39 protein-coding genes are annotated in these 41,480 nt (G+C 70.7%); 24 read left to right on the forward strand and 15 right to left on the reverse strand.

The window, feature by feature from the left end:
- Nucleotides 1-184: 184 nt before the first annotated feature.
- From J2X59_RS15405 to J2X59_RS15420, 4 genes are all read left to right on the forward strand, one after another.
- Nucleotides 185-895 carry a GntR family transcriptional regulator gene (locus J2X59_RS15405; protein ID WP_326497251.1) on the forward strand — a complete coding sequence of 237 codons (711 nt, stop codon included), beginning with the start codon at nucleotides 185-187 and terminating at the stop codon, nucleotides 893-895.
- Nucleotides 892-1,908: an ADP-ribosylglycohydrolase family protein gene (locus tag J2X59_RS15410; protein WP_326497252.1), complete on the forward strand. Its 1,017-nt coding sequence runs from the start codon at nucleotides 892-894 to the stop codon at nucleotides 1,906-1,908. Before J2X59_RS15405 ends, J2X59_RS15410 begins: the two co-directional genes overlap by 4 nt.
- 146 nt (nucleotides 1,909-2,054) lie before the next feature.
- Nucleotides 2,055-3,539: a purine-cytosine permease family protein gene (locus J2X59_RS15415; protein ID WP_326497253.1), complete on the forward strand. Its 1,485-nt coding sequence runs from the start codon at nucleotides 2,055-2,057 to the stop codon at nucleotides 3,537-3,539.
- A complete protein-coding gene (locus tag J2X59_RS15420) occupies nucleotides 3,536-4,459 on the forward strand; it encodes a PfkB family carbohydrate kinase (protein ID WP_326497254.1) in 924 nt (307 codons plus the stop codon). The genes J2X59_RS15415 and J2X59_RS15420 overlap by 4 nt, the downstream gene beginning before the upstream one ends.
- 271 nt (nucleotides 4,460-4,730) lie before the next feature.
- On the opposite strand, the gene J2X59_RS15425 is transcribed toward J2X59_RS15420, so the two are convergent.
- Entirely contained in the window at nucleotides 4,731-5,636 is a 906-nt protein-coding gene (locus J2X59_RS15425) for a carbohydrate kinase family protein (protein WP_326497255.1), read from the reverse strand.
- A 129-nt stretch (nucleotides 5,637-5,765) separates the two neighbouring features.
- On the opposite strand from J2X59_RS15425, the gene J2X59_RS15430 reads away from it, so the two are divergent.
- From J2X59_RS15430 to J2X59_RS15440, 3 genes are all read left to right on the forward strand, one after another.
- Nucleotides 5,766-6,185 (forward strand): BLUF domain-containing protein, encoded by a 420-nt coding sequence (locus J2X59_RS15430; RefSeq protein ID WP_066651524.1) that lies wholly within the window; start codon nucleotides 5,766-5,768, stop codon nucleotides 6,183-6,185.
- Between the two features lie 81 nt (nucleotides 6,186-6,266).
- Nucleotides 6,267-7,289: a hypothetical protein gene (locus J2X59_RS15435; protein WP_326497256.1), complete on the forward strand. Its 1,023-nt coding sequence runs from the start codon at nucleotides 6,267-6,269 to the stop codon at nucleotides 7,287-7,289.
- A 133-nt stretch (nucleotides 7,290-7,422) separates the two neighbouring features.
- Nucleotides 7,423-8,976 carry an exonuclease domain-containing protein gene (locus tag J2X59_RS15440; protein ID WP_326497257.1) on the forward strand — a complete coding sequence of 518 codons (1,554 nt, stop codon included), beginning with the start codon at nucleotides 7,423-7,425 and terminating at the stop codon, nucleotides 8,974-8,976.
- Nucleotides 8,977-9,074: 98 nt separating this feature from the next.
- Here the strand turns inward: J2X59_RS15440 and J2X59_RS15445 are convergent, their stop codons facing one another.
- Both J2X59_RS15445 and J2X59_RS15450 read right to left on the reverse strand, forming a co-directional pair.
- Entirely contained in the window at nucleotides 9,075-10,190 is a 1,116-nt protein-coding gene (locus J2X59_RS15445; protein ID WP_326497258.1) for an N-acetylglucosamine-6-phosphate deacetylase, read from the reverse strand.
- A complete protein-coding gene (locus J2X59_RS15450; RefSeq protein ID WP_326497259.1) occupies nucleotides 10,187-11,221 on the reverse strand; it encodes an ROK family protein in 1,035 nt (344 codons plus the stop codon). The genes J2X59_RS15445 and J2X59_RS15450 overlap by 4 nt, the downstream gene beginning before the upstream one ends.
- Nucleotides 11,222-11,352: 131 nt before the next feature.
- On the opposite strand from J2X59_RS15450, the gene J2X59_RS15455 reads away from it, so the two are divergent.
- The 5 genes from J2X59_RS15455 to J2X59_RS15475 all read left to right on the forward strand — a co-directional run bounded on the left by J2X59_RS15455 (nucleotide 11,353) and on the right by J2X59_RS15475 (nucleotide 16,824).
- Nucleotides 11,353-12,141, forward strand: a complete 789-nt coding sequence (locus tag J2X59_RS15455; protein ID WP_251160015.1) for a DeoR/GlpR family DNA-binding transcription regulator — start codon at nucleotides 11,353-11,355, stop codon at nucleotides 12,139-12,141.
- 202 nt (nucleotides 12,142-12,343) lie between these two features.
- Nucleotides 12,344-13,582, forward strand: a complete 1,239-nt coding sequence (locus J2X59_RS15460) for a Gfo/Idh/MocA family protein (protein WP_066651513.1) — start codon at nucleotides 12,344-12,346, stop codon at nucleotides 13,580-13,582.
- Entirely contained in the window at nucleotides 13,579-14,892 is a 1,314-nt protein-coding gene (locus J2X59_RS15465) for an ABC transporter substrate-binding protein (protein WP_326497260.1), read from the forward strand. The genes J2X59_RS15460 and J2X59_RS15465 overlap by 4 nt, the downstream gene beginning before the upstream one ends.
- A 67-nt stretch (nucleotides 14,893-14,959) precedes the next feature.
- Entirely contained in the window at nucleotides 14,960-15,919 is a 960-nt protein-coding gene (locus tag J2X59_RS15470) for a carbohydrate ABC transporter permease (RefSeq protein WP_326497261.1), read from the forward strand.
- Nucleotides 15,916-16,824, forward strand: coding sequence for a carbohydrate ABC transporter permease (locus J2X59_RS15475; RefSeq protein WP_326497262.1), 909 nt, complete (start codon nucleotides 15,916-15,918; stop codon nucleotides 16,822-16,824). The genes J2X59_RS15470 and J2X59_RS15475 overlap by 4 nt, the downstream gene beginning before the upstream one ends.
- 328 nt (nucleotides 16,825-17,152) lie before the next feature.
- Here the strand turns inward: J2X59_RS15475 and J2X59_RS15480 are convergent, their stop codons facing one another.
- The 5 genes from J2X59_RS15480 to J2X59_RS15500 form a co-directional block, all read right to left on the reverse strand.
- Nucleotides 17,153-18,055, reverse strand: coding sequence for a carbohydrate ABC transporter permease (locus J2X59_RS15480; protein ID WP_081984540.1), 903 nt, complete (start codon nucleotides 18,053-18,055; stop codon nucleotides 17,153-17,155).
- Nucleotides 18,052-19,002, reverse strand: coding sequence for a carbohydrate ABC transporter permease (locus tag J2X59_RS15485; RefSeq protein WP_251154272.1), 951 nt, complete (start codon nucleotides 19,000-19,002; stop codon nucleotides 18,052-18,054). Before J2X59_RS15485 ends, J2X59_RS15480 begins: the two co-directional genes overlap by 4 nt.
- Nucleotides 19,003-19,011: 9 nt before the next feature.
- Nucleotides 19,012-20,358, reverse strand: coding sequence for an ABC transporter substrate-binding protein (locus J2X59_RS15490; protein WP_326497263.1), 1,347 nt, complete (start codon nucleotides 20,356-20,358; stop codon nucleotides 19,012-19,014).
- A 41-nt stretch (nucleotides 20,359-20,399) separates the two neighbouring features.
- The gene (melA, locus tag J2X59_RS15495; RefSeq protein WP_326497264.1) at nucleotides 20,400-21,716 is read right to left on the reverse strand and encodes an alpha-galactosidase; all 1,317 of its coding nucleotides are present in this window, start codon (nucleotides 21,714-21,716) and stop codon (nucleotides 20,400-20,402) included.
- Nucleotides 21,717-21,950: 234 nt separating this feature from the next.
- The gene (locus J2X59_RS15500; protein ID WP_066651508.1) at nucleotides 21,951-22,739 is read right to left on the reverse strand and encodes a DeoR/GlpR family DNA-binding transcription regulator; all 789 of its coding nucleotides are present in this window, start codon (nucleotides 22,737-22,739) and stop codon (nucleotides 21,951-21,953) included.
- A 158-nt stretch (nucleotides 22,740-22,897) separates the two neighbouring features.
- On the opposite strand from J2X59_RS15500, the gene J2X59_RS15505 reads away from it, so the two are divergent.
- The 4 genes from J2X59_RS15505 (at nucleotide 22,898) to J2X59_RS15520 (ending at nucleotide 27,903) form a co-directional block, all read left to right on the forward strand.
- Complete coding sequence (locus J2X59_RS15505; RefSeq protein WP_326497265.1) at nucleotides 22,898-24,229, forward strand: D-tagatose-bisphosphate aldolase, class II, non-catalytic subunit; 1,332 nt, start codon at nucleotides 22,898-22,900, stop codon at nucleotides 24,227-24,229.
- Nucleotides 24,226-25,359 (forward strand): SIS domain-containing protein, encoded by a 1,134-nt coding sequence (locus J2X59_RS15510; RefSeq protein ID WP_326497266.1) that lies wholly within the window; start codon nucleotides 24,226-24,228, stop codon nucleotides 25,357-25,359. The genes J2X59_RS15505 and J2X59_RS15510 overlap by 4 nt, the downstream gene beginning before the upstream one ends.
- Nucleotides 25,356-26,339 carry an N-acetylglucosamine kinase gene (locus J2X59_RS15515; RefSeq protein ID WP_326497267.1) on the forward strand — a complete coding sequence of 328 codons (984 nt, stop codon included), beginning with the start codon at nucleotides 25,356-25,358 and terminating at the stop codon, nucleotides 26,337-26,339. Before J2X59_RS15510 ends, J2X59_RS15515 begins: the two co-directional genes overlap by 4 nt.
- 67 nt (nucleotides 26,340-26,406) lie before the next feature.
- Nucleotides 26,407-27,903 carry a glycoside hydrolase family 36 protein gene (locus tag J2X59_RS15520; RefSeq protein WP_326497280.1) on the forward strand — a complete coding sequence of 499 codons (1,497 nt, stop codon included), beginning with the start codon at nucleotides 26,407-26,409 and terminating at the stop codon, nucleotides 27,901-27,903.
- 21 nt (nucleotides 27,904-27,924) lie between these two features.
- Here J2X59_RS15520 and J2X59_RS15525 read toward each other — a convergent pair whose 3' ends face one another.
- Nucleotides 27,925-28,854, reverse strand: coding sequence for an NADP-dependent oxidoreductase (locus J2X59_RS15525; RefSeq protein WP_326497281.1), 930 nt, complete (start codon nucleotides 28,852-28,854; stop codon nucleotides 27,925-27,927).
- A gap of 105 nt (nucleotides 28,855-28,959) precedes the next feature.
- Between J2X59_RS15525 and J2X59_RS15530 the strand changes: the two genes are divergently transcribed.
- Both J2X59_RS15530 and J2X59_RS15535 read left to right on the forward strand, forming a co-directional pair.
- Nucleotides 28,960-29,472 carry a MarR family winged helix-turn-helix transcriptional regulator gene (locus J2X59_RS15530; protein WP_326497268.1) on the forward strand — a complete coding sequence of 171 codons (513 nt, stop codon included), beginning with the start codon at nucleotides 28,960-28,962 and terminating at the stop codon, nucleotides 29,470-29,472.
- 131 nt (nucleotides 29,473-29,603) lie between these two features.
- A complete protein-coding gene (locus J2X59_RS15535; RefSeq protein ID WP_326497269.1) occupies nucleotides 29,604-30,893 on the forward strand; it encodes a hypothetical protein in 1,290 nt (429 codons plus the stop codon).
- Between the two features lie 300 nt (nucleotides 30,894-31,193).
- On the opposite strand, the gene J2X59_RS15540 is transcribed toward J2X59_RS15535, so the two are convergent.
- Genes J2X59_RS15540 through J2X59_RS15550 form a run of 3 tightly spaced genes read right to left on the reverse strand, consistent with a single transcriptional unit; the run spans nucleotide 31,194 to nucleotide 32,584 of the window.
- Nucleotides 31,194-31,571, reverse strand: coding sequence for a hypothetical protein (locus tag J2X59_RS15540; protein ID WP_326497270.1), 378 nt, complete (start codon nucleotides 31,569-31,571; stop codon nucleotides 31,194-31,196).
- A gap of 5 nt (nucleotides 31,572-31,576) precedes the next feature.
- Entirely contained in the window at nucleotides 31,577-32,218 is a 642-nt protein-coding gene (locus J2X59_RS15545) for a hypothetical protein (protein ID WP_326497271.1), read from the reverse strand.
- A 9-nt stretch (nucleotides 32,219-32,227) separates the two neighbouring features.
- Nucleotides 32,228-32,584: a hypothetical protein gene (locus J2X59_RS15550; protein WP_326497272.1), complete on the reverse strand. Its 357-nt coding sequence runs from the start codon at nucleotides 32,582-32,584 to the stop codon at nucleotides 32,228-32,230.
- 944 nt (nucleotides 32,585-33,528) lie between these two features.
- Here J2X59_RS15550 and J2X59_RS15555 point away from each other — a divergent pair.
- The 3 genes from J2X59_RS15555 (at nucleotide 33,529) to J2X59_RS15910 (ending at nucleotide 35,436) form a co-directional block, all read left to right on the forward strand.
- Complete coding sequence (locus J2X59_RS15555; RefSeq protein WP_326497273.1) at nucleotides 33,529-34,923, forward strand: type IV secretory system conjugative DNA transfer family protein; 1,395 nt, start codon at nucleotides 33,529-33,531, stop codon at nucleotides 34,921-34,923.
- A 156-nt stretch (nucleotides 34,924-35,079) separates the two neighbouring features.
- Nucleotides 35,080-35,244 carry a DUF4913 domain-containing protein gene (locus J2X59_RS15560; protein ID WP_442781440.1) on the forward strand — a complete coding sequence of 55 codons (165 nt, stop codon included), beginning with the start codon at nucleotides 35,080-35,082 and terminating at the stop codon, nucleotides 35,242-35,244.
- A 3-nt stretch (nucleotides 35,245-35,247) separates the two neighbouring features.
- Nucleotides 35,248-35,436: a MotA/TolQ/ExbB proton channel family protein gene (locus J2X59_RS15910; protein WP_400340390.1), complete on the forward strand. Its 189-nt coding sequence runs from the start codon at nucleotides 35,248-35,250 to the stop codon at nucleotides 35,434-35,436.
- 729 nt (nucleotides 35,437-36,165) lie between these two features.
- On the opposite strand, the gene J2X59_RS15565 is transcribed toward J2X59_RS15910, so the two are convergent.
- Nucleotides 36,166-36,555 (reverse strand): hypothetical protein, encoded by a 390-nt coding sequence (locus J2X59_RS15565; RefSeq protein WP_326497274.1) that lies wholly within the window; start codon nucleotides 36,553-36,555, stop codon nucleotides 36,166-36,168.
- 274 nt (nucleotides 36,556-36,829) lie between these two features.
- On the opposite strand from J2X59_RS15565, the gene J2X59_RS15570 reads away from it, so the two are divergent.
- The 3 genes from J2X59_RS15570 to J2X59_RS15580 all read left to right on the forward strand — a co-directional run bounded on the left by J2X59_RS15570 (nucleotide 36,830) and on the right by J2X59_RS15580 (nucleotide 40,143).
- Entirely contained in the window at nucleotides 36,830-38,311 is a 1,482-nt protein-coding gene (locus J2X59_RS15570) for an ArnT family glycosyltransferase (RefSeq protein ID WP_326497275.1), read from the forward strand.
- Nucleotides 38,308-39,843 carry a hypothetical protein gene (locus J2X59_RS15575; protein ID WP_326497276.1) on the forward strand — a complete coding sequence of 512 codons (1,536 nt, stop codon included), beginning with the start codon at nucleotides 38,308-38,310 and terminating at the stop codon, nucleotides 39,841-39,843. Before J2X59_RS15570 ends, J2X59_RS15575 begins: the two co-directional genes overlap by 4 nt.
- A 90-nt stretch (nucleotides 39,844-39,933) precedes the next feature.
- Complete coding sequence (locus J2X59_RS15580) at nucleotides 39,934-40,143, forward strand: hypothetical protein (RefSeq protein ID WP_326497277.1); 210 nt, start codon at nucleotides 39,934-39,936, stop codon at nucleotides 40,141-40,143.
- Between the two features lie 259 nt (nucleotides 40,144-40,402).
- On the opposite strand, the gene J2X59_RS15585 is transcribed toward J2X59_RS15580, so the two are convergent.
- Nucleotides 40,403-40,717 carry a hypothetical protein gene (locus J2X59_RS15585; protein WP_326497278.1) on the reverse strand — a complete coding sequence of 105 codons (315 nt, stop codon included), beginning with the start codon at nucleotides 40,715-40,717 and terminating at the stop codon, nucleotides 40,403-40,405.
- Between the two features lie 583 nt (nucleotides 40,718-41,300).
- The coding region (locus J2X59_RS15590) for a hypothetical protein (RefSeq protein ID WP_326497279.1) at nucleotides 41,301-41,480 on the reverse strand (180 nt) is incomplete at its 5' end.

Below are 41,480 nucleotides of genomic sequence, written 5' to 3' on the forward strand. Positions count from 1 at the left end.
GCCGCCGGGGGGTTCGGCGGGGAACCCCCCCCCCGGCCCGCCTTTTTTGGCGGGGCCCGGCCCCCCCCCCCCCGCCCCCCCCCCCCGGGGGGGGGGGGGGGGGGCCCCGCGGCCCCCCCGCCTCCCGTCCGTCGTGTGATCGCCTCGGTGACTGGACAGGCGTTGTACATGTACACTCCTGTCCATGCCCGTCTCATCGAAGCGACGCCTCGTCGCCGACGCCCTCCGCGACGCGATCGCGACGGGCCGGTACCGCGCCGGTGAGCGCCTGCCCGGCGAGCACGACCTCGCCGCCCGCTTCGCGGTGAGCCGCGGCACCGTCCGCGCCGCCCTCGCCGACCTGTCCGACGACGAGTACATCTCGACCCACGGGGGCGTCGGCTCGGTCGTCACGTTCGACGGCGCCGCCCTCGACCCGCGGGGTGGCTGGGCGCGGTCGATCGCCGCCTCGGGCACCGAGGTGACCACCCGCACCCTGCGACTCGCCCGCGTGGACGACCCGGGCCTCCAGGCCGAGGTGGACGCGGCGGACGCGGCGTTCGTCGCGGTCGACCGGCTGCGCACCGTCGTGGGCGGGCGGCCGGTGTCGCTCGAGCGGAGCATCCTGCCCGCCGTCGGCCGTCTGGCCGCTGCACCGACCGACGGACTGGTCGAGGACTCGCTCACGGCGACCATCGCCGAGGCCGGCCTCGTGCCGGCGAGCGCCGAGCAGTGGGTCGACGTCGTGCCCCTCGACGCCGAGGACGCCCGCCTGCTCGACCGCGCCGAGGGGACCCCGTTCCTCCGGAGCCGACGTGACTCGCGCACCGCCCAGGGCGCGTTCGTCGAGCGCGTCAACAGCCTCCTCGACCCGGACCGCTTCCGCCTGCACATGCGCTTCGGGACCGCACGATGACGACCGGACAGGACACCGTGAACGACCAGACCCACGCCCTCGCCGCCCTGACCGGCCTCGCGATCGGCGACGCCCTCGGCATGCCCACGCAGTCGATGTCGCTCGCGCAGATCCGAGCCGACCACGGCACGATCTCCGGGTTCGTCGACGCCGGACCGCACCAGCGGATCGCCGCCGGCATGCCCGCGGGCACGATCACCGACGACACCGAGCAGGCGGTCATGGTCGCCGAGCTGATCGTCGAGGGTGACGGGCACATCGACCCCAGCCGCTTCGCCGAGGCGCTCATCGCCTGGGAACGCGCGATGGAGGCCAAGGGCTCGCTCGACCTGCTCGGCCCCAGCACGAAGACGGCCGTGCAGCGCATCCTCGACGGCGTCCCGGCGTCCGAGGCCGGGTCGACGGGGACGACGAACGGCGCCGCGATGCGGATCGCGCCGGTCGGGATCGCCGTGCCCTCCGGTGACCTCGTCCGTCTGGTCGACGCCGTGCAGGACGCGTCGCGCGTCACCCACGACACGGGGATCGGCATCGCCGGGGCGAGCGCCGTCGCCGCCGCCGTGAGCGCGGGCGTCGGCGGCGCCTCCCGGACCGAGGCGCTCGACGCCGCGGTCGCGGCCGCCACGATCGGTGCGGGCCGCGGCCACTGGGTCGCGGGCGCGGACATCGCTGCGAGGACGACCTGGGCGCGCGGCTTCCTGCCGACCGTCCCCGCCGACGACCGGATCGACACCGTGTCGCAGCTCGTCGGCACGAGCGTCGCCAGCCAGGAGTCGGTCGTCGCAGCGCTCGCCCTCGTGGCGCTCGACCTCGACCCCTGGGAGACGCTCTGCACGGCCGCGTCGATCGGCGGCGACACGGACACCATCGCCGCGATGGCCGGTGCCGTGCTCGGCGCCGTGCACGGTCCGGATGCCTGGCCCGTCGACGCGGTCACCACCGTGACGGCCGTGAACCACCTCGAGCTCGGCCCGCTGGTCGACGGACTGCTCGCACTCCGTCACCGGGCCTGACCCGACGCCGGACGGCGGCGGTCCCCCCTCCGCCGCCGCCCGGTCACCACCCCTCCCAGGAGCACCCCGCTCTCCCGCGGCACCCTCACCTCCCCGCAGCACCCCACCTCCCCCGCAGCACCCTTCCGATGACGTAAGAGGACCCCATGGCCCAGGACACCACCACGCGCTCCGGCGGCACGCTCTCCAGCGGCACGCTGACGAGCGTCGAACAGCGCGGCATCGAGCCCGTGCCCCACGACGAGCGGAACGGCGCCCCCGGGGCCCTGTTCTGGGTCTGGTTCGCCGCGAACATCTCGATCCTCGGGCTCCCCCTCGGTGCGACGCTCGTGGCGTTCCAGGGGCTGACGATCTGGCAGGCGCTCGTCGTCGCGGTGGTCGGCGCCGCCGGGTCCTTCGCGGTCGTCGGGGTGATCTCCATCGCCGGACGCCGCGGCGGGGCTCCCGGTCTGACCCTGAGCCGCGCGGTGTTCGGCGTGCGCGGGAACATCGGTCCGACCGCGGTGTCGCTGCTCTCCCGCCTCGGCTGGGAGACCGTGAACACGACGACCGCGGCCTTCGTGCTGCTGTCGCTCTTCACGATCCTGTTCGGTACCGACGGCGACGCGAAGGCGAACCCGGTGCTGACGATCGTCGCCATCCTCGTGTTCGTCGTCGCGACCGTGCTCGTCTCCGGGCTCGGCCACGCGTTCATCGTCGCCGTGCAGAAGTGGGCGACGTGGGTGTTCGGCGCCCTCAACGTCTTCGTCGCCGTGTTCCTGGTGCTGCGTGTCGACTGGGACGTCGTCGGGTCGCAGCCCGCGGGCCCGGTCGCCGCGATGGTGATCGGCATCGGCACCATCGCCGCGGGCACCGGCATCGGGTGGGCGACCGCCGGTGCGGACATCGCCCGGTACACGCGCACCTCGGTGAAGGCGGGCGCCCTGATCAGCGCCAGCGCTGCCGGCGCGGGCATCCCCCTCGTGGTCCTGGTCGGTCTCGGCGCCCTCGTCTCCGCCGGCGACCCCACCCTCGCGCAGGCCGGTGACCCGGTGGCGGCGATCCGCGACCTGCTGCCGAGCTGGATGGCGATCCCGTACCTGGTCGCGGCCTTCGGCGGACTGCTGCTGTCGAACCACCTGTCGGTGTACTCGGCGAGCCTCACCACGCTGACCCTCGGCATCAAGGTGCCCCGCGTGTGGGCGGTCGCCGTCGACGTGGTCGTCACGACCCTCGGCGCGATGTACTTCATGCTCGTCGCCGACGGCTTCTACGCGCCCTTCATCACGTTCATCTCGGTGCTCGCGGTGCCGATCACCGCCTGGCTCGGGGTGTTCATCGCCGACATGGCGAAGCGACGCTGGTACGACCCGGCCGCGTTGCTCGACCTGCGCGCCGGGGGCCGCTACTGGTACCGCGGCGGCGTCGCCTGGGGCGCCCTCGCCGCCTGGGTCGTCGCGATCGTCGTCGGCTTCCTCTTCACCTCGGTGCAGGTCGGCGACGCGGACCCCGTGTTCGTCGGAGCACTCTCGGACAGCTGGATCGGCGCGAACGGCCTCGGGTGGATCGTGACGTTCGTCGTCGCCGCCCTCGTGTACCTGCTCACCGGCGGTGCCCGCGGCCAGCTGCACGCTCCCGAGGAGCGCGCGTGAGCCGCCTCGTCTCGGTCGGCAACGTCGTCGTCGACATCGTCATGCGCGTGGACGCGATCCCCGAGCCCGGCGGTGACGTCATCGCCTCGGCGTCGGAGATCACCGCGGGCGGCGGGCTCAACACGATGGTCGCCGCCGTCCGCGACGGCCTGCCCGTGGTGTTCGCCGGGCAGTACGGCACCGGGCCGTTCGGCGACGTCGTCCGGGCGGCGCTCGTCGACTCGGGCGTCGAGGTCCTGCAGCCCGGGCTCGACGACGTCGACAGCGGGTACTGCGTCGCACTCGTCGACGCCTCCACCGAGCGCACCTTCGTGACGAGCGTCGGCGCCGAGGGCCGGCTCGGTCGCGCGGACCTCGACCGTGTCGCGCTCCGGCCGGACGACACGGTCGTCGTCTCCGGCTACGGCCTCGCGCACGCCGTCAACGGTCCGGCCATCGTCGACTGGCTGACGACGGTGCCGGACTCCGTCCGTGTCGTGCTCGACCCGTCACCGCTGGTCGACACGCTGCCCCCGGCGGTGCTCGGCCCCGTCACGGCGCGCGCGGACGTGGTGAGTGCCAACGGCCGGGAGGCACGGCTCATGGCACCGACCGCCGCGGGACTCCCCGAGGCGGTCGCGGCGATCGCCGCGTCCGCCCGCGGCACCGCGCTGGCCCGTGACGGCGCAGCGGGCTGCTGGGTCGCCGAGCCGGGGCGCGCCCCGGTCCTGGTGCCTGGGTTCCCCGTCGACGCGGTGGACTCGAACGGCGCGGGTGACGCCCACGGCGGCGTGCTCGTCGCTGCCCTGGCGCGCGGGCTCTCGTTGGTCGACGCGGTCCGGCGTGCCAATGCCGCGGCAGCACTCGCGGTGACACGGCAGGGGCCGGCGACGGCTCCGACGGCCACGGAGACCGACGCGTTCCTCGCCGCGCACGCCTGACGGCGGGGGCCCGGCCGGTGCGCGGCCGTGCGCCCGCCGGGGTTGCAGCGGTCGGGCGGTCAGCGGTCGCGCGGTCGGTGGTCGGGCGGTCAGCGGTCGCGCGGTCGGCCGCCGGTGCGATGTGCTCGCGCACCACCGGGAGCACCTCGCGCCACGTGGATCCGCGGCACCACGTGCTCCCCGTTGTGCGGGCGACGCGAGGCTGACCCGTGGCGAGCACCGGTCGCTGCCCCGTACGTCCGGTCCGGGCGAGCGGCCGGGCGACGAGCGGTCAGGCGCCCAGGACCCCGGCGGCGTCCGTGTCGAGCTCGGCCCGGACGGGCGGGTCCGCGCCCGGGCGGGACACCGTGACGGCGGCACAGGCCAGCGCGAGCGACGCCAGGCAACCGAGCTCGTCGGCGTCGAGGCCGGCTGGTGCCGATCCCCGCGCGAGCACGCCGGCGAGCAGCCCCGCCATGAACGAGTCACCCGCACCGATCGTGTCCGCGACGTCGACACGCGGCGCCGGCACGGTGATCCGTGCGCGGGCGGACGCCATCGCGCAGCCCGAGCCGCCGAGCGTCACCGCGGCGAGCGCCGCCCCGTGCGCCAGCAGCCCGTCGAGGACCTGGTCGACGCTGCGGTCCGGCCAGAGCCACGCGGCGTCCTCGTCGCTGAGCTTGATCACGTCGGCCTCGGCGAACAGCGGTTCGAGGGTGGCGAGCACGGCATCCCGGTCGGGCGTGATCGACGGACGGACGTTCGGGTCGAGGGAGACGAGGGCGTCCGTCGGGCGGGTACGGAGCGCCTCGAGCACGGTCCGTGCGCCCGGCTCCAGCACAGCACCGATGGAGCCGACGTGCACGAGCGGCGTGCCGATCGGCACCTGCACCGGGTCGAGGCGCCAGTCGAGGTCGAACTCGTAGGACGCACCGCCGTCGTCGCCGATCGTCGCGACGGCGGTGGAGGTGCGTTCGATCGCGGTCGCGTCGACCTCGACGTCGCTCGCGCCGACGTGCGCCCGGATCGAACCGCCGTGGTCGTCGTCGCCGAGCGCGCACACGAGCCGTGCGGCCCGGCCGAGGCGAGCGAGGCCGACGGCGACGTTCATCGGGCTCCCGCCCGGGTGCTCGACGCGCCCATCGGGGCGGTCGACCACGTCGACCAGGGCTTCTCCGATGACGATGACGGGGTCCATGGCACCAGCCTCCCAGAGCCGACGGCCGTGCGACGTCGGCCTGTCCGCTCGTCCCCCGGTGGTCCGTGGACGCACGGGTGCCGCGGAGTTGACTGACGGACCCGGCACGACCGCCACCAAGGAGCCCCGATGCTGTCCCTCATCTACTCGAGTGTCGCCACCCGATCCCTCGACGACGACGACCTCGCCGGCCTGCTCGCGCAGAGTCGGCGGGCGAACGCGGAGAACGACATCACCGGCGTCCTGCTCTTCCGGAACGGCTACTTCCTGCAGCTGCTCGAGGGTCCGGACCAGGCGGTCCGCGCGAAGATGGCGACGATCAAGCACGACGACCGGCACACCAAGGTCACGGTGCTCACCGAGGAGCTCATCGAGGAGCGGCAGTTCCCGGAGTGGACGATGGGCTACCCGGCCGAGGACACCGACGTCGAGCAGGCCCCGGGCTACCGGACGACCTTCGACGACCTCGACGCCGCGGACGGCACGCAGATCAGCTCGCTGCCGGCGCTCCGCGAGCTGATCCGCTGGTTCCGACCCTCGCCCCGCTGACGACCCGGCCCGACCGCGACGGCACGCGGCGTGCGAGGATCGGCTCGGTCGGACAGGGGGTCCGACGGACGGGGGCACAGCGTGGGCGACACGACCGGCGAGCAGACCAGGACGCACCCCTGGGTGCACGTGCTCGGCGCGGCGGCGATCGGCGTCGGCGCCGCACACCGCGCGCGCGCGGCCGCCCTCCTCACGTTCTTCGTCGGCGTACCCGGCCTCGTGGTGCTGCTGGTCCACACGGTCGTGGCGTGCGGAGCACTCGGTGGTCTGGCGGTCCTCGCCACCCGGCGTCGCCGGACGGCGTGGCTCGGTGCTGCGGGCCTCGTCCTCGTCCCCGCGGTCCTCGTCGCGGCGCTGCTGCCCGCTGCCCTCGCCGGGCCGGAGCCGGAGCCGACGTTCCCGCTCCTCGCGTCCACGCCCACGCCGTACCTGGTGGGCGCGGTCGTCGCCGCGGTCCCGGCGATGCGCGTGCACCGCGGGGTCCTGCGGAAGCTCGGCGTCGTCCTGGGGACGGGCGCCGCGGTCGCGGTCGTCGCGGTCGGAGTCCGCGTCCACGGGAGCGACGCGCAACGGGACGAGCAGGCCATCGCGCGGGCGCAGGTCGCCATCGGCGCGGACTTCCGGCCCGTCACGATCTCCCCCGACGGGTACGGCTCCGTGTACGAGGCGAACATCGAGCAGCGGCTACCGGGGTTCCTGCAGGTGTTCTCCTCGCCTGCCGAGGAGGCGCACGCACCCGGCGACGCGTCGGGATCCGACCTGACGGTCGTCACGCTCGCCGCGACGACCCCGCCGTGCGGCCGACCGATCGAGGGCGTCGCCCCCGGCGGCGGTTCCGAGGCGGAGACGTCGTGCGACGAGGACGGCGGGGTCGTGCGGCGGACGAGCGAACACGGCCACGAGGTCGCCGCGGTCGTGGGCGACACGCTCGTGGCCGTCAGCGCCCTGCCGGAGGTCGACGACAGCCTGCTCGAGGCTGCCGTGCGCTCCGCGGAACCGATCGACGACGAGGCGTACCGGCACGTGCTGCTCGGTGACGGCGACGAGTACACCGACGAGCTCGACGGCAACCGGTGTCCGGTCGTCGGCGCGGCGTGTGGTTAGCTGCTGCGCCGTTGGGTCGCTCCGGAGACTGCACCCCTCGTTCTGGGGTGAGGGCTGCACGTTTCGGGGAGATGCACGAGCTCGTACCGTTGTCGCGCGACCGCCCGGTCTCGGCGGCGAGGGGAGAAATGTCATGGGTCTGTTCGACTGGCTGCTCGGACGACGGAAGAATCCGCCAGCCCGGCCCACGGCGACCTCGCGCCGGATGCCGAGCGCTCCGGCCTTCGCGGTCATCGACGTGGAGACCACCGGCTTGTCGCCGCAGCGAGACCGGATACTCGAGCTTGCCATCGTTCGCCTCGACCACGCGGGTTCGATCGTCGACGAGTGGGTGTCACGCTTCGATCCGGAAGGACCGGTAGGTGCGACGCACATTCACGGCATCAGGGACGAAGACGTGGTCGGTCAGCCGCGGTTCGCCGAATCGGCCGAAACGGTCGTGGCAGCGCTGTCCGGTCTCGCAGTGGTGGCGCACAACGCCAGGTTCGATCTGGCGTTCCTCCGCAGCGAGCTGACAGCCGCCGGTTGGCGCCCGCCGTGGATCGCTTCCTACTGCACGCTCGACGCGAGCCGTGCGTACCTACCGGATCTCGAGCGTCGCCGCCTCGTCGACTGCTGCTGGTCGGCCGGCATCCGCCTCGATGGCGCACACTCCGCCCTCGGCGACGCTCGGGCAGCGGCAGAACTGCTCCGTGCCTACATCGCCAGGAACGGTGGCCCGGATCCGGTGCTGCTCGAAGCGGCAGCGACCGCACGGGCCACAGCATGGCCGACGGCCCCCCATGATCGACCGCGCACCGCGGAGCGTCCGTTGAACGAGCGCGTCCGCTCCCGCCCGGCGCGGAGCACTCCGCCGCAACCGTCGTCGCCCCCGTTGCTCCGGCAGCTGTCTGCGATGTCCCTCCTCGAGGTCGTCGAAGAGGGCGCCCCCGTAGGGACCATCGCCTACCTCGAGAAGCTGTTCGACGCGCTCGAGGACGGAGACATCAGCGACGACGAAGCAAACTCGCTGCAGGAACTCGTGGTCGACTACGACCTGTCAGCCTCCGATGTGCGCGCTGCGCACGATGCATTCCTGCTCGCGCTCGCGCACAGAGCGGTCGACGACGGCCGCGTGTCGCACGAGGAGCGCCGCGAGCTGAAGGGCATCGCATCACTGCTCGGCGTTGCCGACACCACGGTGAAACGGGTCATCGACGATGCGGATACCGCTCGGCAGGCGCGCTTGAGCGCTGCTCTCGGACCGCTGCCAGACCCTTGGCCCCATGGCGAGCCACTGCGGGTCGGGGATCGCGTGGTCTTCACCGGTTGTGACGACGACCAACGCGCTCGTCTCGAGAAGCGTGCCGGAGAACTCGGAGTGCGGGTCGTCGGCGCGGTTTCACGACTGACCGTGATGCTCGTCACCGACGGGTCCTTCTCCGGTGGCAAGGCGGCGAAAGCGCGAGAACTCGGCACCCGGAACGTCCATCCAGACACGTTCGACCTGCTGTTGCAGCACCTGCAGCCAGCGGAGGAACGGACTGCGAGGAGAACGGACGCGGCCGCACGGTCATCAGTGATCGCGCCCAAGGCGGCTTCCCCTGCTGCCATCCGAGCCTGGGCAGCTTCCGTTGGACATGACGTCGGAGTCCGGGGGCGGCTACCGAAGCACGTCATCGATGCCTACAGCGCCGCGCACAACTGACCGGAAGCGACTCGGCCCGTCGAAATTCGGCCGGCCTGGATCCGAGGATGCGGTCCCACATCGGAAGGGACGCCGCCCGGGCGGGCGGCCGCGCCTGCTCAGGCAGCCGGTCCGAGCGGTAGCGGGTGGATCCGCCCGTCGGGTCCGACCACCACGAGGTCGGCGGCGGATCCGACGCTGAGCGGCGGACGCAGACCGAGCACCGACGACGCCCGTACGGAGGACGCGTGCACCGCCGGAGACAGCCGGTCCGGGCGACCGTCGACGAAGCGAGCGACGGCGTCCGCCACCGTGATCGTGCTCCCCGCCAGTGACGAGCCGTCCGCGAGCCGGGCGACTCCGTCGGAGACGACGACCTCCGAGCCGGCGATCCGGTAGCTGCCGTCGGCGCAGCCGGTCGCGGCCATGGCGTCCGAGACGAGCACGAGGCGGTCACCCGCGGCTCCGCGCACGAGGTCGACGGTGACCGGGTCGAGGTGGTGGCCGTCCACGATGCACTCCACGGTGAGACGCTCGTCCGACAGCGCGACGCCGACCGGGCCGGGCGCACGGTGGTGCAGCGGCGGCATCCCGTTGAACAGGTGCGTGACGAGGGTCGCACCGGCGTCCACAGCCGCCCGGACCTGGCCGCCGTCGGCGTCGGTGTGCCCGATCGCGACGACGATGCCCGACGCGACCAGCCGCCGCACTGCGTCGAGCGCACCCGGGAGCTCGGGCGCGAGGGTGACGATCCGGAGCGCCGCACCGCCGGCGTCCACGAACAGGTCGACCTCGTCGGGGGTCGGCGGGTGCAGCAGCTGCGCGGCGTGCGCACCCCGGCGGGCGGGTGCGAGCCAGGGCCCCTCGAGGTGCAGTCCGGCGAGCGTGCCGTCGTCGACGAGCGGTCGCAGGCGGTGCAGGGCGGCGACCGTGTCCGGGACCGTGCCCGTCGCGATCGACGCCACCGGGCGGGTGGTCCCCCGCGCGGCGTGGTGTTCGGCGGCCGCCCGAGCCTCGGCGACCGAGCACGAGGCGAAGTCGTGCCCGAGGGCACCGTGCGCGTGCAGGTCGACGAAGGCCGGCAGGACGGTGCCCGGCGCCTCGATGACCCGGTCGTGCACCGGTGCCGCACCGGTGCCGACCGCGGCGACCCGGCCGTCCTCGACGGCGAGCCACGCAGCCGGAAGGTCGACCGCGGCGGTGACGATCCGTGGGGCGCGGACGAGGACGGTCACGCGGTCACCGCCACGTCCGGCACCGACACGGCACGCGCGGAGCCGGCCTGCGCCGAGCCGGCTCGCGCCTGGCGGGCGAGCAGCACCGCACCGATGGCGCCGGCCGCATCGCCGTGGCGCGCCCCCACGAGTTCGGGCAGTCGGACCCCGGCGAGGCGGTCCGCGACGGCGGCGCGCAGCGGGTCGAACAGCAGCGGCCCGGACTGCGCCAGCCCGCCGCCGACGATCAGGGTGTGGCACCCCGCGACGGCTGTCAGCCAGGCCAGGGTGTCGGCGAGCACGTCGACGCAGTCGTCCCACGCCCGTCGGGCCACCGGGTCCCCGTCGAGGACCCGGAGCATCGCGTCGTGGGCGCTCGGAGCACCGCTGCGGCGTGCGACGGCGCCGGCCGAGGCGACCTCCTCGACCCGGAGGCCCGCGTGCGCGCCGTCCCGGATCCGGACCTGGCCGACCTCCCCGGCCCACCCGCCGCCCGGCACGACCCGGCCGTCGACGACCAGGGCACTCGCCAGGCCGGTCCCCACGGGGACGAAGGCGACGGTGCCACGGCCGAGCGCGGCGATCGTGTCGGTGTCGGTGACGGTGTCGGTGTCGGTGGCGATCGGACCGCCCGGGACCGCTCCCGGACCGGCGGCCCGGACCTCGGCGAGCGCTCCGGCCCGGACGTCGTGGCCGAAGGCGAGCGGGACGGCGTCCACGCCCGCCGCGCGCAGGGCGTCGTCGACCCGCGCCCGGACCGGCACGTCCCGCCAGCCGAGGTTCACGGAGAGCACCGATCGGCCGGCGTCCTCGTCGACGACCCCGGGGACGACCAGACCGATCGCCCCGAGTTCCGTCCCCCGTCGCCGGGCGACCGTCCGGGCCCGCTGTCCCAGCGTCGCGACGAGCTCGGCCAGCGCGGTGGCCTGCGGGTCCTCCCGGGGCGTCGGGACACGCTGCTCCTCGAGCACCCGCCCGTCGTCGGCGACCAGGCGCACCTTGATGCTCGTGCCCCCGACGTCGATGCCGAGCGCTGCACCGTTCGCGGTCATCGCGAGCCCTTCGGTCGTGCCGATCGGGACTGATCGGACGCCGACAGCCTGCCGACCGATCGTGATCGGTGCAAACAACGCGCATCATTTCCGCTCACATCGCGCAGCGAACACGCCCGTAGGATGACGCCATGACCCCGCAGCAGAGGCTCAACGCGCTCCTCGAGCTCGTGAGCGACCGCGGGAACGTCTCCATCGCCGAGATCGGCGAGGCGCTCGGCATCTCCGCCGCGACCGCACGGCGCGACCTCACGACCCTGGCGGACCAGCGGCTCGTCACGCGCACCCACGGTGGGGCCGCAGCGCTGGGCGCCGGGTACGAGCTGCCGCTGCAGTACAAGATCGCCCGGCAGGCCGAGGCGAAGACCGCCATCGCCCGGGCGACCGCCGCGCTCGTCTCCCCGGGGGACACCGTCGGCCTGAACGGCGGGACGACGACCACCGAGGTCGCGCGGGAGCTCGGCAAGTCCGAGCGCTTCATCCGCGCCGACGGCGAGTGCGGCATCACCATCGTCACCAACGCCCTGAACATCGGCTACGAGCTGTCGGTCCGCGCCAACGTCAAGATCGTCGTGACGGGTGGTGTTGCACGGCGGCAGTCGTACGAGCTCATCGGCCCGACGGTCCGCGACACCCTCGACGGGTTCGCGCTCGACGTCGTCGTGCTGGGGGTCGACGGGCTGTCCGGCCAGTACGGCGCCACGACCATGCACGAGGGCGAGGCCGAGGTGAGCCGGCACTTCGCGTCGGTCGGACGGCGGATCATCGTGGTCGCCGACTCGACGAAGATCGAGCGCTCCACCTTCGCGCGCATCTGCCCGCTCGACCGCATCGACGTGCTCGTCACGGACCAGGCGGTGCCGGCGTCGTTCGCCGCAGACCTGGCGTCCGCCGGCGTGGAACTCGTCGTCGCGAGCTGACGCCCGCGGTCCAGGTCACCCCGGATCCGCCCGTCGTCGGCTGCGCAGCCGCAGTCGGCCGGCGCCGTCCCGTGCCGTCGTCGTGACGTTGCCGACATGTAACAACCTCGGATGCACGCTTCCGTGATCGAGCCGTGCGTGCTTATTGTGCACTCATGATCGATTTGGCATCATTGCCGTCACATTCACGCAAGGGAGCGAGATGACCACCACGAGCACACGCCTGCTCCGGGTCGGCGTCGTCGGCATCGGACAGCGGTCGGCCATCGCCGACCACGTGGCCGCTGCGGGGCTGGACGCCGACGGCGTGGACGCCCGGATCACGGCCGCCGCCGACACCACGGAGGGCGGGCGGACACGTGCCGCCGCGCACTGGCCGGAGGCCGAGGTGGTCGCCGACCACCGGGCACTGATCGGCTCGGACGGCGTGCCGAACCTCGTGGACGCGGCGATCGTCACCACCCCGGACTGGACCCACGCCGAGATCGCGATCGACCTGCTCCGTGCCGGCATCGCCGTCTACCTCGAGAAGCCCCTGGCGATCACGGTCGAGGACGCCGACGCCGTCCTGAACACCGCCGCCGAGACCGGGACGCCCCTGTACGTCGGCCACAACTTCCGGCACGCCGCCGTCGTCCGACTCATGCGCGAGGTGATCGCCCGCGGTGAGATCGGCGAGGTCAAGGCGGTGTGGGTCCGCCACTTCGTCGGCAACGGCGGCGACTACTACTTCAAGGACTGGCACGCCGACCGCAGCCGCGTGAACTCCCTCCTGCTGCAGAAGGCGAGCCACGACCTCGACGTCGTGCACGCCCTCGCCGGTGCGTACACGAGCCGGGTCGTCGGGATGGGGTCGCTCTCCGTGTACGGCGACGTCACCGACCGGCGGGACCGCAGCGACGAGCTCATGACCGACTGGTTCTCGTTCGACAACTGGCCGCCCGCCGAGCAGACCGGCCTGAACCCCGTCGTCGACGTGGAGGACGTCTCGATGGTGATGATGACGCTCGACAACGGCGTGCAGGCGAGCTACGAGCAGTGCCACTTCACGCCCGACTACTGGCGCAACTACACGGTGATCGGCACCCACGGACGGCTCGAGAACGTCGGCGACACCGGCGGTGGTGTCGTCAAGGTGTGGACCCACCGCCGCAACTGGGACGTCACCGGTGACGTCGAGTACCCCGTCGACGGCGTCGAGGACGGTCACGCCGACGCCGACCTCCTCACGATGACGGAGTTCCTCCGCTCGGTCGCCCTCGGCGAACCGACGACGCTGTCCCCGATCGCGGCGCGCATGGCCGTCGCCGCCGGCGCACTCGCCACCCGCTCGCTCCGCAACGGCTCCGTCCCGCTCGACGTGCCGCCCCTGCCCGATGCCACGATCCGTCACTTCTCGGCCGCCGGCCGCGACGACCTCTCCGGAAGGAACACCCGATGACCCTCCCCTCCCCCCGTCACGGCCGCGGTCGCCGCCGCGCCCTGCTCGGCCTCGCTGCCGCGGTCAGCGCCGTCGCCCTCCTCGCCGGGTGCAGCAGCGCCTCGTCCGCCGGCTCCGACTCGGGGACGGGCACCGTCGCGAAGGACACGAAGGCCGACCTGACGTACGCCGTGTGGGACCAGAACCAGGTCGACGCGATCAAGGCGAACATCAAGGGCTTCAACGAGGAGTACCCGGACATCACCGTCAACGTCGACGTCACGCCGTACGCCAACTACTTCACGAAGCTGCAGACACAGGGCTCCAGCAACACGCTGCCCGACCTGTTCTGGATGAACGGCCCGAACTTCCAGCTCTACGCGGGCAACGGCAAGCTCGCACCGATCACCGGCGCGGTGGAGTCGGGCGCGATCGACCCGTCGAAGTACTCGAAGGCGCTCGACGACCTGTACACCTACGACGGCAAGCAGTACGGCGTGCCGAAGGACTTCGACACGATCGGCGTCTGGGTGAACAAGGCCCTGTTCGAGCAGGCCGGCGTCGCGATGCCGTCGAAGGACTGGACGTGGCAGGACTTCCAGGACACCGCCGCCGAACTGTCGCAGAAGTTGCAGGGCGACGGCGCGTACGGCGCCGCCGGCGGCATGGACGGACAGACCACCTACTACGACACGATCTTCCAGGCCGGTGGATCCGTCGTCGACGACGGGAAGTCGGAGTACGACACGAAGGCCGCTCAGGAGGGCATCCGCTTCTGGACCGACCTGATCGACTCGGGCGCCTCGCCGACGATCAAGCAACTGACCGACACCACGGCGGACCAGTGGTTCACCTCCGGCAAGCTCGCGATGTACCAGGGCGGCAGCTGGTTCCGGTCGGCGCTGATCGGAACCGACATGGAGCAGGACGTCGTCGTCTACCCGCTGCCGAAGGGCAAGGAGCAGGCGACCGTCATCCACGGCGTCTCGAACGTCGTCGCCGAGGGGTCGGGGAACAGGGCCGCAGCCCAGGCGCTGCAGGCGTACCTGGCGAGCAAGCCGGCTCAGCAGCAGCAGGGCGACATGGGTGCGGTGATCCCGGCCTACGAGGGCACGCAGGACGCCTTCACGAAGACCATGCCCGACGCGGACCTGCAGGTCTTCCTCGACGCGGTCGACTACGCGAAGCCGCTGCCGGTGTCGAAGAACACCGCCGCGTGGAACACCCTCGAGACGAACCTGCTGCCGAGCGCATTCGACGGCTCCGAGCCGGTCGACCAGGTGACGAAGAAGCTCGCCCAGGAGATGGACGCCGCGCTCGCCAAGGAGTGACCGTGACGCCGATCCACCTCCCCGCACCCACACCCTGATCCGCCCGCCCCGGCGTAGGAGCGACCCGATGACGACCACCACCCGGCAGACGACGGCGACCCGGCCGTCGTCGCCGTCCCGACCCCACCACGACGATCGGCCGCGATCGACCCGTGCCCACCGCACCGACGGCATCTGGCCGTGGTTGTTCGTGCTCCCGCTGCTCATCGGCGTCGGGACGTTCTTCATCTGGCCGATCCTCCAGACGTTCTGGTACTCGTTCACGAGCTGGGGCGTGTTCGGCGGCGCCACCTTCACGGGCCTGGCGAACTACGGGCGCCTGCTGACCGACCCGCAGCTGTACCAGTCGCTGGTCAACACGATCGTCTACACGGTGATCGTCCTGCTCGGCATCCCGATCGCGGTCTGGCTCGCGAGCCTGCTGAACACGCCGGGCCTGCGCTTCGCACAGTTCTACCGCGTGCTGTTCTTCCTGCCCTACGTCGCGATGCCCGCCGCGATCGCCCTGGTGTGGCGCATCATGTACAACGGCGACTTCGGCATCGTGAACTGGTTCCTCGGGCTGGTCGGCATCGACGGCCCGTACTGGATCTCCACCCCGGGCTTCGCGCTCGTCGCGGTGTCCCTCGTCGGCCTGTGGTCGTCGCTCGGCTTCTCGATGATCATCCTCGGTGCCGGGCTCAAGGACATCCCACCCGAGCTGTACGAGGCCGCAGAGCTGGACGGCGCGAGTCGCTGGCGCCAGTTCCACGCGCTCACCGTGCCGCTGCTGACCCCGAGCATCTTCTTCGTGCTCGTCGTCACCACGATCTCGAGCTTCCAGCTGTTCGACCTGCTCTACGCGATCCTCGGCTCCACCAACCCGGTCATCCCGAAGACGATGTCCCTCGTCTTCTACTTCTACAACGCCGGGTTCATCGACAACGACAAGGGCTTCGCGGCTGCCATCGCGATGGTGATCTTCGTGCTCATCGGCATCATCACCGTCCTGCAGTTCCGGGTCCAGCGGAAGTGGGTCCAGTCATGACCGGCATCATCGAAGCGCGCGGCAGCAAGGTCGCGGCGGCCACGAGGGCGGCGAGCCGCAGCCGGGCGCAGACGACGGCGCGTCCGGGGCGCCGCGGGGGCAGCCACTGGTGGATCCACGTGGTGCTCGGCATCGGTGGGTTCGTCATGGCGTTCCCGTTCCTGTGGCAGATCGTCATGGCGCTGTCGACGAACGCGCAGGTGACCTCGCCGACGCCGACCTTCTGGCCCGGTGAGCTGCAGTGGAGCAACTTCGCCCGGGTGTTCGAACGGCTCCCCTTCCTCGACCAGCTCGCGACCTCGATCTGGGTGACCCTGATCCGCACCCTGGCGCAGATCGTGCTGTGCACCCTGGCCGGGTACGCGTTCGCCCGCATGCGGTTCCGCGGCCGCGCGGTCATCCTCGGGATCGTGCTCTCGATCCTGCTGGTGCCGTCGCAGGTCTACCTGATCTCGCAGTACCAGATCGTCCAGGGCCTCGGGTGGCTGGACAGCCTGGCCGGCATCGTCGCACCGGGCCTGTTCAGCGCCTTCGGCACGTTCCTGATGCGGACCGCGTTCCTCAACATGCCCGCGGAGCTCGAGGAGGCGGCACGCATGGACGGGGCCAACCCGTTCCAGACCTTCTGGCGGATCATGCTGCCGCTCGCGCGCCCGTCGATCAGCGTGCTCGCGATCACGACCGTGCTCTGGTCGTGGAACGAGCTGCTCTGGCCGCTGGTGGTCTCCACCCGGGCCGAGGACATGCCGCTCGCCGCCGGGCTCGCGACCCTGTCCAGCGACCGGACCATCGACTACCCCCTGCTCATGGCGGCGAGCCTGATGGCGATGGCCCCGGTGCTGATCCTGTTCATCGTGCTGCAGCGGCGGGTGATCGACGGACTCGCGTCCTCCGGCCTGAAGTGAGCGGTGGCCGACACGGCCACCGGACGGAGCGCCCCTCGGGATCCGAGGGGCGCTCCGTCGTGGTCGCTGCGGCCGCGTGGACGGCCGATGCACCCGGACGGGAGGCACGGTACCGGCCCGCCCCGCGGCTCCGGTCCGTCCGTGCGCACGACGGGAGGCGTGGCACCGAGCCGACCCGCGCCTCCCGGCCCGCAGTCCGCGCCCACCCGGCGGCACGGTCCCGGGCGGACTCGCGCCTCCCGGCCGGCACCCGTCCCTGCGGACCGCCCGCACGGACGACGGGAGGCACGGTGCCCGTGAGCACCGTGCCTCCCGCCGTCCGTCCTGCTCAGCCCTTCAGACCGGCCGAGGCCATCGTCGCGACGAACTGCTTCTGCGCCACCAGGAAGAGCAGGATCAGCGGCAGCGTGGCGACCACGTTCCCCGCCATCAGCAGCGACCAGTCGGTCCGCCGCGCCCCCTGGAAGTTCGTCAGACCGAGCTGCAGCGTGAACGAGTCGGCGTCGTTGATCGCCACGAGCGGCCAGACCAGGTCGTTCCACGACCCGAGCAGCGTGAAGATCGCGAGCGTCGCCAACGCGGGACGGGCGAGCGGCAGCACGATCCGGAAGAACACCTGCAGGCGGGTGCACCCGTCGATCTGGCCGGCCTCCTCGAGCTCGGCGGGCAGGGACAGGAAGAACTGCCGCATCAGGAAGATGCCGAACGCCGAGGCGAGCCAGGGCACGATCGCGGCACCGAGGCTGTCCACGAGGTGCAACCGGGCGAACATGACGTAGGTCGGGATCATGAGCAGCTGCGACGGGATCATGATCGTCGCGAGGATCGCCAGGAACCCGAACGTCCGCCCCGGGAACCGCAGGCGCGCGAACCCGTACCCGGCCAGCGAGCACAGGACGAGGTGCGAGACGATCGCCGACGCCGACACGATGACCGTGTTGAGGAGCCAGTGCAGGATGTCCGACTCGGCGAACAGGCGCGTGTAGCCCGACAGCGTGAACTGCGTCGGGAGGAACGACGGCGGGAACTTGTTGATCTCCGAGGCCGGTTCGAGCGACGTCATGAACATCTCGACGAACGGCAGCAGGAAGAGGAGCGCCACCGGTGCGAGCAGGAGGTGCCACGGGCTGAACGGCAGGCGACGTCGACGACGGGGTGTGGTGCGCTCCGCCGGTGTCGCGACGGCGTCCGGCCGGTTCGGGGTCTCGAGTACTCGGGTCTCGACGGTCATCGTGACGCGTTCCTTCCGGCTCGGCGCTGCACGAGCGTGACGATCACGGTCGCGGTGAGGGTGACGAAGAACATGCCGTAGGCGATGGCGGACCCGTAGCCGAACTGCAGGTTCTGGAAGGCCGTCTTCCACAGGTAGTAGACGATCGTCTGGGTCGCGTCGAGCGGTCCGCCTCGGGTGGTGGCGTAGACGAGGTCGAAGAGCTGCACGGCCTGCAGGGTCTGGTAGATCCCGACGAACGCGGTGACGGGCGCCAGCTGCGGCCACACCACGCGCCAGAAGGTCTGCCAGTTGTTCGCGCCGTCGATCCGGGCCGCCTCGAGCACGTCGCCGGGGACGTCCTGCAGGGCGGCGAGGTAGATGACGGTCGTGAAGGCCGCCTGCCCCCACAGGGACATGACGACGATCACGACCATCGCCTCGGCGCGGTCCTCGAGCCAGCCCTGGGGCGGGACGTGCAGCACGCGGAGCACGTTGTTGACGATGCCGAACTGCGGGCTGAACAGGTAGGTGGTCAGGATGCCCGTCGCCGCGGCCGAGGCCACGAACGGCACGAAGATCGCCGTGCGGTACAGCCCGATGAACCGGATGCGCCGGTTCAGCGCGACGGCCAGGGCGAGTCCGAGCAGCAGGGACGCGGGGACGAACAGGACCGTGTACAGCAGGGTGTGCACGGCGGCCGCGAGCGCGCTCGCGTCGGTGGCCAGGTCCTGGTAGTTCTCGATGCCGGCGAAGGACGGCGGGCTGAAGCCGTCCCAGCGCTGGAAGGAGAGGACGAGCGCCCAGACCCCTGGGAAGATCGTGAGGCCGAGGACGACCGCCAGGGCCGGGGCGACGAAGCCCCAGCCGGCGAGGCCCTCGCGGGCGGCGGCCGATCGACGTCGGCGCGGTGGCCGCGGCGGCGCGGTGTCGGTGGTCGGACGGGTGCGGAGTGCGGGAGTGGTCACGGGGGCCTCCTAGCCCTGACGGAGTGCCTTGTCGGCGGCGACGGTCGCCTGCCGGAGTGCCTCGGCCGGTTCGCCCTCGCCCTGCAGCACGCGGGACACCGCGTTGCCGAACGCCTCGGACAGGCCGTTGTAGCCGGGCAGGGTCGGGCGGACCTGCTTCGCGTTGGCGGAGTTCGCCTGGATCACGTCGAGTCCGGGCAGGGCGTCGACCTGCTTGCGGAACGCCTCGCTGTCGGCCTCGCTCGACCGCAGCGGCAGGTTGCCGACGGCGACGTTGAACCGCTCGTCCTGCTCGGGTGAGGTCAGCCACTTCGTGAAGTCCTTCGCCCAGTACGCGCGGTTCACGTCGTGGTTGTCGAAGAGGGTCCAGAGGTCCGGCCCGGACACCGTCTGGTGGTCACCGTCGGTGCCGGGGAGCCGCACCACGCCGTACGAGGTCCCGGCCGTCTGCAGGGCGGAGAGCTCCCACGGACCGGAGGTGATCATGCCGACGCGGTCGCTCTCGAACAGCTGGGCGAACTTCGTGTCCGTCTGGTCGAGGTACACGCTGCGGTCGGTCACGGCCATGGACCGCATGAACGACAGGGCGTCGACGCCGGCCTTCGAGTCGAACGCGGCGTGCTCGCCGTCCTCGGACAGGATCGAACCGCCGTTCTGCCAGAGGTGCGGCCACATCTGCCAGGTGGTCTCCTCGCTGCCCGAGACCGAGTAGCCGTAGCCGAAGGTCTGGCTGTCCCGGTCCGTCAACGCCTTCGCGGCGCGACGGAAGTCCGACCAGTCCCAGTCCGCCGTCGGGTACGGCTCGCCGGCGGCGTCGAAGACCGTCTTGTTGTAGAAGAGCGAGATGTTGTCGACGACCGCGGGGAAGCCGATCACCTTCCGCCCGGTCGGCTGCGCGGTGCCACGAGCCGCCGGGGAGAACTCGTCCCAGTGCGTGTCCGGGTCCTCCGCCTCGGCGCGCAGGTCGAGCGTCCGCCCGGATCGCTCGAGCTGGCTCGCCCACGACCCGAAGGTGTACGAGATGTCGGGTGAGTCGTTCCCGGCGAACGACGCCGCGAGCTTCTGGAGCAGTTCGTCGGTCGACGAGGCCCCGGAGGACATGTCGATCGTCACGTTCGGGTGCTCGTCCTCGTACTCGTCGACGAGCACCTGCAGGAGCTTCGCCGCCTCGTCGCTCTGGCCCGACCACATGGTCAGGTGGACCGGTGCCGTGGTGTCGAGCTCGGTGGCACCCTGCGGTGCGCAGCCGGTGAGGACCGTCGCGGCGACCGCGATCGCGACGGCGAGCGCGCCGCGTTCGGTGCGGCGGCGGGCGGTGCGTGTGCTGCTGCGTGTGCTGCTGCTGGTGCGTGGCACTGCGGACTCCTTCGTCGTCAGTGGTGCGTCGGCCGGCGAGCTCAGATCCCGCGTGCGGGGATCGTCGCGCGCAGCGGTTCCGGCAGCAGGTCCCCGTGGGCGACGACGAGGTCGTTGCACAGCTCCCAGATCTGCTCGGGCGTGAGCGTCGAGGACGCGTTCGGGTCCATGAGCACCGCCTGCCGGATCGCGACGGGGTCGCCCGTCCGCGCGGCGTGCACGGTGAGCTCGTTCACGGAGACGTACGGCCGGTTCAGCGCCGCTGCCTGCACGGGGAGCGCCCCCATCGGGATCGGTGCGATGCCGCCGGCTCCGACCGTGGTCGGGACCTCGACGACGCACCCGTCCGGCAGGTTGTCGATCAGGCCCCTGTTCGGCACGTTCGCGTGGATCTCGCGCTCGGTGCCGGTGACCAGCGAGTGGATGACCTGCGGGGCGTACTCCGAGGCGCCCTCCTCGAGCTGCACGGGTCGGCCGGCCGCCAGGTCGCGCTCGGCGGCCTCGAACTCGGCGACGTTGTTCTCGGAGATGCCGACGTACTCGAGCGGACGCAGCCGGAACCGGTCGACCTGCTCCGGCGAGCGGAGGAACCACGACAGGTACTCGGAGGAGTGCTCGCTCGTCTCGGTCGGGTAGGAGCCGATCCGCTTGAACACCTCGACCCGCACCCGGCGCTCGAGCTCCGGGTCCTGCCGGATGCGCTCGCGGAGCCGCGGGTACAGGTCCTCGCCCTCGTGCGTCCACTCGAGCAGCCACGACTGGTGGTTGACGCCTGCTGCGCGGAACCGGGTCTGCTCGACGTCGAGGCCGAGGAGTCCGGCGAGGTCGTGCGCGGTCCAGTAGACGCTGTGGCAGAGCCCGAGCGCCGTGATGTCCGGCGCGACGGTGTCCGCCCACCAGATGTTCATCGCCATCGGGTTCGTGTAGTTGAGCAGGACCGCGTCCGGGGCGACCTCGCGCATGTCCGCGGTCAGCTCGGTGAGGAACGGGAAGGTGCGGAGGGCACGGAAGACGCCGCCGACCCCCGTCGTGTCACCGATGGTCTGGTGCAGGCCGTACCGCTCCGGGATCTCGAGGTCGGTCCGGGTCGCGGCGATCCCGCCGATCTGCACCATGTCGACGACGAAGTCCGCGTCGGCGAGGGCGCGACGTCGGTCGGTCGTCGCCGTGAGGGTGACCGGCCGGCCGAGGCGCTCGCTCACCTGGCGGGCGGTGGCCTCGGCGACGGCGAGGCGACGCTCGTCGACGTCGAACAGCCGGAGGTCCAGCTCGGGGAGGTCGTCGTACCGGAGGAGGTCGGCGAGCAGCTGTCGCGTGAAGACGACGCTCCCGGCGCCGACGAACACGATGCGGGTCATGGGAAGCCCTTCGTTCGGGGTACCGCCGAGGGACGACGGTCGGGGCCACCCGGCGGGTGGCAGAGGGCACGGAGGGGTGGGAGGTCACGCGTCCCGACGCGGGCTCCTGCGGCGTCCGGGTGCGCGGCCTCGACGGGGTTCGCCGGCCGGGCCCCACGGTAGGGCGCGGTGGGCACGACCACCACGCAGCCTCGCGAAACGCGCAGGACGAGTGCGCGTTCGGGCGTGGAGCGCTCAGGCGATGAGGACCTCGACCCCGGCCGCGGCGATCTGCTCGAGCGCCTCCGCCGGGGCGTGCTCGTCGGTCACCAGGACCGACACGTCGCCGATGTCGGCCATCCGCGCCATCGTCTGCCGCCCGACCTTCGAGCCGTCGCACACCACGACCACGCGGTCGGCGTGCGTCACCATCACGCCGTTCGTCCGCGCCTCGGTGTCGTCGTGCGTGGTGACGCCGCCGGCCGCGCTGATGCCGTCCGTGCCGAGGAACGCCGTCGTCACCTTGAACGCCGCGAACGCGGCCTCGGCCAGGGGACCGACGGCCTCGAGCGAGGTGGCGCGGAGCGTGCCGCCGGTCAGGATCGTCTTCACCCGCGGGCTGCGCGAGACCTCGAGCGCGATGGTCACGGCGTTCGTGATCACCGTCAGACCGTTCCGGTCGCCGAGGGCCCGCACGACCTCCTTCGTGGTGGTCCCCCCGCTGACCGCGACGGCCTGTCGCCCCGGGGGCAGGAGCCGTGCGGCGAGCCGACCGACCGCGCGCTTGGCGGCGTCGGCTTCCGAGGCCCGCATCACGACGGGCAGCTCCGGGAGCGCGCCGACCGACTCGACCCGGCCGTAGCTGCGCACGACGAGACCGCGCGCCTCGAGCTCGCCGAGGTCGCGTCGGACCGTGGCCGCCGAGACGCCGCAGGCCCGGATCAGCTCGTCGGTGCTCGTCGAGCCCTGCTCGCGCACCCGCTCGAGGATGTCCCGCATCCGGTCCCGCCGCTTGCGGCCGACGTCCGGCGAGTCGTTGTCCATGGACCCATCATCCGCCAGAACGATCACTGCGAATGACCGGAGTGATCGTTGTGGCAGCGGAAGTGATCGGTCGTTGCCGACACTGGGTCCGGACGCGGCGCCGGACGGTGCCGCGTCGGCAGCGCCGCCGACCGCGGCGCACGCACCAGGAGAACCACGTGAACCCCATCACTGCGCTCGTCGCTCGCCACCGTGCCGGATCCGGTGAGGGCATGTACTCGGTCTGCTCGGCGAACCCCTACGTCCTGCGGGCCTCGATGCGCCAGGCGCTGGAGGACGACGCGCCCCTGCTCGTCGAGGCGACCTCCAACCAGGTCGACCAGTTCGGCGGGTACACCGGCATGACCCCCGCGGACTTCCGGGCCGCGGTGCTCGACCTCGCCGAGGCCGAGGGCTTCCCGGCCGACCGGCTCGTCCTCGGCGGCGACCACCTCGGCCCGAACACGTGGCAGGACCGCCCGGCCGCCGAGGCGATGCCGCTCGCCGTCGACCTCGTCCGCGCCTACGTCACCGCTGGCTACACGAAGATCCACCTCGACTGCAGCATGCCGCTGCAGGGCGAGGTCGCCCCGCTGACCGACGCGGTCGTCGCCGAGCGGGCCGCCGTGCTGCTCGCCGCCGCGGAGTCCGCCGCCACCGACGCCGGGATCGACCGCGACGGCATCGTCTACGTCATCGGCACCGAGGTCCCGACCCCCGGCGGGGCGAAGGAGACGCTGCACGACCTCGAGCCGACCCCGGCGACGGCCGCGGTCGGGACGCTCGACGTGCACCGCGCAGCGTTCGAGCGCGCCGGCCTCGCCGACGTGTGGCCGCGCGTCGTCGCCCTCGTCGTGCAGCCCGCGGTGGAGTTCGACCACCTGCAGGTCATCGACTACGTGCCCGAGGCCACGACCGCGCTGCAGGAGGTCATCGAGGCGACGCCCGGACTCGTGTACGAGGCCCACTCGACCGACTACCAGACGCCCGAGGCGCTCCGTGCCCTGGTCGACGACCACTGGGCGGTGCTCAAGGTCGGCCCCGGCCTGACCTTCGGGCTCCGCGAGGCGCTGTTCGCCCTCGACGCCGTCGAGGCGGAACTCGTCCCGGACGGCAGCGCGGTCGACCTGCGCAGCGTCGTCGAGCGTCGGATGCTCGCGGAGCCGGACCGCTGGGAGCGCTACTACGAGGGCGACGCGCACGAGCAGCGCATCGCCCGCACCTACAGCTACAGCGACCGCATGCGCTACTACTGGCCGGACCCGGAGATCACCGCCGCGACCGAGGCGCTCGTCCGCAGCCTCGACGAGGTCGGCATCCCGCTCCCGCTGCTGAGCCAGTACCTGCCCGTGCAGTACGAGCGGGTCCGCGAGGGCCTGCTGCCGAACCGTGCCGAGGACATCGTGCTCGACCGCGTCCGCGACGTCCTGCGTCCGTACGCCGCCGCCGTCGCCCCGCGCGCGCAGGCCACCGGCACGGTCACCACCACCACCAGCAAGGAGTCCCTGTGACCACCACCGCCCCCGTCCGCGCCGACGAGACCGCGACCCACCGCGAGATCCTGCAGCAGCCCGACAGCTGGCAGCGCCTCGTCGCGTCGCTCGACGACCGCCGTGCCGCGCTCGACGCCTTCCTGCAGCCGCTGCTCGCCGACGAGGACCTGCGCATCGTGCTCACCGGGGCCGGCACCTCGGCCTTCGTCGGGGACATCGCGAGCGTCGACCTGCGCCGCCACCTCGGCCGTCGCGTCGAGTCGATCGCCACGACCGACATCGTCGCCGACCCGCACGGCTCGCTCGGCGACCCCGGCCGGGTGCTCCTGGTCTCGTTCGCCCGCTCGGGCAACAGTCCGGAGAGCGTCGCAGCGACCCGCGTCGTCGACGACGTCGCGCCCGGTGCGCACCACCTGGTCGTCACCTGCGACCCCACGGGCGCCCTCGCCCGCGAGCACCGCGGGCAGGACCGGTCCTTCGTCCTCGACATGCCGGCCGAGACGAACGACACCGGCTTCGCGATGACGTCCAGCTTCTCCACGATGCTCCTCGCCGTCCTCCTGGCCTTCCGGCCGGAGCTCGTGACCGGCACCGGCGCGCTGGTCGCGGCGGCACGGACGATCGCCGGCCTGGAGGCACGGATCGCCTCGCTCGCGGAGGGCACCGAACGCGTCGTGTACCTGGGCAGCGGAGCGCTGCAGGGCCTGGCACGCGAGTCGGCGCTGAAGCTGCTCGAGCTCACCGCCGGCGGGGTCGTGTCGTTCTTCGACACCCCGCTCGGCTTCCGGCACGGCCCGAAGGCCGTCGCGGGTGCGCACACCCTGGTGGTCGTCTACGGCTCGTCGGACCCGTACACGGCGCGGTACGACGCGGACATCCTCCGGGAGCTCCGCGCGGACGGAGCCGTCCGGGTCGTCTCGGTCAGCGGGGACGCGGACGACGAGCGTTCCTTCCCGCTCGACGACCTGGCGGGCCTCGACGACGCGTTCCGCAGCGTCGCCCTGGTCGGCTTCGCCCAGCTCCTCGCCCTCGCCACGTCCGTCGCGCACGGGTGCACGCCGGACAACCCGTTCCCGGGCGGCACGGTCAACCGCGTCGTCCAGGGCGTGACCATCCACGACCACCGCGCGGGAGCTGCACGGGCATGACCGTCTTCCTCGGCATGGACGGCGGCGGCACCAAGACCGCGTTCCTGCTCACCGACGGCGAGGGCACCACGCTCGCCGAGTCGCGGCAGCCGGCCTCCTCCTGGTTCGACGCGGGGACCGGTCTCGTCGGCGACGTCGTCCGTGCGGGCGTCGACGCGGTGACGTCGGCGGCCGGCATCACCCCGGCGGACATCACGTTCGCGCACTTCGGCATCCCTGGTCACGGGGAGTCGAGTCGTGACACCCCCGTGCTCGACGCCCTCCCCGCCGACGTGCTCGGACACGACCGGTACTCCTGCGGCAACGACATGGTCGGCGGCTGGGCCGGATCGCTGGCCGGCCGCGACGGCGTCAACGTGATCGCCGGCACCGGGTCGATGGCCTACGGCGAACGCGGCGGCACCGCGCACCGCGTCGGCGGTTGGAGCGAGGTGTTCGGCGACGAGGGGTCCGCGTACTGGGTCGCCGTCCAGGGGCTCAACGCCTTCTCGCGGATGGCGGACGGCCGACTCCCCCGGGGTCCGCTGCACGCACTCGTGCGCGAGCGGGTCGGGGTGACCGAGGACCTCGACCTGATCGGTGTCGTCATGGACGAGTGGGGCGCGGACCGCGGCACCGTCGCCGACCTGGCGAAGGTGGTCGTCGCGGCCGCCGACGCCGGCGACGACGCTGCTGCCGACGTCCTGCACCGCGCCGCCGCGGAGCTCACGACCCTGGTCGGCACGACGGTCCGCGCGCTCGGCTTCCCCGCCGACGAACCGGTCCCCGTGTCGTACTCCGGCGGGCTCTTCCGGGCGCCGCGGTTCCGCGAGGCCTTCGCCACCGCACTGCTCGCCGAGGACACGACCCTCGAGCTCGTCGAACCCCGACACGATCCGACCGTCGGCAGCGTCCTGGTCGCGATGCGCCGGGCCGGGGCACCGATCCCCGAGCGGTTCACGGCGGAGACGGTCCCCGCCAGCTCCAGCGCCGCCCGCTGACACCACGCACCGACACCAGGCATCGACACCACGCGCCGACACCACGAGGAGACCACCCGTGCAGCACATGTTCGAGTTCGACGGCCTCCGGGTGCCCGCGAACGTCTCCGGACCACCGCGCCGGACGGCGGACGGGTGGCTCGTCCCGGCGGGCCCCGTCGCGCTGCTCCACCCCTTCGGGCACCGCGCCGAGTTCTACCGGCACGGCTGGAACTCGTGGAGCCCGAGCGGGTGGACGCGGGTCGACGGCGACACCATCGGGATCAAGGACAGCCCCGAACGCCTGCTGACCGCCGACGACGCCGCGAACGAGACACCGCACGCGCACTCCGGCAGCGCGGTGGGTGCGGTGACCGGTCCGGACGGCGGCACCCTCCTCGTCGGGGCGCTCGGGCTCGGTACCCCGCGGGTCGGCGCCGACGGCAACGTCCTGTGGGCGTCGAGCGAGCAGGACGACGCGGAGTGGTTCGTCGCGTACGGCGCCGAGCAGGACGTCTTCGCCGCGTACGCCGACCGGGTCTCCGAGCGCCTCGGTCGCCGGACGGCCCGCGCCGGCACCGTGTGGAGCAGCTGGTACTCGTACTACGAGGACATCACCGAGGACCGGATCGCGCGGGCGGCCGCCGACCTCGAGGGCTACCCGGTCGACGTCTTCCAGATGGACGACGGGTGGGAACCCATCGTCGGCGACTGGACGGCGGGGCCCGACTTCCCGAGCGGGATGGCGGCGACCGCACGGACCATCGCGCGCCACGGCTTCCGTCCGGGCATCTGGCTCGCGCCGCTGATCGCCCTGCCCGGCTCGACGATCGCCACCGAGCGCCCCGACCTGCTCGTCGCGGGTGACGACGGCCGTCCGCTCGTCACCGGGCACAACTGGGGGTCGCACTACCACTCGCTCGACACGACGAACCCGGAGGTGACCGACCACCTCCGCGGGGTGTTCGACCGGATCACCGCGGACGGCTACAGCTACCTGAAGCTCGACTTCATGTACGCCGGGGCGATCGCCGGGCACCGACACGTCGACCTGCCCCGCGAACAGGCCTACCGGCAGGCGATCGAGCACATCCGAGCCACCGTCGGCGACGATGTCTACCTGCTCGGGTGCGGGGTCCCGATGATCCCCTCGGTCGGGGTGTTCGACGGAGCCCGTGTCGGACCGGACGTCGCGCCGTTCTGGGACAACGCCGAGCGGGTGGGTGACCCCTCCGGCGAGGGCGCCCGCAACGCGCTGGTGTCCTCGGTCAACCGGGTGTGGATGCGGCGGCTGTACGAGGTGGACCCCGACTCGGTCTACTTCCGCAGCGAGCGGAACCTGCTCGGCGCGGACGAGCGTCGAGCGCTGCAGGACACCGCGGCGGTCCTCGGGTTCCGGTCGACGTCCGACCCCGTCGACTGGCTCCGACCGGAGGAGCATTCCGAGGCCGCGGACTGGCTCGGCGGGAGCGCGGTGGTCGAGCAGGTCGGCCGGTACGTCTTCCGCCTCGACGACCGGGTGGTCGACCTCACCCCGTACGTCACGGGCGAGCACGCGGTCGACGCGGCGTCCTTCATCGGCTGACCGGCCGGCGGTCGTCGTCCCTCAGACGGTGACGACGACCTTGCCGGCGATCCGCCCGGCCGCGCCCGCGGCGTGCAGCGCCGGGAGGTCCTCGAGCCGGATGCGCCGGGTGACCTCGACCGTCAGCTGCCCGGCGTCGACGAGCGCGACGAGCTCGGCCAGGCGCCCGCGGTCCGGCAGGACGAACACCGTGGCGGCGCGGACGCCCCGGGACTCGTCGTCCGGCGTCGCCATGAACGCCGTGGTGCTCACCACGACCCCGCCGTCACGCACGGCGGCGACGAGCGCCCGGAACTGCTCCGGCTCGATCGGCGCGAGGTTCAGCAGCACGTCGACCGGCTCGTCGACCGCCGCCAGGACGTCGGTCGTGGTGTGGTCGATCACCTGCTGGGCCCCCGCGGCGCGGACCGCGTCGGCGCTCCGCGGGCTCGCGGTGGCGACCACGTGCACGCCGGCACGGACGGCGAGCTGGATCGCGTACTTCCCGACCACGCCACCGGCGCCGTTGATCAGCACGCGCTCGCCCGCCTCGAGGCGACCCTCGTCGAACAGTGCCTGCCATGCCGTCAGCGCCACCGACGGGAGTGCCGCGGCGTCCACCAGCGGGACGCTCGTCGGGGCGGCGACCAGTGCCTCCGCGGGTGTGACGACGTACTCGGCGGCACCGCCGTCGCGTTCCATCGGCAGGAACCCGACCACCGCATCGCCCACGGCGAGGCCGTCGACGCCCTCGCCCAGCGCGGCGACCGTGCCGGACACGTCGTAGCCGGGCACGTGCGGCAACTGGACCGGGATCGGCAGGAACCCGCCGCGCATGCCGTTGTCGGCGGCGTTGTAGGCGGAGGCGGTGACCTGCAGCAGCACCTCGCCCGCACCCGGTGCCGGGCGCTCGACGTCCTCGATCCGCAGGACCTCCGGACCGCCGACCTCGTGGAACCGCACTGCCTGCATGGTGTCCTCGTTCATCGTCTTCCCTTTCATCGTTTGCTTCGAATTCGAAGCGATAGGTTGACCGTACACCTGCTTCGAGTTCGAAGCAACAGGTAGGATCGGGTCATGGTCTCTCCCCCGTCGGCGCTCACCCCGACCCAGCTCGGCGCGTACCTGTCGTTCACCGAGGTCGCGGCCCTGCTGCGCCCGGCCGTCGAGCAGCAGCTCCGCGACGCCGGCGAGCTCAGTCACGTGCAGTTCCAGCTGCTCGCCCGGCTGGGCGATGCGCCGGACGGGCGGCTGCGGATGACCGACCTGGCGGACGGGGTCGTCTACAGCCGCAGCGGACTGACCTACCAGGCACAGGTGCTCGAGCAGCGCGGGCTCGTCACGCGGGGACCGTCACCCGACGACGAACGGAGCACCGTGGTCTCCCTCACCGACGCCGGGCGCGACGCGCTCGCCACCGTGCTGCCCGGGCACATCGCGACGGTGCACGGACTGCTGTTCGCGCACATCAGCGACGACGACGCCGCGCAGCTGGGGGACGTCCTCGGGCGGATCAGCGGGCACCTGCGGCAGCACCCGCCGCGGTCGGCGGGGCGGGTGCGGCGGAAGACGGCGGGCGACTCGACGTGACGACTGCCGGACGGGAGGCGCGGGGCGGGCTGCCCCCGCGCCTCCCGTCCGGCAGTGGCGAGCCGACAGGCGTCCGGTCCGGCCCGAACAGGGGCCTGCGGTGGCCCGGGCCGCCTCAGTAGCCTCGCCGCGTGGAGCACCTGCCGACGAGGACGTCCGTGCACGTCGTGCGGGCGCAGATGCGGACAGGCGGGTCGCTCGAGGCGGCGCGCTGGGTCGGTCTCGGTCTCGTGGTCAGCGGCGTCCTGCTCACCGTGGTCGGATCGGGTCTCGTCGCCCTCCTCGGTGCGCTCCCGATCGTCGGCGGTGGCGGGCTGTACCTCGTGGCGACCGTCCGCTGGTGGGACCTCGCCGTCGACACGGCACTGGCGATCGGTGCGCAGGACGACCGCTCCGCTCGGACACCGGCGTGGCGCCCGACCGTCTCCGTCGCCGACGTGCGCAGCGCCAGACGGGGCGCGCTGTGGCTCGGTGCGAGCCTCTCGGTCCTGGCGCTCGTGGCCGGGGTCGGCAGCTGGGCGATCCCGACGCTCGAGCCGGACCGGCCTCAGGCGGTCCTCCAGGACGCGGCCGCCGAACCCCTGCCGATGCCCACACCGACCACGACGTCGACACCGACCGGTGGCGCACCTCGCGGCGCGCGCGGTCTCCCCGTCGCACCGTTCGCCGTCGAACGCGGGGCCGTGCGCATCGCGCAGTTCGACGAGGAGGACGCGTGGGCAGCGGTCTGCGAAGCGGCCATGGGCGACTCCGACTGCCTGGCGTGGGGCATCGTCGCCTCGATCGAGTGCGACCTGCACGTGACGATCGGCTTCGCGGACAGCGAGACCGGGCCGGTCACGCGTACCCAGGAGCGGTCGGTCCGCGTCCGGCCCGGGACCCCCGCGTTCCTGGCCTCGGTCGCATCGGAGCAGTGGAGCGGCATCGAGGCCGCCGGGTGTCGGCCGCGGCCGGAGATCGACGACCACGTCGCGACCTGGTTCCCCACGCAGGACCACGAGGCACAACCCGAGGGGTGCTGGAGCCTCGGCTGCATCGGGTTCGATCTCATCCCGGACCGGGACTGCCCGTCGGCGGACGTGCAGTTCTCCGTGTTCGACGACTACGGCCGGCTCGGCAACCCGCACGACCTCGTGGTCTCCGTCGACCTCCACGCCGACGAGCCCCTCACCGTGTGGGCCGGTGGGGTCGAGAGCTTCGAGGGGGATGCCGTGCTCACCCGGATCTCGTGCGTCGCAGCGCCAGACGACGACTCGACACCCTCCTCGATCGAGGGAGTGGCCGCGTCACGGACGACGCTCGGGGCGACCATGACGACGAGAACGAGCTCGAACCCAACGTCGATGCGTCCGAAACGCGCTCGCGCGGCCTCCGCATCGACACCGTCCTCACCGAAGAGGAAGTGCTCGCGTCTGAGGTAGCACCACCGGTGCGTCGCTCGTCACCTCCACCCTCGGTCATGCGAACGATGTGGTCGACCGCCGGTGCAACCGAGGCAGGGCCTGCTCGAGCTGCTCTTCGCTGCTGAGTTCGTCGCCGAGGGCCCCGACCCGCAGTTCACCTCCGCGCTGTTGCGCACGAAGGGTCTCGAGCACGACGTCGGTGCACGGAGCGCACCGGGCAGGCAGGCAGGACGACCGGACGAGGCGGTGCTGCAGCTGGACAGCCCAATGGGGTGCCACCCTGAGAGTGACACCCCGCTGGGCCTTCCTCCGAACTGCCTACTTCCCCGTCGAGCAGGACTTGTAGTACGTCCCCGCGCCGAGGCCGGTACCGGTGGGGTAGTTCCACTGGCAGTACACCTGAGCGCTCGCGACGTTCTTCCCGAAGTCCGTCGCTGCGTGCCCCATCCCGCTCGTGGACCCTGCCGGTCCGTACGAGACAGTGATCTTGGCCGTGAGGAAGTCCAGCTGGAGCTTCATGTTCGAGTAGCGGAACGTCTTCCGAGCCGAGTGGTGAACCTCGTTCCGGAACGAACCCCCGGAGTAGTACGACGAGTACGTCACCGCCTGTGCCGTCATCGGCTCCGTGAACACCATCAGCAGCGCAGCAGCCGCGGCGAGGACGCTGCCGAACGCGGTCTTCTTCAGCGTGCGCATCCCGATCAGTCCAGCTCGCTCGGGTCAGGCGTCTCGAACGGCAGCAGCTGCACGTCGCTGCCCTGCGAAGCCGTCGTGGCGAGGAGCCGCTGCTCTGACTGCGCAGCCGGGGCGTACGGGTCGACGAGGACGACGTTGTCGTTCCCGGCCGCCTTCTCCGCTGCTGAAGCAATCGACGCAGGCGCCTTTGCCGTCTTCACCTTGTCCGGCACCAGGTAGGCGCGAACCGCGGTCGCCTTTGTGACGACCTGGATGCCGACACCGTGCTCGGTCAGCAGTGTCTTCGACCCGCAGGTCACGCCGACGTACGGCTCGGGCTCGTCGGACGCGACAGCGGCCACCAGACAGACCTCGCCATGGTTGTTCAGCGCCGCCCAGTAGCGAGCCTCAGACGTGGAGGACACGAGCCGGCTCGTGGACGCGTCGAAGAGCTCGGTCTGGCCGAGCGGAGTTGCATCCGCCGGCGTGCTGACCTTTGACAACACGTTCAGCGACTTGGACCACTTCGCGGCGTCGGCTTTGACGGCCGCTTGCGGCGCGGGCGCCGCCTCGGTTGCCGCGGTTGCTCCGGTTGCGAACGCGATCGCGCCGGCGATGCCGAGCACGACTGCGGACACGGCCATGGAGTTCTTTGTTGACTTCTTCATGGTTCCCCCTCAGTACTTGACTTTGCAGGTCAGCGAAATGTTGTCCGCTGTGCCACCGCTCGGCATTCGGAACTGGCAGTACGTACCGGTCTTCTGCTTCGGAACGGTGTAGTTGACGGTTCCGTAGCCCTCGTAGGACGCGTGGCTTCGAACGGTCGCGCGCGCCACGAATATGCTGCCCGGTACTGAGACTGATCCGCCCACCGTCGAGTACGTTCCCGACTCGTGGATTGAATTCGTGAACGTCTTGGCGTTGAAGTACGTCTTCGTTGCTGCCTGGGCTTGAAGCGGCGTCGCGATGATCAGACCCAGAGCTACAGCTGTTGACACTCCGGCCAGAAGAGCGCCTCGCTTGCTTTGTTGCATCTGAACCCCCTTTCAGTTTCGATGAGTCTGACTCAACTGCTGGGGTACTTAGATAGAGGCGCTTCTACCTACAGAACATGTACCCCGGTCGGACGGCATCTTCCCCGGACAGGCACACGGGCCTAAGGTGGCTGGCACAGCGAACAATCAGTAGGAGACCCCGATGCTGCGAGCCCTCAAAGCCATAGGACGCACCACACTCCTCGCGCTGCAAACCCTCTTCGGCGTTCTCAGCTCCCTCGGGTCCGGGGGCGCAACCCCGCCAGGAACGTCGCCCGCAACGGACACCAAGAAGCGCGACGAATACCGTCCCTGAGTCACCGCGCCACCCATCAACACCTGACTCCTCAAGAGTCGTCAGATCGGCGAGCCCCACGCCGCCCCGAGCCCGTTCTTCACTCGCAGGTCGTCAGGTAGCGCCGGTCGACGCGCCTCGGTGACACGGAGGATGTCCTCCTGCACCTGTAGTTCTCGAATCCCCTCGCGCTGATCTGGAGCTTCAGCAGCGCATCGCAGTGGCGAAGCCTGTTGGCGGAGCCTGACGTGACAGCTTGCGCTTCGCTGCGCACACTCGAGGAAGGGGCGAGTGCGCCTCGGACTTCGGGTCGGACGCACTCTGGCTGGAAACGGGCGTCAGCCGCAGGGCAGCGGCTCGGCGCAGATGCCTGTGGTTGGGCGGGAGTGCGGCCGGGGCCAGCAACATGCATCGCTGGCGATCTCGAAGCGTTCGGATGCCCGCGGGTGCTCCCGGAAGGACGTGCGTCCACGCAACTGTCCGTCCGGTAGCCGATCGAGGCGCGACCCGGCGTCCTTCTCCGACGGGCCGGTCCGACCGCGCACAGGGCCCGACATGGCCAACATCGCGCACGCTGCATCGCCCATGCAACACACCCGGCGATCGCCGCACTACGACTTCTCGAACGCCGACTTCGTTCGGATGCTGCTTGCTGCAGCGGGCGCTCTCCGCATCGTGGGAGGACGTCACGATCGGTATCGCCGGTCCCCGCGTGGGGAAGACGATCTCGCTGGTCGTCCCGGCGATCCTCGCCGCCCCGGGCCCGCTGCTGACGACGTCGAACAAGTCCGACGCGGTCGAGACGACGCGGAAGCTCCGTGACGAGGTCGGCACGACGTGGGTGTTCGACCCGCAGGAAGTCGTCGACGAACAGCCGACGTGGTGGTGGAACCCGCTCTCGTACGTCACGGACGACACCACGGCCGCGAAGCTGGCCGGACACTTCGCCGCCGGCTCCCGGGAGCCCGGCGACAAGGGCGATGCGTTCTTCGACCCGGCCGGTAAGGACCTCCTCGCCGGCATGCTCCTCGCCGCGGCGCTGGACAACCGGCCGATCACCGACGTGTTCACGTGGCTGACTGATCCCGACAACCGCGAGATGGTGTCCGTGCTCCGCCGCGGCGAGTACGACCTGATCGCGGACGACGTCGAGAGCCAGTCCCGCACGTCCCCGAAGCAGCGCGACGGCGTCTACGGCACCGCCCGGAAGATGGCGGCGTGCTTGAAGAACAGCCGCATCGGCCGGTGGGTGACCCCGCTCGGCGGCAACATGGCTGGCGATCGTCGGCCGCAGTTCAGCCACGACGAGTTCGTGCGGGGCACGGACACGCTGTACTCGCTGTCCAAGGAGGGTGAGGGCACCGCGGCGCCGCTGGTGACCGCGCTGACCGTCGCCGTCGTCGAGGCCGGGGAACGGCTCGCCAAGACGCAGCCCGGCGGCCGGCTCAAGACGCCGCTGCTGTGCATCCTCGACGAGGCCGCGAATGTCTGCCGGTGGAAGGACCTCCCGGACCTGTACTCGCACTACGGGTCGCGGGGGATCCCGATCATGTCGATCTTCCAGTCCTGGTCGCAGGGCGTCGACGTGTTCAGCCTCGCCGGGATGCGCAAGCTCTTCTCCGCCGCCAACGAGGTCGTGTACCTGGGAGGTGTGAAGGAGACCGAGTGGCTGCGGGAACTGTCGGAGCTGATCGGTGACTACGACCACGAGACGGTGTCGTACTCGATGAACAAGGGCGTCCGGTCCACCAATGTGCAGAACAACCGTCGGCGAATCCTCGACACCTCGGAACTCGCCGAGCTGCCCCGTGGCCGCGCGATCCTCCTGGCATCGGGTCTGCGGTCGTCGATGATCCGCACGGCGCCCTGGTACGAGGGTGCGGACGCGGACAAGGTGAAGGCGTCGATCGCGGCGTACGACGTCGGCGAGCGGGTCGAACGGACCGCGTCGACGGCTGCTGCGACCGCCACCGTGCCTGCTGAGGGCAACCCGTGGCTGAACGCGTCGACGGTCAAGCCGCTCGAGGCGGAGGACGGACGGTGAGCATGGTCGCGGAGTGGGACGGGCACGTGGAGGATGTCGACGACGCGGACACGCTGCCGTCGGAACCGGAGACGTTCTACGGCTCCGCCGACGAGTTCGTGCGCGAGTTCCTGGTTGTCACCTACCGGCGGGAACCGCGACGACGGAGCGACCGGGATGAGCGTGTGGTGGCGCGACCACGCCGATCACCACATGGGCGTCTTGATGAGCCCGGCGGGTCCGTTTGGCAAGTCGTCGGGCACGACGGACCCGGGGGAGCCGTTGCCGTACATGGCACCGCCGCCAGGGCTGTTCGTTGACGTTCGCACCATCGCTAACTGATGACTGTGGGCAACCGACCGGAGCCAGCGTCGCCGACGCACAGGAGGGCATGACATGGCCGGCCTTATCGTCATGGCAACGATCTTCGGCATCTTGGGCACGGTGATGGGCATCGTGGGGACCTTCGTGGGGGTTCGCTCGTCGAGTGCCCGTCGCTACGCTGAACGTGGCGCTGACGCAGCTGCCTTATGAGGAGCCCTCGGCACGAGAGAGACGAGCCGTTTTTTCACGGAGCACAGCGACACAGCGCTGCGCATCGAACTGAGCCGAGTGGTTCGGGAGAGCGCAGCGGTCGACGCCAAGCAGTACCCAACGCCCGCAGGCAATGAGGCGGTCCGAACGCTCTCGGCGGCCTATGCCCTGCTCTTCGGTGCTTTCGGGACCATCTGGCTGGCCATCGCACTTACGGAACACGGTCAGCAGAGGACCGCGGACCTCGTTCTCGCTGCCGTATGCCTGATGCTGGCTGCCCTCATCGGTGCGCTCGCGCTGACGTTGGCTGATCGGCTTCGGCGACGAAACGAAGCGCGAGAGCTCTCAGGAACCCCTGGGCGAGAGCGCTTCTTCGCGTCGGTACACGACACATTGAACGACCTTCAGCGGCAGAAGGCTGCGCGCCGAGCGAAGCGCGAAGCCCGACCTTAGCCCGGTGGCGAACGAGTCGAACGAGCTACGCTCGTGTCGTGGTGAGACGGCGCTGGCTCCGACTTGCGGTTGGCGCCGTCGGAGCCGTCTCTGCGGTCATTGGCTTCGCCCTGGCGTTCGGTGGACCAACCCGCGGCATCTCAGGTCTTGTCGTCGCCGCTGGTCTGGTGCTGCTGCTCGGAGCTATCTTCCCGGGGCTGCTCTGGGGTCGACGCGGCAGGGACCAGTGAGTTGAAGGCTCATCACCGAGCCTCGTAGTGGACCGCTTTAGGCCGCTCAGGTGTCCTTGCCGAAGCGGGGAAGTCGGCGCTTGAGAGCGCCACGAGCACTGCTCTGCGCTTCGCTCGGACCCGTCGCGACCTGCTCCTCATTCAGGAGGTAGGCGCGCATCTGCTCGAGGCGGGTTGTGAGCGTTGCCGTATCGATGAGATATAGCGGCCTCGCTGTGGCGGCAGATGCGGGCGTTCGAGTCATCACCCCGATGGCGACCAGCGCGTCAATGTGCTCCTGCGCTGCAGCCTTGGTGATGCTCAGCGTCTCTGCGATCTCGTCCGCTGCTCGAGGCGTTGCCATCCCACTGAGCGAGCGGATGATCATTGCGCGTGTCACGCCGCTCAGTCCACCGATGACGTCGAGGACGGAGGGTTCCGCGGTTGCTTCGCTCATAGAGCCATGATGGCTGCTGCTCGCCTTGGAAGGACGGCAACCTGCGCCGAAGCCTGGATTAGCAGCTGCTCTTGAGGGTCCGTGTAGTCTGATTTCGCCCGCCGCCGGAACGGGTGGGGCCGGCTGATCAGCGAGCTCTCCACCTTCTGATCGAGACTCCTCCTTGAAGCGACCACCGCAACCTTCCGCCGCCTCTCGGCCCGCGGTGATCGAGCCTGACCAGTCATCAGTTCGCCCGCCGGTCACTGGCCGCGAGTGGACCGTGGTTGGGTCCTTGACTGCAGCGTTTTTCGCGGTGTTGCTGTGTTGGGCGATCATCACGCCGCTGTTCCAGGCAGCGGATGAGGTCCAGCACGTCGACGCTGTCCTCCACCTCGCACTTGGCTACACGTGGCCGGACCCGGGCACCATGCATCTCCTGGCGTCGTCCGCTGCAGCGTTCGCCGATCCGCAGCAGGTGTCGGGGCAGACGTGGGGACAGTTACTGCAGCAGTATCCGGGGCAGCTGCACACCTTCACCGCGGTACCCAACGTCTCCGTCATCAACCAGATGTCGCAGCATCCGCCGACGTGGTACTTCATCGAGGCCGGCTTCCTGCATCTGATTGGGTTCGAGAACCTGCGGTGGGATCACGCAGTGCTGGCGATGCGGCTGCTCAGCATTCTCTGCACGGCGGCACTGCCGCTACTGGCTTGGGCAAGTGTGCGGCGTCTGACTCGTTCTCCTCGTGCTGCGGTTGTTGCCGCGACCGCGGTCCTGGGCATCCCGCAGGTCGCGGTGGTCGGGTCGACCGTGACCAATGACGCTCCCGTGCTGCTGCTGAGCGGGGTGGTGACGCTGCTCGCGGTTCGCGTCCTGACCGGGGACAGCCGCCTGGTCACGACGGTGCTGCTCGGCGTGGTTCTTTCGGCGATGATCTGGATGAAGGGCACGGCCCTTCCGGTGATCCCGTTCGTCGCAATCGCGATCTTTGTTGGCGTGTACCGCGCTCGAGGGCTTCGCACGGCGGTCCTGTGGACAGCTCTTGCGGCGGCGGTTTCAGCTGGAACGGGAGCCTGGTGGTGGGTGCGGAACCTGCTGGTGTACGGCGCAATCCAGCCCGAGGGGTTCGTGTCCCGGAAGCCGATCCCGTTCCCTGACGGGCAGGGACCGGACTTTCCGACCTACGTCGCGACGCTCTGGACGCGGCTGTCGGAGACGTTTTGGGGGAGTCCCGGCAGGACCGCGCAGTACCCGATGTCGCAGATCCTCGTTGAGGTCGGGACGGTCCTCGCGATCGGCGTCATCGTGCTGTTCACCTTCCGGCGCCGAGATGACCTGCCGACGATCGCGGTGATCGCGGTGCTTCCGGTCACCTTCCTCCTGATCGAAACGACGAAGGCATGGACGGGCTACCAGAAGATGGGTGTGGTCGGTGGCACCCAGGGCCGCTACTACTTCCCCGCGCTGATCGCCTTGATCACTCTCAGCGCCGTGGCGTGGCGTCGACTCCCACGCACGCAGTCTGGTCGTAGCGCACTCGCGACGGGGCTGTCGGTGGCCTTCGGTCTCATCGCGCTTTACGGGATCGCGTTCGACTACCGGACGTTCTGGGAGAACCGCGCCACTGCGATCACCTCGAACGGTCTTGCCGCATTCTTTCAGCAAGCGAATGCTCCCGGCGGTGTGGCGCTGTTCTGCGTCGCCGTCGCGATCGCCGGGCTCACCGTCGGGATCTTGTACAGCCGCCGACTGCCTGTAAGGGAGGCCGTATGAGCGCTCCGGCCGATACGCGCCGACCCAGCGGGTCGAAGTGGTTCCGGCTTCGTGGCTCCGCCACGACGGTGCTTGTAGCGATGATGTTCGCGTGGGTCGGGCTGATGCTGGTGTGGGCGCTGGTGCTTCCAATGGGAGGCGCTCTTGCCGAGGCAAACACGCTCGACGCGGTGTTCCGCCTCGCACTCGGAGGCGGGTGGCCGACCGACGGTCAGCATCATGCGCTCAGCGCGACACGGTGGATTCTGTCGGAGGGGTACGCAACGCCAGCGTCGACGCACAGCAGCGTCGCGGAGCTGCTTCGCGCGCACCCGGGTCAGGCACCTGACGTCGTCACTGCGTCGCAGAACCCGGCAGCTGGGTACTGGGTGAACGCGTTGGCGCTCCGGGTGTCAGGGTGGGCATCCCTGCGCTGGGATGAAGCGGTCCTGCTGCTGCGCATCATCAATGTCGTGTTGCTGGCTCCGCTGCCGGCGCTGGTCTTCGCGACCGCTCGACGGTTCTCATTGTCGCCGCTCACCGCTGCGATCGCACCGGTGCTGCTCTTCGCGGTTCCGCAGCTCGCGCAGACCGGTGGCACGGCGAACATGCTGGCGCTGCCGACGCTGCTCAGCGCTGTGGCGGTGTGGCTCGGAGTCCGCATGTGGACCGGTGACCGCTCATGGTGGACCTCTGCCGGGTTAGCGGTAGTCGCGGCGCTGGCGGCGGTAGTCAGCACCAGCGGTCTCCTCGTCCCGGTGTTCGCGCTCCTCTGTGTCGGGATTGCCGCCGGTCGGGATGCCCGCCGGCGAGCTCTCGACGCCGGGCTTGTCCTCGTCTTCGGCGGTGTCGCCGTCGTGAGCGCGCTGCAGCAGTACCTCGGTACAGTGCATCGTGTTGTTGCTGGCACGGCTGATGTGTCGACAGCGCTGCCGCTGGAGTACACCTTCGGCAACGTGATCGACGCGCAATGGGGTGGCCTCAGCTCACTGTTCTGGGGCGGATTCGGACGGAACGCAGCAGCGCTGACGCCGCCACTGATCGCGTTCCTCACCGTCGGCAGCCTCGCCATCATCTGTTGGGCGCTCCTGCGGCGCGAGCGTGCCCTCACCCGGGCGTGGCCGCTGCTGTTGTGGGCGGCGCTCGTCATTGGGGCGGCCCTACTGACCGGGGTCGTCGCTGCACGCTCGGCCCACTCGGTCCTCGCAGGTGACGGGCGGCAGGTGAACCTTGCGGTGACGGCACTTGTGATTGTCGTGGTGCTCGCTGCTCGTGCGATCACCACTACGGCTGAGCGCCGGCAACGAGTCGCTGTGGTCGCGCTGGTGGGCGCACCGCTCATCGCGGCGTATGGATTGAGCGTTGCGTACCAGAGCGCCTATGAGGCATCGCACTTCGCAGTGTCGAAAGCAGGTCTGGCCACGCTAAGTGCGGTGACCCCGCTCGGTTACGCGGGGATTGCAGCCGCCGTCCTCCTGTGGGGGACCGCCACGGTGATCGGCGTCGCGCTCGGAGTGCGGGCAACGCGTCACCGTTTCGATCAGCAGAGCTAGTCTGTGGCAGCGATGCAACCGTCACCGGAAGTCACCAGCAGCGGATCCGAGCCTCAGGCAACCGTCTCCCCGTTCGCAGATGCACCCAACGTGGTCGAGGTCCGGAACGTCTCCAAGAAGTTCACGATCCGTAAGGACAACTCGCTCAAGGAGCGCGTCGTCACGCTCGGCCGCGCCGGCCGACGGCACAGCGAGGACTTCTGGGCGCTCCGTGACGTCAGTCTCGACATCCCGGCCGGCACCACCATCGGGCTGCTCGGACCGAACGGGTCGGGGATCAAAGGGAATATCAATGGTTAGCGTCGGATCATCGAGAACGGTGCGAACAAACTGCTGGAACTGCTCAAACGTCTGGCGATCAGACAGCCGATCCGTTGCCGGGCTCTGCAGCTGCTGCAGCCGGCTCTTAATGCTGCGCCCGTTGAGATCTGGCGCTGCAGTGTCCTCGTCTGAAATAGAACGATTCCCGCTGATTACGACCGCGTAGGGAATCTTGGGGCGCTTCCTCATCAACCAGTCGAGCACGCGGTAGGTGTCTTCACCATTCGAGCCCCCATAGCTACTCGTCAGGAGTCCCGACAGATCGGTCGCGATCCCGGGGGAACCGATTTTCACTGCGAGAGAGGATTGTGTTTACCGGGTAGTGAATCGATCGCACGTACCGGTGCTCGCCATCCCCGACGGGGCGATCCCACGTCGACTCACCGGCTTGCTCCGCTGCAAAGGTCGACGCGATGACGCGTAATACGTTGGGCTTCCCTGCGTTGTTCTGCCCCGCGACAAGGTTGATCTTGCTCAGGGGGTAGAGCTCCGCCGACTTCCCACTTGGGAAGCTGCGAAAGCCGCGAAACGCAAAGCCGTCGATGAAGTTCACGCGTCCAGTCTCGGGGTTTCACCTACCGGACCGTGTCAGACACTCTCATCAGTAGACGGGGCGCATGTCCGGAGGTGGCTAGCGAATCTCCCCGCATGGCGCCGTCGCGCAGCCCGAGCCCTTTCCTTCAGAAGACTCCGGCGAATTAAGCCGATGATGTATCATATGTCAGCTTTGGTTGGTATGAGTTGCTAAGGGTAGGACGTGCACGTACTGGTAGCCGTTGCGCGCCATCGGGCGGTGGAGTCGACGGTGCGTAGTTGCCCAGAGCTGCCCGTGGTATTGCAACGTCTCCGGGGCAGTTCCTCGGAGTGTGAGGGTGATGTCGGGATGACCGGGCTCTTGTAGGACCAACGTCCGAAGGGCCCCTGCGGGATCGAGCGTGACGTGCATCGTTGAATCCGGCATGCGGTTCTCCTTCACTTGCGGCGTTGGCCCAGCTGATGCCACAACGCGCTCACACGGGGCGTTCATCAAACGAACTTGCACTCAAACTGCGCGCAGTGCCATGTGCGGTGGCCGAACGAACTCGGGTACGCAGCTGCCCGGTCAGCCGGACTGTGCCGATGCCGGGACTAACTGATCAAAAGGCGGCGGGCTGGTCAGGAGAGCCAGCAGTTGAACCGTTGCTGCTGTCCGGAGTGAAGTGGACGCGCTCGGCGGCGCGAGTGATGTCTTGGGCGCGAGCTACCTGGGCATCTTGCGCGGTCTGCGCGTCAGCACGTGACTGGCGCATGGCAGTCAGGGCGTCGGTGCTGATCTC

This window comes from Curtobacterium sp. 260 (assembly GCF_030803485.1).
In the GTDB taxonomy this organism is placed as follows: Bacteria; Actinomycetota; Actinomycetes; order Actinomycetales; family Microbacteriaceae; genus Curtobacterium.

Bases quoted from the DNA above. Each gene is read 5' to 3' on its own strand.
- J2X59_RS15525 (WP_326497281.1), bottom strand. From the start codon at position 28,854: ATGCAGGCAGTGCGGTTCCACGAGGTCGGCGGTCCGGAGGTCCTGCGG.
- J2X59_RS15470 (WP_326497261.1), top strand. From the start codon at position 14,960: ATGACGACCACCACCCGGCAGACGACGGCGACCCGGCCGTCGTCGCCG.
- J2X59_RS15480 (WP_081984540.1), bottom strand. From the start codon at position 18,055: ATGACCGTCGAGACCCGAGTACTCGAGACCCCGAACCGGCCGGACGCC.
- J2X59_RS15440 (WP_326497257.1), top strand. From the start codon at position 7,423: ATGGGTCTGTTCGACTGGCTGCTCGGACGACGGAAGAATCCGCCAGCC.
- melA (WP_326497264.1), bottom strand. From the start codon at position 21,716: ATGACCCGCATCGTGTTCGTCGGCGCCGGGAGCGTCGTCTTCACGCGA.
- J2X59_RS15540 (WP_326497270.1), bottom strand. From the start codon at position 31,571: ATGCGCACGCTGAAGAAGACCGCGTTCGGCAGCGTCCTCGCCGCGGCT.
- J2X59_RS15460 (WP_066651513.1), top strand. From the start codon at position 12,344: ATGACCACCACGAGCACACGCCTGCTCCGGGTCGGCGTCGTCGGCATC.
- J2X59_RS15575 (WP_326497276.1), top strand. From the start codon at position 38,308: ATGAGCGCTCCGGCCGATACGCGCCGACCCAGCGGGTCGAAGTGGTTC.
- J2X59_RS15465 (WP_326497260.1), top strand. From the start codon at position 13,579: ATGACCCTCCCCTCCCCCCGTCACGGCCGCGGTCGCCGCCGCGCCCTG.
- J2X59_RS15425 (WP_326497255.1), bottom strand. From the start codon at position 5,636: ATGGACCCCGTCATCGTCATCGGAGAAGCCCTGGTCGACGTGGTCGAC.
- J2X59_RS15565 (WP_326497274.1), bottom strand. From the start codon at position 36,555: ATGAGCGAAGCAACCGCGGAACCCTCCGTCCTCGACGTCATCGGTGGA.
- J2X59_RS15545 (WP_326497271.1), bottom strand. From the start codon at position 32,218: ATGAAGAAGTCAACAAAGAACTCCATGGCCGTGTCCGCAGTCGTGCTC.
- J2X59_RS15410 (WP_326497252.1), top strand. From the start codon at position 892: ATGACGACCGGACAGGACACCGTGAACGACCAGACCCACGCCCTCGCC.
- J2X59_RS15515 (WP_326497267.1), top strand. From the start codon at position 25,356: ATGACCGTCTTCCTCGGCATGGACGGCGGCGGCACCAAGACCGCGTTC.
- J2X59_RS15550 (WP_326497272.1), bottom strand. From the start codon at position 32,584: ATGCAACAAAGCAAGCGAGGCGCTCTTCTGGCCGGAGTGTCAACAGCT.
- J2X59_RS15430 (WP_066651524.1), top strand. From the start codon at position 5,766: ATGCTGTCCCTCATCTACTCGAGTGTCGCCACCCGATCCCTCGACGAC.
- J2X59_RS15455 (WP_251160015.1), top strand. From the start codon at position 11,353: ATGACCCCGCAGCAGAGGCTCAACGCGCTCCTCGAGCTCGTGAGCGAC.
- J2X59_RS15450 (WP_326497259.1), bottom strand. From the start codon at position 11,221: ATGACCGCGAACGGTGCAGCGCTCGGCATCGACGTCGGGGGCACGAGC.
- J2X59_RS15560 (WP_442781440.1), top strand. From the start codon at position 35,080: ATGAGCGTGTGGTGGCGCGACCACGCCGATCACCACATGGGCGTCTTG.
- J2X59_RS15475 (WP_326497262.1), top strand. From the start codon at position 15,916: ATGACCGGCATCATCGAAGCGCGCGGCAGCAAGGTCGCGGCGGCCACG.
- J2X59_RS15415 (WP_326497253.1), top strand. From the start codon at position 2,055: ATGGCCCAGGACACCACCACGCGCTCCGGCGGCACGCTCTCCAGCGGC.
- J2X59_RS15520 (WP_326497280.1), top strand. From the start codon at position 26,407: ATGTTCGAGTTCGACGGCCTCCGGGTGCCCGCGAACGTCTCCGGACCA.
- J2X59_RS15405 (WP_326497251.1), top strand. From the start codon at position 185: ATGCCCGTCTCATCGAAGCGACGCCTCGTCGCCGACGCCCTCCGCGAC.
- J2X59_RS15530 (WP_326497268.1), top strand. From the start codon at position 28,960: ATGGTCTCTCCCCCGTCGGCGCTCACCCCGACCCAGCTCGGCGCGTAC.
- J2X59_RS15500 (WP_066651508.1), bottom strand. From the start codon at position 22,739: ATGGACAACGACTCGCCGGACGTCGGCCGCAAGCGGCGGGACCGGATG.